The organism is Vulcanococcus sp. Clear-D1 (genome assembly GCF_014654725.1).
Taxonomy (GTDB): domain Bacteria; phylum Cyanobacteriota; class Cyanobacteriia; order PCC-6307; family Cyanobiaceae; genus Vulcanococcus.
This window is the reverse complement of the sequence record NZ_JACVZV010000013.1, coordinates 1-55,013: the sequence shown is the minus strand read 5'-3', so window position 1 is coordinate 55,013 and position 55,013 is coordinate 1. Positions and strand designations below refer to the sequence as shown.

The 55,013-nt window shown below is 65.7% G+C and carries 59 protein-coding genes and 1 tRNA gene; 29 read left to right on the top strand and 31 right to left on the bottom strand.

Annotated features, from left to right (window positions below; genetic code table 11):
* The first annotated feature begins 77 nt into the window (after window positions 1-77).
* A complete protein-coding gene (locus H9532_RS04120) occupies window positions 78-719 on the top strand; it encodes a DUF1997 domain-containing protein (protein WP_296365976.1) in 642 nt (213 codons plus the stop codon).
* 12 nt (window positions 720-731) lie between these two features.
* Here H9532_RS04120 and H9532_RS04115 read toward each other — a convergent pair whose 3' ends face one another.
* Window positions 732-1,196, bottom strand: a complete 465-nt coding sequence (locus H9532_RS04115) for a DUF4079 domain-containing protein (protein WP_296365975.1) — start codon at window positions 1,194-1,196, stop codon at window positions 732-734.
* A 54-nt stretch (window positions 1,197-1,250) separates the two neighbouring features.
* Window positions 1,251-2,816, bottom strand: a complete 1,566-nt coding sequence (gene purH / locus H9532_RS04110) for a bifunctional phosphoribosylaminoimidazolecarboxamide formyltransferase/IMP cyclohydrolase (protein WP_296365974.1) — start codon at window positions 2,814-2,816, stop codon at window positions 1,251-1,253.
* Between the two features lie 56 nt (window positions 2,817-2,872).
* Here purH and H9532_RS04105 point away from each other — a divergent pair, with 56 nt between their 5' ends.
* Window positions 2,873-3,484 carry a dienelactone hydrolase family protein gene (locus tag H9532_RS04105; protein WP_296365973.1) on the top strand — a complete coding sequence of 204 codons (612 nt, stop codon included), beginning with the start codon at window positions 2,873-2,875 and terminating at the stop codon, window positions 3,482-3,484.
* Between the two features lie 48 nt (window positions 3,485-3,532).
* On the opposite strand, the gene H9532_RS04100 is transcribed toward H9532_RS04105, so the two are convergent.
* Window positions 3,533-3,904, bottom strand: coding sequence for a DUF3155 domain-containing protein (locus H9532_RS04100; RefSeq protein ID WP_296365972.1), 372 nt, complete (start codon window positions 3,902-3,904; stop codon window positions 3,533-3,535).
* Window positions 3,905-4,247: 343 nt separating this feature from the next.
* Between H9532_RS04100 and H9532_RS04095 the strand changes: the two genes are divergently transcribed.
* Entirely contained in the window at window positions 4,248-5,357 is a 1,110-nt protein-coding gene (locus H9532_RS04095) for a HAMP domain-containing sensor histidine kinase (RefSeq protein ID WP_296365971.1), read from the top strand.
* Here H9532_RS04095 and H9532_RS04090 read toward each other — a convergent pair.
* Window positions 5,329-6,123: an adenosylcobinamide-GDP ribazoletransferase gene (locus tag H9532_RS04090; protein ID WP_296365970.1), complete on the bottom strand. Its 795-nt coding sequence runs from the start codon at window positions 6,121-6,123 to the stop codon at window positions 5,329-5,331. The two genes, H9532_RS04095 and H9532_RS04090, sit on opposite strands and share 29 nt — an antisense overlap.
* Window positions 6,124-6,155: 32 nt before the next feature.
* Here H9532_RS04090 and tgt point away from each other — a divergent pair, with 32 nt between their 5' ends.
* Window positions 6,156-7,274: a tRNA guanosine(34) transglycosylase Tgt gene (gene tgt / locus H9532_RS04085; RefSeq protein WP_296365993.1), complete on the top strand. Its 1,119-nt coding sequence runs from the start codon at window positions 6,156-6,158 to the stop codon at window positions 7,272-7,274.
* Between the two features lie 30 nt (window positions 7,275-7,304).
* Window positions 7,305-7,448: a photosystem II reaction center protein K gene (locus H9532_RS04080; protein ID WP_010312123.1), complete on the top strand. Its 144-nt coding sequence runs from the start codon at window positions 7,305-7,307 to the stop codon at window positions 7,446-7,448.
* Window positions 7,449-7,562: 114 nt separating this feature from the next.
* Here the strand turns inward: H9532_RS04080 and H9532_RS04075 are convergent, their stop codons facing one another.
* Window positions 7,563-8,252, bottom strand: coding sequence for a WecB/TagA/CpsF family glycosyltransferase (locus tag H9532_RS04075; RefSeq protein WP_296365992.1), 690 nt, complete (start codon window positions 8,250-8,252; stop codon window positions 7,563-7,565).
* Window positions 8,253-8,389: 137 nt separating this feature from the next.
* On the opposite strand from H9532_RS04075, the gene H9532_RS04070 reads away from it, so the two are divergent.
* On the top strand, window positions 8,390-11,584 hold the full coding sequence (locus H9532_RS04070) for a glycoside hydrolase family 15 protein (protein WP_296365969.1): 3,195 nt from the start codon (window positions 8,390-8,392) through the stop codon (window positions 11,582-11,584).
* Here H9532_RS04070 and H9532_RS04065 read toward each other — a convergent pair.
* From H9532_RS04065 to H9532_RS04050, 4 genes are all read right to left on the bottom strand, one after another.
* A complete protein-coding gene (locus H9532_RS04065) occupies window positions 11,581-12,573 on the bottom strand; it encodes a Gfo/Idh/MocA family oxidoreductase (RefSeq protein ID WP_296365968.1) in 993 nt (330 codons plus the stop codon). The two genes, H9532_RS04070 and H9532_RS04065, sit on opposite strands and share 4 nt — an antisense overlap.
* A 64-nt stretch (window positions 12,574-12,637) precedes the next feature.
* A complete protein-coding gene (locus tag H9532_RS04060) occupies window positions 12,638-13,930 on the bottom strand; it encodes a hemolysin family protein (RefSeq protein WP_296365967.1) in 1,293 nt (430 codons plus the stop codon).
* A 10-nt stretch (window positions 13,931-13,940) separates the two neighbouring features.
* Window positions 13,941-14,013: transfer RNA gene (locus H9532_RS04055), tRNA-Ile, on the bottom strand.
* Between the two features lie 23 nt (window positions 14,014-14,036).
* Complete coding sequence (locus H9532_RS04050) at window positions 14,037-14,570, bottom strand: Occludin/ELL family protein (RefSeq protein ID WP_296365966.1); 534 nt, start codon at window positions 14,568-14,570, stop codon at window positions 14,037-14,039.
* Window positions 14,571-14,631: 61 nt separating this feature from the next.
* On the opposite strand from H9532_RS04050, the gene pyrE reads away from it, so the two are divergent.
* A complete protein-coding gene (gene pyrE, locus H9532_RS04045) occupies window positions 14,632-15,225 on the top strand; it encodes an orotate phosphoribosyltransferase (RefSeq protein ID WP_296365965.1) in 594 nt (197 codons plus the stop codon).
* On the top strand, window positions 15,222-16,133 hold the full coding sequence (locus H9532_RS04040; RefSeq protein WP_296365964.1) for an aminomethyltransferase: 912 nt from the start codon (window positions 15,222-15,224) through the stop codon (window positions 16,131-16,133). Before pyrE ends, H9532_RS04040 begins: the two co-directional genes overlap by 4 nt.
* Before the next feature lie 3 nt (window positions 16,134-16,136).
* Here the strand turns inward: H9532_RS04040 and H9532_RS04035 are convergent, their stop codons facing one another.
* Window positions 16,137-17,615 (bottom strand): TM0106 family RecB-like putative nuclease, encoded by a 1,479-nt coding sequence (locus H9532_RS04035; protein WP_296365963.1) that lies wholly within the window; start codon window positions 17,613-17,615, stop codon window positions 16,137-16,139.
* Between the two features lie 103 nt (window positions 17,616-17,718).
* Here H9532_RS04035 and H9532_RS04030 point away from each other — a divergent pair, with 103 nt between their 5' ends.
* Both H9532_RS04030 and rdgB read left to right on the top strand, forming a co-directional pair.
* Window positions 17,719-19,188: a phosphoglucomutase/phosphomannomutase family protein gene (locus H9532_RS04030; protein WP_296365962.1), complete on the top strand. Its 1,470-nt coding sequence runs from the start codon at window positions 17,719-17,721 to the stop codon at window positions 19,186-19,188.
* A complete protein-coding gene (rdgB, locus tag H9532_RS04025; protein WP_296365961.1) occupies window positions 19,188-19,790 on the top strand; it encodes an RdgB/HAM1 family non-canonical purine NTP pyrophosphatase in 603 nt (200 codons plus the stop codon). The genes H9532_RS04030 and rdgB overlap by 1 nt, the downstream gene beginning before the upstream one ends.
* On the opposite strand, the gene H9532_RS04020 is transcribed toward rdgB, so the two are convergent.
* From H9532_RS04020 to fabI, 6 genes are all read right to left on the bottom strand, one after another.
* Window positions 19,775-20,455, bottom strand: coding sequence for an SIMPL domain-containing protein (locus tag H9532_RS04020; protein ID WP_296365960.1), 681 nt, complete (start codon window positions 20,453-20,455; stop codon window positions 19,775-19,777). The genes rdgB and H9532_RS04020 overlap by 16 nt on opposite strands.
* A gap of 107 nt (window positions 20,456-20,562) precedes the next feature.
* On the bottom strand, window positions 20,563-20,859 hold the full coding sequence (locus H9532_RS04015; protein ID WP_296365959.1) for a YciI family protein: 297 nt from the start codon (window positions 20,857-20,859) through the stop codon (window positions 20,563-20,565).
* Window positions 20,859-22,325 (bottom strand): carotenoid oxygenase family protein, encoded by a 1,467-nt coding sequence (locus H9532_RS04010; RefSeq protein ID WP_296365958.1) that lies wholly within the window; start codon window positions 22,323-22,325, stop codon window positions 20,859-20,861. Before H9532_RS04010 ends, H9532_RS04015 begins: the two co-directional genes overlap by 1 nt.
* Window positions 22,326-22,516: 191 nt before the next feature.
* Window positions 22,517-23,119: an imidazoleglycerol-phosphate dehydratase HisB gene (hisB, locus tag H9532_RS04005; protein ID WP_296365957.1), complete on the bottom strand. Its 603-nt coding sequence runs from the start codon at window positions 23,117-23,119 to the stop codon at window positions 22,517-22,519.
* Between the two features lie 53 nt (window positions 23,120-23,172).
* A complete protein-coding gene (locus H9532_RS04000; protein WP_296365956.1) occupies window positions 23,173-24,075 on the bottom strand; it encodes a bestrophin family ion channel in 903 nt (300 codons plus the stop codon).
* A gap of 138 nt (window positions 24,076-24,213) precedes the next feature.
* Window positions 24,214-24,996 (bottom strand): enoyl-ACP reductase FabI, encoded by a 783-nt coding sequence (gene fabI / locus H9532_RS03995; protein WP_296365955.1) that lies wholly within the window; start codon window positions 24,994-24,996, stop codon window positions 24,214-24,216.
* Here fabI and H9532_RS03990 point away from each other — a divergent pair.
* Both H9532_RS03990 and H9532_RS03985 read left to right on the top strand, forming a co-directional pair.
* Window positions 24,995-26,032 (top strand): FAD-binding domain-containing protein, encoded by a 1,038-nt coding sequence (locus H9532_RS03990; RefSeq protein ID WP_296365954.1) that lies wholly within the window; start codon window positions 24,995-24,997, stop codon window positions 26,030-26,032. The two genes, fabI and H9532_RS03990, sit on opposite strands and share 2 nt — an antisense overlap.
* A 14-nt stretch (window positions 26,033-26,046) precedes the next feature.
* Window positions 26,047-26,520, top strand: coding sequence for a hypothetical protein (locus H9532_RS03985; protein WP_296365953.1), 474 nt, complete (start codon window positions 26,047-26,049; stop codon window positions 26,518-26,520).
* A 12-nt stretch (window positions 26,521-26,532) separates the two neighbouring features.
* On the opposite strand, the gene H9532_RS03980 is transcribed toward H9532_RS03985, so the two are convergent.
* Window positions 26,533-27,129: a hypothetical protein gene (locus tag H9532_RS03980; protein WP_296365952.1), complete on the bottom strand. Its 597-nt coding sequence runs from the start codon at window positions 27,127-27,129 to the stop codon at window positions 26,533-26,535.
* Here H9532_RS03980 and H9532_RS03975 point away from each other — a divergent pair.
* Complete coding sequence (locus H9532_RS03975; protein ID WP_296365951.1) at window positions 27,128-27,718, top strand: thioredoxin family protein; 591 nt, start codon at window positions 27,128-27,130, stop codon at window positions 27,716-27,718. The genes H9532_RS03980 and H9532_RS03975 overlap by 2 nt on opposite strands.
* 38 nt (window positions 27,719-27,756) lie before the next feature.
* The gene (locus tag H9532_RS03970) at window positions 27,757-28,977 is read left to right on the top strand and encodes a DegT/DnrJ/EryC1/StrS family aminotransferase (RefSeq protein ID WP_296365950.1); all 1,221 of its coding nucleotides are present in this window, start codon (window positions 27,757-27,759) and stop codon (window positions 28,975-28,977) included.
* Here the strand turns inward: H9532_RS03970 and H9532_RS03965 are convergent, their stop codons facing one another.
* Both H9532_RS03965 and H9532_RS03960 read right to left on the bottom strand, forming a co-directional pair.
* Window positions 28,978-30,510 carry an FAD-binding domain-containing protein gene (locus H9532_RS03965; protein ID WP_296365949.1) on the bottom strand — a complete coding sequence of 511 codons (1,533 nt, stop codon included), beginning with the start codon at window positions 30,508-30,510 and terminating at the stop codon, window positions 28,978-28,980.
* Window positions 30,507-31,070: an NUDIX hydrolase gene (locus tag H9532_RS03960; protein WP_296365948.1), complete on the bottom strand. Its 564-nt coding sequence runs from the start codon at window positions 31,068-31,070 to the stop codon at window positions 30,507-30,509. The genes H9532_RS03965 and H9532_RS03960 overlap by 4 nt, the downstream gene beginning before the upstream one ends.
* A gap of 187 nt (window positions 31,071-31,257) precedes the next feature.
* Here H9532_RS03960 and H9532_RS03955 point away from each other — a divergent pair, with 187 nt between their 5' ends.
* On the top strand, window positions 31,258-31,482 hold the full coding sequence (locus H9532_RS03955; RefSeq protein WP_296365947.1) for a type II toxin-antitoxin system prevent-host-death family antitoxin: 225 nt from the start codon (window positions 31,258-31,260) through the stop codon (window positions 31,480-31,482).
* On the top strand, window positions 31,479-31,877 hold the full coding sequence (locus H9532_RS03950) for a type II toxin-antitoxin system VapC family toxin (RefSeq protein ID WP_296365946.1): 399 nt from the start codon (window positions 31,479-31,481) through the stop codon (window positions 31,875-31,877). The genes H9532_RS03955 and H9532_RS03950 overlap by 4 nt, the downstream gene beginning before the upstream one ends.
* Window positions 31,878-31,885: 8 nt before the next feature.
* On the opposite strand, the gene folK is transcribed toward H9532_RS03950, so the two are convergent.
* The gene (gene folK, locus H9532_RS03945) at window positions 31,886-32,557 is read right to left on the bottom strand and encodes a 2-amino-4-hydroxy-6-hydroxymethyldihydropteridine diphosphokinase (protein WP_296365945.1); all 672 of its coding nucleotides are present in this window, start codon (window positions 32,555-32,557) and stop codon (window positions 31,886-31,888) included.
* Complete coding sequence (locus H9532_RS03940; protein ID WP_296365944.1) at window positions 32,497-32,847, bottom strand: hypothetical protein; 351 nt, start codon at window positions 32,845-32,847, stop codon at window positions 32,497-32,499. Before H9532_RS03940 ends, folK begins: the two co-directional genes overlap by 61 nt.
* Window positions 32,848-32,870: 23 nt before the next feature.
* Between H9532_RS03940 and bchD the strand changes: the two genes are divergently transcribed.
* Window positions 32,871-34,994 (top strand): magnesium chelatase ATPase subunit D, encoded by a 2,124-nt coding sequence (gene bchD / locus H9532_RS03935; protein ID WP_296365943.1) that lies wholly within the window; start codon window positions 32,871-32,873, stop codon window positions 34,992-34,994.
* On the opposite strand, the gene H9532_RS03930 is transcribed toward bchD, so the two are convergent.
* Window positions 34,981-35,904 (bottom strand): MlaD family protein, encoded by a 924-nt coding sequence (locus H9532_RS03930; protein WP_296365942.1) that lies wholly within the window; start codon window positions 35,902-35,904, stop codon window positions 34,981-34,983. The two genes, bchD and H9532_RS03930, sit on opposite strands and share 14 nt — an antisense overlap.
* A 5-nt stretch (window positions 35,905-35,909) precedes the next feature.
* Complete coding sequence (locus tag H9532_RS03925) at window positions 35,910-36,668, bottom strand: ATP-binding cassette domain-containing protein (protein ID WP_296365991.1); 759 nt, start codon at window positions 36,666-36,668, stop codon at window positions 35,910-35,912.
* A 103-nt stretch (window positions 36,669-36,771) separates the two neighbouring features.
* On the opposite strand from H9532_RS03925, the gene H9532_RS03920 reads away from it, so the two are divergent.
* On the top strand, window positions 36,772-38,169 hold the full coding sequence (locus tag H9532_RS03920) for a gluconeogenesis factor YvcK family protein (RefSeq protein ID WP_296365941.1): 1,398 nt from the start codon (window positions 36,772-36,774) through the stop codon (window positions 38,167-38,169).
* Here the strand turns inward: H9532_RS03920 and H9532_RS03915 are convergent.
* Genes H9532_RS03915 through H9532_RS03905 form a run of 3 tightly spaced genes read right to left on the bottom strand, consistent with a single transcriptional unit; the run spans window position 38,163 to window position 39,854 of the window.
* The gene (locus H9532_RS03915; protein ID WP_296365940.1) at window positions 38,163-38,717 is read right to left on the bottom strand and encodes an NAD(P)H-quinone oxidoreductase subunit J; all 555 of its coding nucleotides are present in this window, start codon (window positions 38,715-38,717) and stop codon (window positions 38,163-38,165) included. The genes H9532_RS03920 and H9532_RS03915 overlap by 7 nt on opposite strands.
* Window positions 38,718-38,720: 3 nt before the next feature.
* Window positions 38,721-39,458 (bottom strand): NADH-quinone oxidoreductase subunit NuoB, encoded by a 738-nt coding sequence (gene nuoB, locus H9532_RS03910; RefSeq protein ID WP_296365990.1) that lies wholly within the window; start codon window positions 39,456-39,458, stop codon window positions 38,721-38,723.
* A gap of 33 nt (window positions 39,459-39,491) precedes the next feature.
* A complete protein-coding gene (locus tag H9532_RS03905; RefSeq protein ID WP_010312212.1) occupies window positions 39,492-39,854 on the bottom strand; it encodes an NAD(P)H-quinone oxidoreductase subunit 3 in 363 nt (120 codons plus the stop codon).
* Window positions 39,855-39,966: 112 nt separating this feature from the next.
* Here H9532_RS03905 and H9532_RS03900 point away from each other — a divergent pair, with 112 nt between their 5' ends.
* The 6 genes from H9532_RS03900 to H9532_RS03875 all read left to right on the top strand — a co-directional run bounded on the left by H9532_RS03900 (window position 39,967) and on the right by H9532_RS03875 (window position 42,199).
* Entirely contained in the window at window positions 39,967-40,374 is a 408-nt protein-coding gene (locus H9532_RS03900; RefSeq protein WP_296365939.1) for a rubredoxin, read from the top strand.
* Window positions 40,375-40,381: 7 nt separating this feature from the next.
* Complete coding sequence (locus tag H9532_RS03895; RefSeq protein WP_296365938.1) at window positions 40,382-41,377, top strand: photosynthesis system II assembly factor Ycf48; 996 nt, start codon at window positions 40,382-40,384, stop codon at window positions 41,375-41,377.
* A gap of 84 nt (window positions 41,378-41,461) precedes the next feature.
* Window positions 41,462-41,710 carry a cytochrome b559 subunit alpha gene (gene psbE / locus H9532_RS03890; protein WP_296365937.1) on the top strand — a complete coding sequence of 83 codons (249 nt, stop codon included), beginning with the start codon at window positions 41,462-41,464 and terminating at the stop codon, window positions 41,708-41,710.
* A 3-nt stretch (window positions 41,711-41,713) separates the two neighbouring features.
* Window positions 41,714-41,851, top strand: a complete 138-nt coding sequence (gene psbF, locus H9532_RS03885; RefSeq protein WP_214338605.1) for a cytochrome b559 subunit beta — start codon at window positions 41,714-41,716, stop codon at window positions 41,849-41,851.
* A 12-nt stretch (window positions 41,852-41,863) separates the two neighbouring features.
* Entirely contained in the window at window positions 41,864-41,983 is a 120-nt protein-coding gene (locus H9532_RS03880; protein ID WP_010312224.1) for a photosystem II reaction center protein L, read from the top strand.
* Window positions 41,984-41,998: 15 nt separating this feature from the next.
* Window positions 41,999-42,199: a photosystem II reaction center protein J gene (locus tag H9532_RS03875; protein ID WP_010312227.1), complete on the top strand. Its 201-nt coding sequence runs from the start codon at window positions 41,999-42,001 to the stop codon at window positions 42,197-42,199.
* A gap of 108 nt (window positions 42,200-42,307) precedes the next feature.
* Here H9532_RS03875 and H9532_RS03870 read toward each other — a convergent pair whose 3' ends face one another.
* From H9532_RS03870 to hisS, 4 genes are read right to left on the bottom strand one after another with little or no spacing between them, the layout of a single operon-like run.
* The gene (locus tag H9532_RS03870; protein ID WP_296365936.1) at window positions 42,308-43,342 is read right to left on the bottom strand and encodes an NAD-dependent epimerase; all 1,035 of its coding nucleotides are present in this window, start codon (window positions 43,340-43,342) and stop codon (window positions 42,308-42,310) included.
* Between the two features lie 2 nt (window positions 43,343-43,344).
* Window positions 43,345-44,292 carry a UDP-glucuronic acid decarboxylase family protein gene (locus H9532_RS03865; protein WP_296365935.1) on the bottom strand — a complete coding sequence of 316 codons (948 nt, stop codon included), beginning with the start codon at window positions 44,290-44,292 and terminating at the stop codon, window positions 43,345-43,347.
* A gap of 16 nt (window positions 44,293-44,308) precedes the next feature.
* Window positions 44,309-45,742: a nucleotide sugar dehydrogenase gene (locus H9532_RS03860; RefSeq protein WP_296365934.1), complete on the bottom strand. Its 1,434-nt coding sequence runs from the start codon at window positions 45,740-45,742 to the stop codon at window positions 44,309-44,311.
* A gap of 27 nt (window positions 45,743-45,769) precedes the next feature.
* Window positions 45,770-47,032 (bottom strand): histidine--tRNA ligase, encoded by a 1,263-nt coding sequence (gene hisS, locus H9532_RS03855; protein WP_296365933.1) that lies wholly within the window; start codon window positions 47,030-47,032, stop codon window positions 45,770-45,772.
* 83 nt (window positions 47,033-47,115) lie between these two features.
* Between hisS and galE the strand changes: the two genes are divergently transcribed.
* Window positions 47,116-48,168 carry a UDP-glucose 4-epimerase GalE gene (gene galE, locus H9532_RS03850; protein ID WP_296365932.1) on the top strand — a complete coding sequence of 351 codons (1,053 nt, stop codon included), beginning with the start codon at window positions 47,116-47,118 and terminating at the stop codon, window positions 48,166-48,168.
* On the opposite strand, the gene H9532_RS03845 is transcribed toward galE, so the two are convergent.
* Complete coding sequence (locus H9532_RS03845) at window positions 48,150-49,358, bottom strand: CCA tRNA nucleotidyltransferase (protein ID WP_296365989.1); 1,209 nt, start codon at window positions 49,356-49,358, stop codon at window positions 48,150-48,152. The genes galE and H9532_RS03845 overlap by 19 nt on opposite strands.
* Before the next feature lie 57 nt (window positions 49,359-49,415).
* On the opposite strand from H9532_RS03845, the gene H9532_RS03840 reads away from it, so the two are divergent.
* From H9532_RS03840 to H9532_RS03825, 4 genes are all read left to right on the top strand, one after another.
* Complete coding sequence (locus H9532_RS03840; protein WP_296365931.1) at window positions 49,416-50,402, top strand: KpsF/GutQ family sugar-phosphate isomerase; 987 nt, start codon at window positions 49,416-49,418, stop codon at window positions 50,400-50,402.
* Between the two features lie 164 nt (window positions 50,403-50,566).
* Window positions 50,567-52,330: a calcium-binding protein gene (locus H9532_RS03835; protein ID WP_296365930.1), complete on the top strand. Its 1,764-nt coding sequence runs from the start codon at window positions 50,567-50,569 to the stop codon at window positions 52,328-52,330.
* A gap of 19 nt (window positions 52,331-52,349) precedes the next feature.
* Window positions 52,350-53,675, top strand: a complete 1,326-nt coding sequence (locus H9532_RS03830; RefSeq protein WP_296365929.1) for a hypothetical protein — start codon at window positions 52,350-52,352, stop codon at window positions 53,673-53,675.
* Between the two features lie 107 nt (window positions 53,676-53,782).
* The gene (locus H9532_RS03825; protein ID WP_296365928.1) at window positions 53,783-54,451 is read left to right on the top strand and encodes a hypothetical protein; all 669 of its coding nucleotides are present in this window, start codon (window positions 53,783-53,785) and stop codon (window positions 54,449-54,451) included.
* Window positions 54,452-55,013: the final 562 nt, after the last annotated feature.

Genomic DNA, 55,013 nt, shown 5'->3' with positions numbered 1-55,013 from the left:
GACTGCAATCCAGGCCGCAGCCGGGCTTTACATTGTTTCAACATTCACTGGTTCAGGCCTGGGGAGAACCGACCGCGTTGATCTCATCGGTGACCAACCCCCTGCCTGAGTTGAGCGAAACGCTGCAGCCATCCCTGCGCCACAGCGAGGATTCTCGGGTGCGCTGCTACAGCAGCCAGTTCGCCGACCTGATGGAGATGCGGGCTCCGGCCCACATCGTGGGGGCCTACCTGGATCGCCATGAGGGCTGGTTCCGCCGCTGCGCCGCCCCGATGCAGGTGGATGCCCTGGGGCGCAATGGCTACGTGCTCACCCTCGGCCGCTTCGGCAACTTCGGCTTTGAGGTAGAGCCCACGATTGGCCTGGAGCTGCTACCCCAGAGCGCCGGCGTGTATCGGATCTGCACCGTGCCCCCCGAGCAGTTCCAGCCCGGCCTGCGCGACCTCTACGACGTGGAATTCAACGCAGCACTGCGACTTGAGGAGCAATCTGCCGATGCTCCGCTCACGGAGGTGCGCTGGGAACTGGATCTGAGTGTGTGGATCAAGCTGCCGTCGGTGATCGGCCTGCTGCCGGAATCCCTGGTGCAGAGCAGCGGCGATCACCTGCTGCGCCAGATCGTGCGCCAGATCTCCCGCAAGCTCACCTGGAAGGTGCAGGAAGACTTTCACGCCACCCACGAGCTGGATTGCCCGCCGCGGCGGCGGGCACAGTTCTGAGGGATTGGCTGATCAGGCGGGCCGGTTTTCCCAGATCTTGTTGACGATCTGCATGCCGGTCACGGCCTGCCACAGGAACAGGGTGACCACACCCATGTTCAGACCCACGTGGATCTTGCGGGCGATCAGGTTGCCCTGCTGCATCAGGGGCGAGAGAGCGGCAGCCACCACCAGCATGCTGCTCATGGCAATGCCCACCAGCAGGTGAGGGCCCACAAACAGCTTGCCGTTGTTGATGTAGGTGACGGCCATGCCACCAAAGGTGCCGAGCACCATCACCGCCAAAACGGCACTGCCATAGAGGTAGTGGCGCTTGGCGAATTGCCCTTTGATCAGGGTCTTGCGGGTTTCGGCGTCAGCGGTGCGGGTTTTCTTGGCCTTAATGCCCAGAAACATCGCGTAGCCGCTCAGGGCCAACAGCGCCCACATCGCCAGGGGATGCAGGAAGTTGAGGTTAAAAGCGAGGCTCTCGGGCATGGGAGCGAGCTGTGATCAGCGCAGTGGGGCGAAACTAGGGCAGAGGCGTCAGCCTCAGTGCAGGAAATGCCGGCGGCCAGTGGTGACCATCGCCAGCCCCAGCTCATCGCAGGCGGCGATCGAATCGGCATCACGCACGCTGCCGCCGGGCTGAATCACAGCCGTGATGCCGTGCTGGGCTGCCAAACGCACGGTGTCGTCGAAGGGGAAGAAGCCATCGCTGGCCAACACAGCGCCCTTGGCTTTTTCACCGGCGGTTTCAAGGGCAATGCGGGCTGAACCCACCCGGTTCATCTGGCCGGCACCAATGCCGAGGCTCTGTCCGCCCTTGGCCACGGTGATCGCGTTGGAGCGCACATGGCGCACCAAACGCCAGGCGAAGCGCAGATCCTCCAGCTCCTGAGCGGTGGGCTGGCGCTGGCTCACCACCTCCCACACCGTTTCATCCACTGGCTGGTCATCGAGCTCCTGCACCAGCACCCCACCGAGCACGCTGCGCAGCTGCTGACGGCTGGCACGCTCAATTGCCGCCGGATCCAGCTCCAGCAGGCGCAGGTTGGCCTTAGCCGCCAGCAGCTCTCGGGCGGCCGGCTCAAACACCGGCGCCACCACGCACTCCAGGAACAGGCTGGTGAGATGGCCGGCGGTGGCCGCATCTACCGGGCCGTTGATGGCCACGATGCCGCCAAAGGCCGACACGCGATCGGCATCGAGGGCCCGCTCGAGGGCGTTGGCGCTGCCGCTGCCGGTGGCCACACCGCAGGGGTTGGTGTGCTTCACCACCACCGCTGCCGGCTGGAAGGGGTTACCGCCAGCCGGCTGGCCGCCGTAGCCGAACTCCCGCACCGTGGCGAGGGCGGCTTCGAGATCAAGGATGTTGTTGTAGCTGAGCTCCTTGCCCTGCAGCTGCTCGCCGGCGCCGAGGCCAGCGCCGGGCTGGGCATACCAGGTGGCGTTCTGGTGGGGGTTTTCGCCGTAGCGCAGGCTCTGGCGAGCGGGCAGATTGAGCGTGAGCTGCTCAGCCGTGGCTTCCTCCTGGCTGAGCTGGCTGGCGAGCCAGGCGCTGATGGCGGTGTCGTAGTCGGCGGTGTGGCTGTAGGCCTCGAGGGCGAGCCGGCGGCGCAGGGCCTCACTCAGGGCTCCGGCGGCCAGGGCCTCCAGGAAAGCGGGGTATTGGCTGGGGCTGGTGAGCACCGCCACATCGGCGTGGTTTTTGGCGGCGGCGCGCACCATGGCCGGGCCGCCGATGTCGATGTTTTCGATCGCCAGATCCCAGCTCACATCCGGGCGGGCGATGGTTTCGCGGAAGGGATAAAGGTTCACCACCACCACATCAATCGTGGCGATGCCCTGGGCTTCCAGATCCGCCTGGTGGGAGGGTTCGGAGCGCTTGGCGAGGATGCCGCCGTGGATGCGGGGGTGCAGCGTTTTCACCCGGCCGCCGAGGATTTCAGGGGCGCCGGTGTGCTCCGCCACCTTGGTCACGGGCAGACCTGCCGCCGCCAGCGCCGCGGCCGTGCCGCCGCTGGAAATCAGCTGGTAGCCGGCGGCCAGCAGTCCTTCAGCCAGGGGCACCAGGCCGTCCTTATTCGACACGCTGAGCAGGGCCGTGGGCGCCATGGCTGTTGAGTGGAGGGCAAGCGTTCCAACCTACGCAGCAGCAGCACTTCACGCCGATGACCGGTTCCTTCTCTGATCAGCTCCAATGCGGCCCCGCTGAGGCCGCCTGTCGGCTGGTGCTGCTGCATGGCTGGGGAGCCGATGCCGACGACCTGTTGAATCTCGGCCCGTTGCTGGTGAGCCCTGACGTGAGCGTGGTGGCGCTGCGGGCACCGGAGCCGCATCCCTACGGCACAGGCCGCCAGTGGTACGGCCTGCAGCCAATCGACTGGACGCAGCTGCCCGCCGCCCGCACGGCCCTCAAAGAGCGCCTGGAGGATCTGGCCACCACGGTGCCCCTAGCCAGCACGGTGCTGCTCGGCTTCTCCCAGGGAGGCGCTATGGCCTTGGATGTGGGCAGCAGCCTGCCTTTAGCCGGCATCGTGGCCTGCAGTGGCTATCCCCATGAGGGCTGGCATCCGGGTGCAGCGGTGGCACCGGTGCTGCTCAGCCATGGACGGGAGGATCCCGTGGTGCCCTTCGCCGCCAGCAAAGCCGCTCAGGAGCGGCTGATCGCCGCCGGCAACAGCGCCGAACTGCTCGCGTTCGATGGCGGTCACACCATTGATGCTGCGGTGCTGCCGCAGATCCGAGCCTTTGTACGCCAGCAGCTGAACACACAGCCATGAAAAAAGCCGGTCCCTTGGGACCGGCTGGAAGCGCAAACGCCGTTTCGCTCAAACGAAGGCGTATTCGTACTCCTCCATCTCTTCCCAGTCGTCGGCAGCCATGGCCTCCAGGCCGGCGAACAGGGTGTCCTCGCCGATGCGATCCACGATCTCGCGCAGAGAGGGGAACAGGAAGTGGTTCTCTTCGGCGTACTGGGCACTGAACAGACCCTTCTCGCCCCAGAAGAAGCGGTCGGTGGTGTGCTCGTTGCGACGCACGTTCAGGATCGCGGGGGGCACGATGCCGCCCTCAGCGATGTAGCGACGTGCAGCGGTGACGGGTTTGTAGTCGCCGGTTTCGAGGTTGTGGGTGGCGACATGAGCCAGAACCCGCTGACCGGCTAGACGGCGGCGACTGATGCGCTTGCGCTTCTTGGACATGGAGCTAAGCCCGTGAGGGCAGGGTGGATGGAGTCGGACGATGAGGACCAGCCACAAGGACCGGAAGCCTCGGCAACGCCCATACACCTGCGAGCCGGGTGGGCGCCACAACGGCACCGCTCCGATCAGCAGAGGACGCAACATCCACTGCTGTAGCCTCAATTGCACGGAGATGCAACAAAAGCCGGATGGGCCGATCGCTGCGCCGCCCGAACCCGGACCGCGAGGTATTGGTCGATACCGAGAATCTTAAGACTTTTTCCCAGATTTCGAACACGGTCGGGGAAATTTCTGCTGGGCCTGCGCGCTGAGCGGGCCGGATCCCACCCCAGTTCCCGCTCAGATGCAGGTCTCCAAGCGGTTTCTGGCACTGCTCGAGCAGCAGCTGGCCCAATTCACGGATCGGCCCGACCTCCTGGCCCTGGTGGTGTATGTGGCGGTGCCAGAACCCAGTGGCCAACCCTCGCTGGTGGCGATCGGCCGCTGGCCCCAGTCCCTGGCCCTTAGCGAAGGCACCGCTGCGGGACACGACGCCAACGTGGAAAGCGGCCGCCGCTGGCTGGCTCTGCGCGACGAGACGATGCTGCTCGGCGCCCTGCGGGTGGATGCGGATCGCTGGCCCTGGCCCGCCAGCCTCAGCGAACGGCTGGAGGCCACAGCTCGCTGCCTCACCGAAGCGCTGCGCCTGGATCTGGAGCAGCAGCGGCTGGGCCGCGAGCTGAGCCAGCGCGACGACGAGCTGCGGCTGCTGGTGCATCAACTGCGCAATCCCCTGGCCGCCCTGCGCACCTTCGGGCAACTGCTGCGCCGGCGCCTCGATGGCGATGCCCGCAACCTCTCACTGGTGGACAGCCTGCTGGGTGAGCAGCGCCAGATCAGCCGCTATGTGGAAGCGATCGATCACCTCACCGAAGCCCCCGCTCTCGTGAGCAGCGACACCAGCACGCCCCTACTGCTGCCGCCCGCGCTCAGCGAGAGCACACCACAGAGCCTCGAGCAGATCCTGCGGCCGCTGCTGGAGCGCGCCGCCGCCACCGCCAATCTGCAAGGGCGCCCCTGGCAGACCCCCACATCCCTACCCAATTGGCAGGGCGATGGCAGCGCCATCGGTGAAATCGTGGCCAACCTGCTGGAAAACGCCTTCCGCTACAGCCGCAGCGGCGGCGCCATCGGTCTGCACTGCCAATGCACCGGGCGCCTGGAGCTGAGCATCTGGGACAGCGGGCCTCCGGTGCCCCTGGAGGAGCGAGAGCAGATCTTTGCCAAGGGGGTGCGGGGCAGCCGTGGTGCGGCCCTGCCGGGCAGCGGCCTGGGGCTCGCCCTGGCCCGCGATCTGGCCCGCAGCCTGGGCGGCGAGCTGGAGCTGGTGGTGCCCGCCAGCAGCCTCGATCCGCAGCTGCCCGCCGCCGGCAACGCGTTTCGCCTCAGCCTGCCGCTGTCATCCGCCAGCTGATCAAGCCCATCAGCAGCAGGCTCCAGCTCACCGTCCATTCCACGCAGGCGCCATAGCTGTCGCCGCTGTGGCCGCCGAGGCGCCGCCCCAGCTCAAGCGGCACCAACACCGCCGGCAGCAGCCCCAGCCAGCCCAGCCACCACCAGGGCCCCGCCGCAAAGCGGAGGGCCAGAGCGGTGAGTGCCCCCAGCAGCATCAGCGAAGGCACCAGCTCCGCCCACCAACCTTGCCAATGGCGGCGATGGAAGGCGGCGGTGCCAGTGCCGGGTTCGCGCAGATAAGGGAACAGCTGCATCGCCACCAACGGCGCGATCCGTCCCCACACCGCAGCCCACACCAACCCCCAGGGCGCCGCGACCGCCAACAAGGCGAGCCCCCCGATCCGCACCAACACCAGCTGCAGCAGCGCCTGAACGCCACTGGCCCCCACGCGGCTGTCGTCCATCGCCTCCAGGCGGCGCTGCGGCCCCGCCGCCAGCCCATCGGCCGTATCCATGGCGCCATCGAGATGCAGGCCGCCGCTGAGGGCGCTGCCGAGCGCGAGCACCAAGGCCAGCTGCGCCACAAGCCCAGCGCCGGCCAGCCCCTGCCACAGCGCCGCCTCCAGCCCACCGATCACCAGCGCCACCCAGGGGGCGAAACGGGCAATGCGTTCAAACCGCGGCGTGATCCCAGGCGGCAGCGGCAGCACGCTGTAAAAGATCCAGGCGCCGGCCAGATCCCCCAGCCAGGCGAGGCGAAACGGGGCCTTGGCCACGGCCAGCAACGATGGGATCAGCCAATCCTGCTGCCTCGCTGGTGTTCGCGTTCGAGATCACAGCCCACTGCCCGAACACCCGCGCCCGCTGCGGCTGCTTTCACACCCCCCATGGGGTGGTGAACACCCCGCGGTTCATGCCGGTGGGCACCCTGGCCACGGTGAAGGGCGTGACACCCGCCCAGCTCAAGGCCACCGGCGCCGAGATGGTGCTCTCCAACACCTTCCACCTGCACCTGCAGCCCGGCGAGCAGATCGTGGCCGACGGCGGCGGCCTGCACCGCTTCATGGCCTGGGACGGCCCGATGCTCACCGATTCGGGCGGCTTCCAGGTGTTCAGCCTGGGCGACATCAACACGATCAACGACCGGGGCGTGGTGTTCCGCTCCCCCCGCGACGGCGCCCGCATCGACCTCACCCCCGAGCGCTCGATGGCGATCCAGATGACCCTGGCCGCCGATGTGGCGATGGCCTTCGATCAGTGCCCGCCCTATCCGGCCACCGAAAGCGAGGTGGCCGCCGCCTGCCGCCGCACCCACGCCTGGTTGGAGCGCTGCATCACCAGCCACACCAAAAGTGATCAGGCCCTGTTCGGCATCGTGCAAGGGGGCTGTTTCCCGCATCTACGCGAAGAGTCGGCTCGGGTGGTGAGCTCCATGGGGCTACCCGGCATCGCCGTAGGCGGGGTGAGCGTGGGTGAGCCGGCCGAAGAGATGCACCGGATCGTGCGCCAGGTGGGGCCGCTGCTGCCCGACGACAAGCCCCACTACTTAATGGGGGTGGGCACTCTGCCGGAGATGGCGATCGCGGTGGCTAACGGCTTCGATGTGTTTGATTGCGTTCTCCCCACCCGATTGGGCCGCCATGGCGCGGCCTTGGTGGGCGGCGAACGCTGGAACCTCAAGAACGCCCGCTTCCGCCACGACCACACCCCCCTCGATCCGAGCTGCTCGTGCCCGGCCTGCACGGTGCACAGCCGCGCCTACCTGCACCACCTGATCAAGACCGATGAACTGTTGGGCAAGATCCTGCTGAGCCTGCACAACATCACCCAGCTGGTGCGCTTCAGCAGCGCCATGGCCCGCGCGATTCGCGACGGTTGTTTTGCAGAGGATTTCGCTCCCTGGGAACCCGACTCCCCAGCCGCACACACGTGGTAGCGTCCGCCTCTAGCCAACGAACATTCCGGGATGGCCGCCTACGCCCTGCAGACCCTGGCCCAGCTGCCCGAGGCCTATCAGGCCTTCGCGCCCCTGGTGGACATCCTGCCGATCATTCCCCTGTTCTTCTTGCTGCTGGCCTTCGTATGGCAGGCCTCGGTGGGCTTCCGCTGAAGCCAGCAGATTGATCCTGAACCGCTGAGACCAGATCTCGGCAGTTCCAACCATTGCGGTGGGAGCTTGGCTTCCACCGCTTTTTGCTGACTAAGCCTGAGCAACGGCCCTCAATCAGCCGCGCCGCAGCACCTCCCAAGCAAACGCAGGCAGGGCCAACATGCGCCGCCAGCGGCTGGGCTCCTGGATCAGGCGATAGAGCCACTCGATCTGCAGCCGGCCCATCCACTCGGGCGCACGCTGCTTGGTGCCCGACCACACGTCAAAGCTGCCGCCCACGCCCATCCACAGGCCCGGCTGTTCTGGATGCAGCCGCTGAATCCAGGTTTCCTGGCGGGGCACCCCCAGGGCCACCAGCACCAGATCCGGCCGGGCTTGCTGCAGCTGCTGCTCGATGCCCGGCCACTGCTCCGGGTCTTGATAGCCATGGATGGCGAAGGCCAGATCGATCTGCGGGATCTCGGCCTGCAACCGCTCCACCAACCGCTCCATCACCTCGGGGCTGGCCCCCACCAGCGCCACCCGCCACTGGCGGGCTGCGGCGTACACCAGCAACTGGCGGGCGAGCTCAATCCCCGGGCTGCGACGCACCCGATAGCCCTGGCGCCCCAGAGCCCACACCACGCCGGCCCCGTCGGGAATCACCAGATCGGCCTCGGCGATGGCGGCGCCGAGCTCGGGATTAGCCCGAGCCGCCATGGTCATCTCAGCGTTGAGCGTCACGATCTGGCCGCCACCGCGCTGTTTGAGCTCCAGTGCGGCCGCAAACACGTTGCTGCTCACGGCCACCTGTACGCCAAGCACGGAGGTCACCGTCCACGAGGGCGGCTCTGTGGAACCTCGAAAGCCAGTGCGGGACGCATCCGTCGCCATTGATGCCATCGAGCGCAGGGGCCACACGAGAGAATCTATGGCTGCAGCCCGGTTCCGCCGCGCCCACGATGCTCAGCAGCGCACCCACGGCCAGCCAGGCGACACCGTTGCAGCTGAGCGCCGCCGAAGCCTGGCAGCGGTTGCAGGAGCTCGATGCTCAGATCGATCGGGTGGTGCTGCAGCGCCAGCACCCGATCACCGGCCTGTTGCCCGCCAGCACCGCCAACACGGTGCACGGCAACTACGGCGACGCCTGGGTGCGCGATTGCGTGTATTCGATCCAATGCGTGTGGGGTCTGGCGCTGGCACACCGGCGCCTCAGCGGCGCCACCACGCGTGTGTTCGAGCTGGAGCAGCGGGTGCTGCAACTGATGCGCGGCCTGCTCAACGCCATGCTGCGCCAGGCCGCCAAGGTGGAGCGCTTCAAGCACAGCCTCGAGCCGCTGGATGCACTGCACGCCAAATACGACACCAGCAGCGGCGAACCGGTGGTGCCCGATGACGGCTGGGGCCACCTGCAGCTCGATGCCACGGCTCTCTTCCTGCTGCAGCTGGCGCAGCTCACCCGCTCCGGCCTAGTGGTGGTGCAGACCAGCCACGAACGCGATTTCATCCAAAACCTGGTGTATTACGTGGCCCGGGCCTACCGGGTGCGCGACTACGGCATCTGGGAGCGGGGAGACAAGGGCAACCACGGCCTGCCGGAGCGCAATGCCAGTTCGATTGGCCTGGTGAAGGCATCGCTGGAAGCGCTGGAAGGCCTGGATCTCTATGGCCCCCACGGCAATGGCCAGTGCAGCCTGCACATCCCCCACGACGCAATCGTGCGCCTGCGCCGCGCCCTCACCGGCCTGCTGCCGCGCGAATCCGCCAGCAAAGAGGTGGATGCGGCCTGCCTCTCGGTGATCGGCTACCCCGCCTGGGCCGTGGAGGATCCTTCGCTAGTGGAGCGCACCCGCAGCAAGATCCGCACCGAGCTGGGCGGGCCCTACGGCTACAAGCGCTTCCGCCGCGACGGGCACCAAACCGTGGTGGAAGACCACACCCGCCTGCACTACGAACGCGAGGAGCTGGCCCAGTTCGAGCACATCGAATGCGAATGGCCGCTGTTTCTGGCCTACGAGCTGATCACCGCCTGCTGCGAAGAGCGCTGGGCCGAAGCCTGGCAATGGCGCGAGCGGCTCCACCGCGTGGCGGTGGACGTGGATGGTGTGGCGCTCCTGCCGGAGCTCTACGTGGTGCCGAAGGAGGCTGTGGAAGCCGAGCGCCTGAAGCCCGGCAGCCAGCCGCGCATCCCCAACGAGAACGTGCCACTGCTCTGGACCCAGAGCCTCACCTGGCTCGGGGATCTCCTGCTGCTGGGCCTGCTCAAACCCGACGATCTCGACCCCAGTGGCCGCCGCCTGAGCTGCCCGCTTGGCGCCGATCAGGTGCTGGTGAGCTTCGTGCCGGCGCGTGAGCACATCGCCACCGCGCTGGAGCAGGCCGGCCTGGCGGTGACGCGCCCCGGCCAGGTGGCGATCGCCAGCTCGGCGGAACTGGGCGAGCGTATGGGGGCCGTGGGCGCCAATCCACGCCTGGGGCTCAGCGGCCACCCGCCGCTGCGGATGGAAACGATGGTGACGGCCCGGCTCTACCGCCAGGGCGGCCAACCGCTGGCCTTCCTGCCGGCCGTGCTCGAGGAGAGCACCTACTACCTCTCCGACGATCCCGAACTGCTGGTGGATGCGGTGGAGAGCGAGATCAGCCAATTGCAACGGCACTGGCGGGGCGCCGGCGCCCCGGTGCTGCTAATCCCCGTGGAGGAGGGCCCCTTCCAGCGCAGCCCGGATTCATTCCTGCGGCTTGGCGAGCGGCTGCGCAGTGGCCTGGTGAACGGGGTGGCGGTGCAGCTGGCACCCCTGCAGGAGCTGATGGACCAGGCCAGCTGGGCCGAACTGCCCGAGCACGCCCAACCCCAAGACCAGCCGCGCAGCCAACCGGCCCCCACCCTGCTGCGGGCCAGCACCGAACAACAACCGCTCACCGCCGAGGAGGAGCAGGAGCTGGAGGAGTCGGGGATCGACGCGCTCGCCGAGCGCCTCTGGCAAAGCCAATCGCTGCCGGAGCAGGCCGAGCTGCTGGAGCAACTCGTGCATCGCCTGGGCCTGGAGGCTGAGCTCAGCGGCCCCGGCGGCAGCGCCACCCCCCAGGCCCTGCTGGAGGAGATCTACCGGCGCGCGCTGGCCGATGCCAATTGGAACGTGGTGCGCCGCTGCGCCGGCTCCCTCGGCCTGGTGCACCCGCAGCTGGAAGACGCGCTCACCGATCTGTTGGTGCGCCAGAAGCAGGTGGTGGTGGGCCGCAACTACACCAACGAATCGCTGCTCAGCCAACCCACCGGCAGCCTGGCGATCGCGGCGATGATCCAGCGCTTCAGCGGCGAAGACGGCCGCGAATGGATGCTGCAGCAGGAGCTGCTCCTGGCCCTCGATGGTGTGGCCCGGCGGGAGCCGGCCCTGCTCAGCGGCAGCCTCACCCTGCAACTCGGTCAGCTGCTGTTGCTGCTCACCAGCGAACTGGCGGGCGAGCGCGATCTCACCCCGATCGAAGCGTTCGAGGCCCTCTGCGATGAGCCGCCCCACGCGATTCGCCGGCGCCTGCAGCAAGTGCTGCGCGATGTGGAGCACGCCAAGGCGGCGCTGCAGCGCAAGGAGCAGTTGCATGTGAGCGGCCGCGTGCGCTGGGAAGCGCCCGATCCCTTGGAGGAGCTGCCCAAGAGCGGTTGCTGGCTGAAGCACCGCGAGCGTATGGGAGCGCTGCAGATCGTGCCGCGCAACTTTCACCCGGGCATCTGGGAGCTGCTGCACCACTGCCGCGGCCTGGTGATCGGCGACAAGCTCGAGCGCCGCAACCGGCTCGAAAGCGCCCTGCTCAAGGAGAAAACCCCGGGCGAGCGCAACTTCGCCACCCACGTGGAGCACCTGCTCAGCAAGATCGAGGCGCCGGAATACCGCCGGCTCTGCATTGAAACGCTGATCACCCTGATTGCGTTTGTGGATGCCAACCCCCAGATGCGCTTCGACGACGACCTGGCCCTCGATGTGGTGATCGGCCACGCCGTGCGGGTGGGCTGGCAGCAGCAGCACCCCGAGCAGCCACCGGAGGAGTACCCCTCCCACAAGGCGGAAGCCTGGGATGGCTTCTACCGCTCCTCACCGGCCCAGTGCCGCCGCTGGCAGCTGCTGGCCCTCAAGGAGCTGGCGGAACTGCAGCCGGCCTAAATCGGCTCAGCCAGCGTCATGCAGAGCGTGGGCTGCTCCACGCACTGCTCGATCAGATCGGCGAGCAGCAGGGCGCGGGAGGCCTGGGGGCCATCCACCGCGGGCTGCTCCAGGCCGCGCACGCACTGGAGGAAGTGCTCCAGCTCGGCCACCAGAGGATCCACCGGTGAGGTGCTCACCTCTTCGATGAAGCCGTCGTTGCGGTAGAGCAGCTCGCCGTGATCGGCCGAGAACGACAGCTGGGTGCGGCGGTGGATCTGCAGGCTGCGGTTGAGGAAATCGGTTTCCACCAGCGCACTGCGGCAGTGGGCCGAGAGGCTGCGGATCTTGCGGTGGGCCATCTTGCTGGCCGTGAGGCTGGCCACCACGCCATTGGCAAAGCCGAGGGTGGCGTTCACGTAATCGATCGGGCCTTCGGCACTGCGACCCCCGGCGGCGGCGAGGCGCACCACCTTGGAGCCGGCCAGCTCGAGCACCAGATCGATGTCGTGGATCATCAGATCCAGAACCACCGACACATCGTTGGCGCGGTCGGGGTTGGGGCTGTGGCGGCGCGCTTCCAGCACCACCACCTCCTCATTGGCCACCACCTTCACCAGCTCGCGGAAGGCGGGGTTGAAGCGCTCGATGTGGCCCACCTGCAACAAGCGTCCGGCCTGCTCGGCAGCGGCGCTGAGCTCTGTGGCCTCCTCCTGGGTGGCGGCGATCGGCTTCTCGATCAACACGTGCACACCGGCCTTGAAGCAGGCCATGCCCACGCGGTGGTGCAGCAGGGTGGGCACAGCGATGCACACCGCCTCCACCTCGCTCAGCATCTCCTCGTAACTGGCGAACCAGCGGCAGCCGAATTGCTCCACCGCGAGCTGGCCGCGGGCGGGATCGGGATCCGCCACCCCCACCAGCTCGGCATCGCGCAGCAAGCTGAGCACCCGGGCGTGGTGCCAGCCCATGTTTCCGATTCCGATCACTCCAACGCGAACCGGCTGCATGGCGCTGGCGATCTGACGCAGAGATTATCGACGATGAGCGGCCACCACCACGGGCCTTCGCCGATCAACTCTCTTCAGCCTCCGGCTCCACCGCCCGACGGGTGATCTCCACCCGCTCGATGCGCGGGCCATCCATGGCCATGATCAAAAACTGATGGCCCTTCCAGCGCAGGCTCTCGCCGGGGGCGGGGATGTGCTGCAACCGCTCCAGCAGAAAGCCGGCCAGGGTGTGGTGCTCATCGGATTCGGGCAGCTGCAGGCCCAGTTCACGGTTGAGCTCGTAGATCTCCAGGTCGCCCGCCACCAGCCAGCTGTGCTCCTGCAGCTGCTTGAGATCGTCTTCCGGGTTTTCGGGGTCTTCCTCATCGCCCACGATTTCGCTGGTGAGATCGGAGATCGTCACCAGGCCTTCGGTGCCGCCGTGCTCATCCACCACCACCAGCAGCGGCTCGCCGCTGCGGATCACCGGTAGCAGCTCCGCCAGGGGGGTGGTTTCCTGCACCTTCGTCACGGGGGTCACATAGGGCGCCAGGGGTGAATCGCTGCGCAACAGTCCCTTCGCGATCGGTTCGGCCAGGCGGCGCAGGTCGAGCAGGCCACGCACGTCGTCGAGGGAGCTGCCGATCACGGGGAAGCGGGCGTGGTGGGTGCTGTGCACCGCCTCCATCAGCTCCGCGAAGCGCACCTCCAGCGGCAGGGTGACCATCCCGGAGCGAGGCACCATGACCTCACGCACCTGGGTGTCGCGCAGGGAGAACAGGCCCTCGAGCATGTCGCGCTCATCGGGCATCAATCCGATCACGCTGTTGGATTCGATCAGGGTTTCCAGCTCCCCGGCGGAGAGAGCCGGCACCAGCTCATCCCAGTTGCGCGGCAGCCCCAGCAGGCGCAGCAAGCCGTTGCCCAGCCGCTCCAGCACGACAAGCAAGGGGCCGAGGCTGCGCATCACCGCCTCGAGCACCGGCGCCAGCCGCAGGGCGGAAGCTTCCGGGCGGTGCAGCACCCAGGCCTTGGGCACCAGTCCACCAAGCAGCGTGGCCAGCACTACCAAAACCAGAAACAGAAGCCCATCGAGCCAGGCCTGGCCTAGCCAGGTGCCGGCAGGCCCGGAACCCCAGCGCTCCGCCAGGCCCCGCCCCGTCCAACCCAGAGCCAGCAGGGCCAGGGTCATGCCCAACTGGGTGGTGACCAGGGCCCGCCGCAGGCGGCGCTGCAGACGCGCCACCGCCGTGGCGCCCCGCTCGCCATCCGCCTCGAGCAGCTGCACCCGGGTGGGGCGCAGCCGAATCAACGCAAATTCCGAGGCAGCGAAGAAGGCCAGCAGGAGCAGCAGGGCCGCCGGTGCCAGGAATCGCATCGGGTTCAGATGGGGGTCGCGAGGATCGAACTCGCCTAAGGCGGATTATGAGTCCGCTGCATTCACCAGATTGCTAGACCCCCGTGCGGCAAGCCGCAGGGCGTGTCTACCACAGGCCCCGGATCACCCGCGAGCCGGGTTGCGGCCAGCTGGGCGGTGCGCTCTGGGCATTGCAGCTGCCCTGGGAGAGGCCCTGGCAAAAGCCGTTGTTGACATCGGCGGTGCGCCACGGCATCGGATTGCTCTGCTGCTCCAGCAACACCTGATAGGTGTTTTCCAGCGCCGAGCCATCCCACACGATTGTCTGGTCAGGGAAGCCGAAGCCCATCACCTTGGTGCCATCGCCGCCGCCCATGGCGATCCCGAGGATGTCGGTGATCTGGTGGGTGATGTCGATGCCGCGGGCGTAGGGGGAGGTGTAGCTGTAGAAGCGGCGCTCCACCAGCTGCGGCGTGGTAACAACGGGGCCACAACGCGTGACCTCCGCCGGGCCCGAGCCAGCCAGCGGTGCTTCAAGGGTGGTGGTGCACACCACAGGGCCCGCCGCGGCGGGCCGTGGGCCGGGGCCGAGCGCCAGCAGGGCTGGAGCCAGCAGCAGCCCAGGCGCCAGCGCCGTACGCACCGAACAACGCCAGCCCATCAATCGCCCGCGACACACGCTGGGCGCAAACTAGACAGCTCAACCGCCTGATGCCAGAGGCATGACCCAGCTGCCAACCCTTCCCCAGGCCAGCGCTGAGCAACGTCAGCTGCTGCTGCGTCTTCTGGCGGAGCGGGCATACCGGCACGGCAGCTTCACGCTGGCATCGGGCCGCACCAGCAATCACTACGTGAACTGCAAGCCGGTGAGCCTCAGCGGTGAAGGGCTGGCACTGCTGTCAGCCCAGATGCTCGAACTGGTGGAACCCGAGGCCGTCGCGGTGGCCGGCCTCACCCTCGGTGCGGATCCACTGGTGAGCGGCGTGGCGGTGGCCGCAGCCCTGAGCGGCCGCGCCCTCGACGCGCTGATCGTGCGCAAGGAAGCGAAGGGCCATGGCACCGGTGCCTGGCTCGAGGGCCCCCTGCCTGAGCCCGGCAGCTGCATCACCGTGCTGGAAGACGTGGTGACCACCGGCGGCTCCTCGCTCAAGGCGGTGAATCAACTGCGGGAGGCGGGCTACACGGTGAATCGGGTGGTAACGATCGTGGATCGCCAGGAAGGCGGGCTGGACGCCATGACCGCTGCCGGTTTGGAGCTGCAGAGCCTGTTTCTACTGGAAGAGGTGGCCGCCGTATCCGCCGCGAGCCGCTCATGAGCCTCACCGGCCCGGCCCGCTGGAGCACCCCGATCAGCCGCATCCGGCTGGAGGGAGCGGATGCGCGCCGCTTTCTGCATGGACAGAGCAGTCAGGCCATCGAGCTGGCCTCCAGCGGAGCCTGTCTGCCCACCTGTCTGATCAGCCCCACCGGCCGCATGCGCGCTCTGGCGCTGGTGCGGCCAGACGACAGCGGCGCTGACCTGCTGGTGATCGCCGGCGAGGGTGCAGCGGTGCATCAGGCCCTCGATCGGGTGCTGTTCCCGGCCGATCGGGTGAAGCTCGGCCCCGTGGAAGCCGCCACGCTGGTGCGCTGGGTCGGGGCGACTGCGAGCGAGAACGCCCTGCAGATGCTCAACCCTGGCGTGGATCTGGGGGCGGGCGCGGCGCAACCGGCCTGGCTGCAGCAACCGGGGGAGCCCTTGCCCGCCTGGCTGGAGGCCCTGCCCGAGCTGAGCGAGGAAGCGGCGGAGCAGCTGCGCCTGCGCCAGGGCTTCCCGTCCGCACCCGGCGAACTCAACGACAGCACCAATCCCTTCGAGCTCGGGCTCGCGCCCTGGGTGAGCCTCAACAAGGGCTGCTACGTGGGCCAGGAAACCCTGGCGAAACTGGCCACCTACGACGGAGTGAAACAACAGCTGCGCCACTGGCGCGGCGGAGCGGCCGGCTCCTGCAGCCCCGGAACCACCTTGTTCACGGCCGCCGGTGAGCGGGCCGGGGTGATCACCTCAGCCTTGGCCGGGGCCGATGCCCCGGAGGGTCTGGCCCTGGTGCGCCGCAGCGCGCTGGACGCGGAGGCGCTATTTCCCGCCGGCGCTGACGGCACAGCCAGCGCAGACATGGTGCTGCAGATCAGCGTGCCGACAGGCTTCGTGGCGCCTCCCGTCGGTACGGGCGGCCTCAGCTGAAGCTCAGGGCGGCGGCGCGTCGTCCTGCTCCAACAGCCAGTGGGCCACCGCCCAGGTGGCCAGGGCATCGTCGTGGTTGTAGCGGAAGATCCGGCGCAGGTTTTGGCGGGAGCCGCGGCCCTCAGGGCCGTCGCCGCCCAGACGCCAGCGCCGCCACCACAGCAAGGCCCGTGCCCCATCCACTCCCTGCTGGCGCCAGCGGAAGCCCAGCCAGCTGGCGGTGGCCTTGAGGCCGTAGCTGTTGGTGGGCATCCACCAATGGCGCCGCAGCCGCAGGTGCACGTCAAGCATCCGGCTGCGCAGCTGAGCGATCTGGCGCTCCTTGGCCCCCTGGCGCTGAGCCAGTCGCACTAACGCGAGCAGCTCGGTTTCGCCGTAATGGAGCACGGGCCAATCGGGATAGGCACCCAGCAGGCGCTGCAACCGCTGCCAGAGCCGCGCTTCGCCGTGCTCCTGCAGCGCCAGCAGGGGGTGATACGGCGCCGCCGCGGCCGCTGCAGCGATGGGCCAGCGCCCGTCGCGATCCCGCGGTAAGCGAACAAAACCGTGCAAAAAATCGTCGCGGGCGTCGGGATCGGATTCGATGTCGTAGATCAGCACTCCTGGCGCCGCGGCCAACTCCGGAAGGGATGCGCTGGGATCCCGCCGCAGCGGCACGCCGTCTCGCTGCACCCGCGCCTGCGTCACCAGCTGACCGGCCACCTCAGCGTGCTGCTCGCCGTGCACCAGCAAGGCCTCAGCCAGTTGTTCAGGCTCAGCGGCCGCCAGATGCTCGAGCCGATCCACCCCCAGCTCCAGCAACATCTCGCGCCGCTTGGCGCCGATGCCGCTCACCTCGCTGAGATGCCCCTCGGCGGCAGCCACCTGATCACAGGCGCCGCGCCAGCTGCAGAGCACGCATTTCTTGCGGTCGGCCACCAGCGGCGGCGGGGCGGAGCGAGCCAGATCACCCGCCAGGCGCTCCAGCGCCTCATCGAGCTGGCGAGGCAGGCTGCCCGTGAGGTTCAGGGTTTCCTTCTCAAGACCGCGGCCCGCGCCGTTGAGCACCAAGCCATTCGCCACCGGCGCCTGTTGCTCTCCCGCCAGCAACCGACCCCACAGAGCCAGCACCACCCGGTGCTCGCGCGTGGTGCGGCGGCCCTGGCGAAACATCACCGGCCGGTAGGCATGGGTACCCCAACGGCTGCTCCCTTGAACCCGCTGCAGCAAAGGGGGGTGTGCCTCCACCGCGAGCCCGCCCACCTGGCCCCGCAGACGCAAACCCACCACAGCTGGCGCTCCGGCGGATGCCGCCGCCTCGCCGCGCTGGGGCTTCTGCGGGAAGAGCGTGGAAAAACTGCGGCGCTGCTCATCGAGCTGCAACTCGCGATGAGCCGTCCACAGCCGTTGATCCGGGTTGCCGAACTGATCCAGCCAGGCGCGGCGCTTGCAGCGCAGCCAGCTGCGCAACAGCCGGTCGTTGAGCGGGATCTCAGTGGGCACGGGCTTCACGCTAGGTGGCCGTCTGGCCTGCCGGCACCCGCGCGCCCGCAGGGGGGCAGGCCGGCTGCTAGCACCACCGGTATCGCCCTGTGCCTCTGCCCCGATGGCTGCGTCCGCGCCCCTGCCCCTGGAGGCCAGCCCGATCGCCTTCGGCACCGATGGCTGGCGCGGGATCCTCGGGGTGGACATCACGGTGGAGCGCTTGCTGCCAGTGGCGGCAGCCGCCGCGCGCGAGCTGGAGTTTTCCGCACCGGAGGGCCTGAACAGCCGCGAGATCGTGATCGGCTACGACCGCCGTTTCCTGGCTCCGGAACTGGCCGAAGCCATTTGCAGCGCCGTGCGCGGCGCCGATCTGGTGCCTGTGCTGGCCGAAGCGCCGATCCCCACCCCCGCCGCCAGTTGGGCGGTGGTGGAGCGCCGAGCCCTGGGGGCGCTGGTGATCACCGCCAGCCACAACCCGCCGGAATGGCTGGGCCTGAAGATCAAAGGTCCCTTCGGCGGCTCGGTGGAGGGTGACTTCACCAAGCGGGTAGAAACGCGGCTTGAGGCCGGCAGCATCACGGTGCCGATCCCCGGCGACACGCTGCGCTTCGATGCCATGGGTACCTACCTGGCGGGCCTGAAGAGCAAGGTGGATACAGCCGCCCTGAGCGAAGGGCTGCAGCGACTGGGCCTGCAGGTGATCGTGGATCCCATGCACGGCTCCGCCGCCGGTGGCCTCAGCCGACTGCTGGAGGGCGCCGCCGCCAGCGACCACCTACGTGAGATCCGCTCCAACCGCGATCCCCTGTTCGGCGGTAATCCCCCAGAACCCTTGGCTCCTTACCTGCAGGAGCTGATCGCTGAGGTGCGCGCCTCCACCCTGGCCGGGCGGCCGGCGGTTGGCATCGTGTTCGATGGCGATGGCGATCGCATCGCCGCGGTGGATGAGCACGGCCGCTTCTGCAGCACCCAGCTGCTGATGCCCCTGTTCATCGACCACCTGGCCCGCGCCAAGGGTCTGCCGGGCAGCGTGATCAAAACGGTGAGCGGCTCCGATCTGATGCAGCTGGTGGCCGAGGGCCTCGGCCGTCTGGTGATCGAAAAGGCCGTGGGCTTCAAATACATAGCCGCCGAGATGCTGGCCAGCGAGGTGCTGGTGGGCGGCGAGGAATCAGGCGGTGTGGGCTTCGGCGGCCACCTGCCCGAACGCGATGCGCTCTACGCGGCGCTGCTGCTGATCGAGGCGCTGGTGGAAGGCGGCAAACCACTGGGCGAGCGGGTGAGCGAGCTCCAGCAGCGCTCCGGTGGCGCCGCCGCCTACGACCGCCTCGATCTACGCCTGCGCGACATGGCCACACGCCAACGGCTGGAGCAGTTCCTCACCTCCACACCACCCACTGAGGTAGCTGGTGCGGCCGTGCAAGAGGTGATCAGCACCGATGGCGTGAAGCTGCGCTTAGGCCCCAGCCATTGGCTGATGCTGCGCTTCTCCGGAACCGAACCCTTGCTGCGCCTCTACTGCGAAGCCCCCAGCGACGCCCGCGTGGCTGAGGTGCTCAGCTGGGCCCGCGAACTGGCGGAGGGGATCTGATGACCACCCTGGTAATCGCCAGCGGCAACGCCGGCAAAGTGCGCGAGTTCGGGCGACTCCTGGCTGATCTCGGCCTCGAGACCCAGCCGCAGCCTGAGGGACTGGAGGTGGAGGAAACCGGCACCAGCTTCGCCGAGAACGCCCGCCTCAAAGCGGAAGCTGTGGCCCTCGCCACCGGCTGCTGGGCCCTGGCTGACGATTCCGGCCTCAGCGTGGAGGCCCTTGGCGGTGCCCCAGGCGTGCACTCCGCCCGGTATGCCGAGACAGACGCCGCTCGGATCGATCGCCTACTGCAGGAGCTGGCCGCCGCCGGAGCCCAGACCCCTGAAGCCCGCAGGGCTTACTTCACCGCCGCCCTGGCCCTCGCCAACCCGGAGGGGGAGGTGGTGCTGGAAGTGGAGGGCATCTGCCCCGGTGCGATCCTCGAGGCGCCCCGCGGCGAGGGCGGCTTCGGCTACGACCCGGTGTTCTTCGTGCCGGAAGCCGGCCTCACGTTTGCCGAGATGCCCCACAGCCAGAAGGCTGAACTCGGACATCGGGGCCGGGCCTTTGCCGCCTTGAAACCGCTACTGCGCGCGGCTCTAGCTCAAGACAAGCAGTAGTCCAACCCCAGACTCACGCTGCTCTGTGGCGCCCGAGCTTCATCGGGATTGAAGCTATTCCGCGCTGCCATCGCGTAGGGCATCGGACGGATCGAACCGCCGCCGCGTTGGTCGATGCGCAGGAGCTGAACCCGCCGCAGACCCAGCGCATCAGCCGTGGCCTGCGCCTGCCGCTGGCCGTCCGCCAGCGCCTCCCGCAGCAGCCGAGTGCGCAGCTGGGCTTCACTGCCAGTGGCCGCTTCCGCCGTGAAGCCACGCAGGTTCAAGCCGGGCAACCGGCCGGCTACCTGGATCAGGGAGTTGTAATTCGCCTTGCTCACCGTGCCCGACACCGTGGTGGTGGCCCGCTCACGCACCGGCCCCGCGCTACCGCCACCGCTGGGATAGGTGGACGGCGCCGGAATCGTGAGCTTCCCACTGGCCAGGGGCGTCACCGCCTTGCGCACCTCTGCCAGGCGGGCATTCAGCTGATCGAGCGCCGCGGCCTTGGTGGGGGCTTCGGCCTCGAGGCCCAGGTTAAAGCTGAAGCGATCAAAGGCGGCACTGCCCTGCTCCTGCTCCTGCAGTTGGAGCAGGGTGCCGTTGCAGCTGAGTGGCTGCGCCTGAACCGGCACCGCCAGCGGCAGGGCACTCAGAGCAACAGCAGCGAACCGGAGCGAAACCACGGGTGTCTGGGCATCTCCCTTGTGTCTAAGGGCAGCCCTGCGGAGCCATGCGACCGGTCTTGCAGCGATCTGCAACCAGATGCAACTGAACAAGCCCCAACAAGGCTTCAGGGCACGCCCAGATCACCGACTGACGGCCGCCATTCCTGCAGCCGCCATTCCACGCCGCCACTGCGCACCATCGGGTCTTGCAGCACCAGGGCTTCCGCCTCGGCGTAGTCGGCAGCCTGCAGCAGCAGCAGACCTCCCCCACCAGGCCGCCCAGCCCCGTCCACCAAATAGCCGCTGCTGAGCACGGTCCCAGCCTCACGCAACTGCTCCACCCAGGCGCGATGCGCCTGCAGGTGGGGCTTCATCTGCGCATAGGAACGCAGGAAGGTTTCCTGCTTCACAAACCAGGGCATCAAGCCGATGCAGGCGCCCAGCTGCCATGCAGGCCGTGGGGCACCGCCAGGGGCAGTTCCAGCACGGCCACTTCCGCCATCGACGCTGCATCGAGAATCACCAGATCGCTGGCGCAGCGGGCGCCGTTCCACACCAGGCAGAGCACCCAGCCGTCGTCTTCTGCCGTGGCACCAGGGCGGGGCACCATCACCGGCTCACTCACAAACCCGCGCGGTGCTGCGCTCCACACCCGGCCGTCCCCGGTGCGGAGATCGAGCTTCTTGATCGCCTGCAGCGGATCGTTACCCCGCTCGCGCTCGGCCACAGCCATCCAGCTCACGTGAGCATCCAAGCCCTGCCGAGCGGGGTTCACCATCGCAAATTCGCAGGTGCGCTCCTCAAGCAGCTCGCTCGTGACGCTGCCATCGGTGAGGTTGATGCGGCAGCGCACCAGCTGGCCTTCGGGGATGCTCTCGAAATCCACCTGGCGGAAATCCACGTCGGGCCCGATCGAGGGGAAATCGGCGTAGTAGATCGAATCCACCACCAGTTCATCGCCCTCTTCAAACGCATTGAGGTGGTGGAACACAAAGCCTTCCGGCGCGGCGATCTGGAGCGGCTCACGGCCCGCGGCGCTGCCGGAACTGCGGGGGATCAACCAGAACTGACCGTGCTCTCCCGGCTTGGAGCTCAGGCACTGCGCTGCACCCTTCTGGCCCAGCACGAAGCCGGTGGGATTGAAGGCCACGGCGTTCTGGAGGAACACCGCCCAGTTGGGGGTGATGGCGAAATCGTGCAGGAAGGCGAAACCCTTGAAGCTGTGCTTGCTGTCGGCCAGCAGCGTGCCCGCGCTGGAAAACTCCATCAGCCGGATCGTGCTGCGCGGGCCCGCCTTCACGCCGAAGGTCACCATGCGGGGCTCGCCGTGATGGCCGGGATCGAAGCGGGGGTGGGCGCTGAAGGCCTCGCCCTTTTTCAACAAGCCATCCAGGCGGCTGAGGCCGCGGGTTTCCAGGGTGTCGGGGTCGAGGGCGTGGGGCTCAGCCGCCTCCCACAGCGCCAGGAGCTGATCACCGAGGCACACCACATGGGTGTTGGCGATGTTCTTGAGCCGCAGGTCGAAGGCATTGGCGGCGATGCCTCCGGGTTTCTGGGTGCCGAACACACCGCGGTAGAGGAATTTGTCTGCCGCTTCCTCCGCCTGCCAACCCTCCGTGCGCACAAAACGGTTGCGCAGCTCCGCCTGGCCGCCCGCGAAGCGCAGGGCGGTGATCATGCCGTCGCCATCAAAGGGGTGATGCACCCAATGGCCGCCGCGCTCCAGCCTGCCGGGGCCATTGCGATAGAGCGTGCCCTCGAGCTCCGGCGGGATCGTGCCGCGTGCCGCGGTGAGCGCGACGCCATCGAGCTCCACGCCCACATTGCGAAAGGCGCTGGCCCAATCAGCGCGGTCGTAGGCGGGAGCGGCAGCGGGGGCAGCGGTCATCAGGGCGGCGGCAGGCGCATTTCCCCATCATCGCGTAACGGAGTGTTAAGGCATCGCTCCAGGTCGGGGGCGGGGGCGAAGCAACTGTCCAGGAGTGGGCCCACAACCCGCGGCATCTGGGCCCACTCGCAGACACATCCCCAGACAGGTCCGCCTGCACTGCCCTCAACTGGCGCCCAGAGCGGGCCGGATCAGGCCCCGGCCCGCTCCAGCACCCCTTTGCTGCTGGGCACCGCCCCGGCACGGCGCGAATCCACCTCGGTGGCCTGGCGCAACGCCCGCGCAAAGGCCTTGAAGCAAGCCTCCACGATGTGGTGCGAATTCACCCCATCCAACTGGCGGACGTGCAGGGTGAGGCCGGAGTTGTTCACCACGGCCACGAAAAACTCCTTCACCAGTTCGGTGTCGTAGCTACCGATCTTCTGGGCGGGGATCTGCAGGCCGAAGCTCAGGTGCGGCCGGCCGCTGCAATCGAGGGCCACCTGCACCAGCGCTTCATCGAGGGGGGCCAGAAAGTGTCCGAAGCGGTGAATGCCGCGCCGATCCCCCAGCGCCTGGGCCAGGGCCTGACCCAAGGCGATACCAACATCTTCATTGGTGTGGTGATCGTCGATGTGGGTGTCGCCCACCGCCTTGATCTCCAGATCAATCAGCCCGTGGCTGCTGATCTGATGGAGCATGTGATCAAGGAACGGCACGCCGGTGCTCACTTGGCAGCTGCCACTGCCATCGAGCCCCAGGCTCACATGCACATCGGTCTCGCCAGTAACGCGGTGGATCGTGCCGGTGCGCATGGATCAGAGGCTCGCGATACTTCGATCATGCCGAAACATCCGACCTGCCGCCGTCAGGTCCAGAGAGTGGCGCGCTCATCCTCAGGCGGCACCGCCAGGGGATGGGACGCCCCCAGCAAGCCTTTTGTGATCGTGGCGCAGAGGCGATTCATCGGCAGCGCGAACACCGGCCCGAAGAAAGGGGCTTCTATGTAGGCACCGAGCCGTTCGGCTGTGATGAACGCGGCCATCACCAGATAGCCCACTAGCGCCCCCCAGGGCTCATGGGAGGCATCCATCCGGATGTACACCAGAAAGCCGAACACCCACACACTCACGCGGATAAAGGCATCGTAGGAAGCGGGAAACGGCTGATTGCGCACCTTTTCACAGCCACCGATCGCATTGCACAGCTCATCCAGCACCCGCAGCAGCTGCATCCGCCCGAACTCGCTGATCCGTCCCTCTCGGCAGAGCGCCTCCACCGCCAGCGACTGCTCCACCAGCAACGCCTGCGTGGTGGCCACTTCGCCGGACCCCAATGAGCGCGATAGCTGGTCCAACGCTAGGACCGCGTAGGGCTGCGGCCGATCCCGCAATTCATTGTTGAGGGACCACATCAGCAACACCTGCCGCTGCAGCAGCGGCCCAGTGATCGCCCGCGCCGCTTCGGTATCACCCAGCAGACTGTAAAGATTGTCCCGCCAGTTGCGACTGTGGTTGATCAGCGCACCCCAGAGCGAGCGCGCCTCCCACCAGCGTGAATAGGCCTGACTGTTGCGGAAGCTGGTGAAGATCGAAACCGCGATGCCCAGCATTGGCAGCAGGATCTCCGGCGCTACATGGGCAGAGATCGTTTTGTTGATATTGATTGTGCACAAGCACAACAACAGAGCAACACCGAGATCATCCCACAGCGATCGGCCCACATAGAGAGCCACCTTGAGATCACCGAAGCGGCCAACCTGGCGCAGCATTCAGGCCGAAAAGCTCACGTAAATCTATCTGAGACATGCATCAGGCCTCTGCGTCTTGGCCCGATGGATCACGACGCGTTCCGCTCACAGATCCAGCCGAGGCCCTATCGATCCTCCGCGACCTTCCAGAGCGGCCGCTCACATTCCAGTGATGCAGTAGCCCGCATCAACATAGATCACCTGGCCGGTTATGCCGCTCGAGAGGGGGCTGGCGAGGAAGGCCGCGGTGCCGCCCACTTCGTCTTGGGTCACGGTGCGGTGCAGCGGGGCCTTTTCCTCCACGTTGTGGATCATGTCGAGGATGCCACCGATGGCAGAGCTGGCCAGGGTGCGGATCGGGCCAGCGCTGATGGCATTCACGCGCACCTGTTTCTCGGCGCCCAGCTCAGCGGCCAGATAACGCACGGAGGCCTCCAGGGCCGCCTTCGCCACGCCCATCACGTTGTAGTTGGGGATGGCGCGCTCAGCCCCGAGGTAGCTGAGGGTGATCACGCTGGCGCCCTCGTTAAACAGGGGCTTGGCGTAGCGGCAGAGAGGCGCCAACGAGTAGGCGCTCACCTCGAGCGCGCGGCCAAAGCCTTCCGGGGAAATATTCGAGTAATCGCCCACCAGCTCGTCTTTGCCGGCATAGGCCAGGCAGTGCACGAGCACATCGATGGAGCCCCACTGCTCCTTCACCCGGTTGAACACGGCCTCGATCTGAGCCGGGTCCTGCACGTTGAGGGGCTCGAACAGGGTGGGTGCCAGGGGAGCGGTGAGGTCGCGCACCTTGCCTTCGAAGCGGCCCTTCTCATCGGGGAGATAGGTCACCCCCAGCTCAGCGCCGGCGGCATGCAGCTGCTGGGCGATGCCCCAGGCAATCGACTTGTTGTTAGCGATGCCGGTGACGAGGGCCTTCTTGCCGCGCAGGTCGAGGAGCATGGATCGGGCGCTTGCGATCGGGGGATTCTCCCCCAGCCACGGCCACCGGCCCCAAGCGGCAGTATCGGCGCATGGATTGCTCCACCCCGTGGCCACCGATTCCCTTAGCGGCGCACCGCTCAGCTGGCCTGAGCAGCCAGGCGAGCTGCCGCGCCAGTTCGAGAGCCGCCAGGCGCTGGAGGCCGAGCTGCAACACCTCTTCCCAGAAGCCGAAGGCAGCCTCAGCCCGATCCGCGGCGGCCGCCACCAGGCCGAAGCGCTGCTGGGCCGCATCCAGCCGGCCCGCTACGCCAAGGGACGCAACTTCCTTGATGGCCCGGTGACCCGCCTGTCGCCCTACATCCGCCATGGGGCACTGAGCCTGGCGGAGGTGCGCGATGCCGTGTTCGCCCGGCTGCAGGCCCCGGGCGGCGGTGGCCGGCCAGCCGGTGAAAAGCTGATCAATGAGCTCGGCTGGCGCGACTACTGGCAACGCCTCTGGCAGCAGCTCGGAGGCGGCATCTGGCGCGATCAAGAAGAGCTCAAAACCGGCCACCACCCCGGCACCTACAGCTCTGAGCTCCCGGCCGACGTGGCCGAGGGCCGCACCGGCCTGGCCTGCATGGATGGCTTCATCGCTGAGCTGCACACCAGCGGCTGGCTGCACAACCACGCCCGCATGTGGCTGGCGGCCTACCTGGTGCACTGGCGGCGGGTCCGCTGGCAGGCCGGGGCCCAATGGTTCCTGCGCCACCTGCTCGATGGCGATCCAGCCAGCAACAACCTGAGCTGGCAGTGGGTGGCCAGCAGCTTCAGCCACAAGCCCTACTTCTTCAATCGAGGCAACCTCGAGCGCTACAGCGGCGGCAGCTTCTGCCGGAGCTGCCGCCTGAGCGAACAGGGCTGCCCGTTCGATGCCAGCTACGAGCAGCTGGAGGCCGAACTCTTCCAACCACTACCCAGCCTCCGCAGCGTGGATGCGGGCCGCCGCGAACGCTCCAGCCCGCGGTCATCCGGCCCCTCCGCCGCCCTGAGTCGTCCCACCCGCCGCCACTGAGCAGAGCCAACCCGATGGAACGCCCCATCCTCTGGATTCACGGCGAGGCCCTCGGCCCCGCCAATCCCGCCCTGCAGGCCCACCCCGACCGGCCAGCGGTGTTCGTGTTCGACGCGGAACTCCTGGCGGGCCGCAGCCCCACCACCGGCGATCCCGCCGGCGGGGCGCCCCAAGCGGTGAGCCTCAAGCGGATCGGCTTCCTCTACGAATGCCTACTGGAGCTGCCCGTGAGCTTGCGCCACGGGGATGTGGCGGCCGAGGTGCTCGCCTTCGCCCGCGCCCATGGGGCCGATGGCATCGTCACCAGCGCCGGCACCGACCCTCGGGTGGAGGCGATTGGGAAGGCCCTTGAGCAGGAGCTGCCTGTGGAGGTTCTGGAGCCTGAGCCGTTCGTACAGCTGGATGGACGGGTGGATCTGGGGCGCTTCAGCCGCTACTGGCGCCGCGCCGAACGGGAGGTGTGGGCCAACTGGAGCCCGCAGCAGTAGGGCTGCCGCAGCTCAGGAAGCCGGTGGAGCCCCGTTCATCAGCTCCTCTTCCTGCTGGCGCACCTCATAGGGGGAGGGCAGCAGGTCTTGCTCTTCCACCAGGGGGAAGGTCTGCACCTTCACATCGGCGGGCTTGCGAGGCGGTTCGCTCCACTGCCACTGGGCCTTGGGAGCACGGGCTTTGCACAAGGCCTCCAACTCGCTCTTCAGCATCCGCTGCACGTCTTTGCGGGACACGGCCTCAAAAAATTCAGCGCGGGTGGCCAAGCCAGAGCTGAAGGGAGCGCTGCCGTTGCCGTTGAACAGCCGCGCCGGATCCACCAACCAGCGCGGCCGGCACACACCCTGCTGGCTGGTGTCGGTTTCCAGCCAGATGTGCAGGCCATAGCCGTCGGGCTGGCTCACCACCGCCAGGCCGTCGTGGGGCTGGTTGCGCTGCAGGGGATAGAGCGCCCAGCTGGCGCTGCGATGGGCCGGCACACAGCCCACCAAGGCGGCAGCAAGCAGAAGGCCACTCCAGCAGCGAGGGCGATGCAGCGCAGATCGAAGCAAGGCCAGCCGAGACACAATCGGCGCATCCTGCCCCAACTCCGCCAGAGCCGCCGCCATGGTGTTGACCCCCTCCACGATGCTGCCGCTCGGCACAGCGCTGCCCGCCTTCACCCTCGAGCAGATCTGGGGCGGCCAGGGACCCGTGGGCAGCGGCGACAGCGGTGAACCCTGGAGCACCAACACGCTCACGGCCCAGCCGGTGCTGGTGCTGTTTCTCTGCGCCCACTGCCCCTTCGTGAAGCACATCGAGCCGGAACTCAGTCGGCTGGAGCGCGATTACGGCAGCCAAATCCAGATCGTGGCCATCTCCAGCAACAGCACACTCACCCACCCCCAGGACGGACCCGAGGGTCTGCGGGAGCAGGCCCAACGGAACGGCTGGCGCTTCCCCTATTTGTTTGATGCCAGCCAGGCCGTGGCAAAGGCCTTCCACGCCGCCTGCACCCCAGACCTCTACTTGTTTGATGGCGCCCATCACCTCGCCTACCGCGGCCAACTGGATGACAGCCGCCCCGGCAACGCCGAACCGCTAGATGGCCGCACGCTGCGCGCTGCCCTCGATGCTCTCCTGGCCGGCCAGCCCATCAGCGCCGAACAGCAACCCTCGATCGGATGCAACATCAAGTGGCATCCCGAGGGGGCTTGAGGATCGGGGATCCGAACAGGCGTCTTAAGGTTGCCTTCATGCAGGTGCCCCCTTTCAGCCTCACCGAGCAGCTCGATGCGCTGGGCGAGCAGCTTGATGCCGCCGTTCTGCAGGTGTTACGCAGCGGCCAATACATCGGTGGTGGCGTGATCGCCGCCTTCGAACAAGCCTTTGCCAAAGCGGTGGGCACCTCCCACGCCGTGGGCTGCAACAGCGGCACCGATGCCCTGATCCTGGCGCTGCGCGGCCTGGGCGTTGGGCCGGGCGATGAGGTGATCACCTGCTCGTTCAGCTTCTTCGCCACCGCCGAAGCGATCAGCGCCGTTGGCGCCACGCCGGTGTTTGTGGATGTGGAGGAGAGCTCCTACCTGATCAACCTCGAGCAGCTCGAGGCCGCGATCACCCCCGCCACCAAGGTGCTGCTGCCGGTGCACCTGTTCGGCCGTCCGGTGGACATGAAGCGCGTCTGCGCCATCGCCGCGCGCCATGGCCTCAAGGTGGTGGAAGACTGCGCCCAGGCCAGCGGCGCCAGCTGGGCCGGCAAGCCCGTGGGCAGCTGGGGTGATGTGGGCTGCTTCAGCTTCTTCCCCACCAAAAACCTGGGCGGCGCCGGCGATGGCGGCGCCGTCACCTGCCACGACGACGCCCTGGCCCAGCGCATGCGCGAGTTGGCCGTGCACGGCATGCCTCGCCGCTATCTGCACACCGAGCTCGGCTACAACAGCCGCCTTGATGCCATCCAGGCCGCGGTGCTCAACGTGAAGCTGCCGCACCTGGAGCGCTGGATCGATCTGCGCCGCAGCATCGCCACCCGCTACCGCAGCCAACTCACCGAGGCCGGCACGATCCAGCTGCCGGAAGCCGGACCCGACGGCCACAGCTGGAACCAGTTCGTGGTGCGCGTGCCCGCCTGCACCCCCACCCCCGCCTGCAACCAGAGCTGCACGCCGTCTTCAGACAGCGCCAGCTTCGGCCTGCCAGAAGCCTGCTGCCGCGACTGGCTCAAGCACCAGCTCCAGGAAGCCGGCGTGACCACGATCATTTACTACCCGATTCCGATCCACCGCCAGCCCGCCTACGCCCACCTGGGCTATGAGCCCGGCTCCCTGCCGGTGACCGAGCGGCTCTGCGCGGAAGTGCTCAGCCTCCCAATCTTCCCGGAGCTGAGCAGCGTGCAGCAGCAACAGGTGATCGAGGTGCTGCAGAGCCTCTGCGGAGCCGCGGCCAACCGCGACACCGCGGCAGCCGTTGCGGCCTGATCAGGCGTTGCCCGGCTTGGGCAAGGCGGCGTAAAGAGCCTTGAAGCGGGCTTGTTGGTTCTTGTGGCTCACCAGTTGCCCTGGATAGCCGCGCCGCTCCATCGGAGCGATCTCGCCGCTGAGCAGATCCTTGGTGTTCACATGGCGCAGCTCCGGCAACCACTGGCGGATGTAGGCGCCAGTGGGATCGAACTTGCTGGCCTGGGTGGCGGGATTGAAGATGCGCAGCGGCTTGGGATCCATGCCGCTGCTGGCGCTCCACTGCCAGCCGCCGTTGTTGGCTGCTAAATCCCCGTCCACGAGGCGCTGCATGAAGGCAGTTTCGCCCCAGCGCCAATCACAGATCAGATCCTTCACCAGATAGGAGGCCACGATCATGCGGCAGCGGTTATGCATCCAGCCGCTCTCGTTGAGCTGGCGCATCGCCGCATCAATGATCGGCATCCCGGTGAGGCCTTCACACCAGGCCTCGTAGCGGCCCTGGTGGTTGTCCCAGGGGAAGTGCTTCCACTGCGGCCGGTAGGGCCCCTCCGCCAGTTCGGGGAAATGGAACAGCGCCTGTTGATAAAACTCGCGCCAGGCCAGTTCCTGCTCCCACACGCCGATCGAGGTGATCGCTTCTTCCGCACCACCTAAGGCTTCCGCCACCCGGCGGGCCTGCTGCGCTGCGGCCCAGGCCTGACGCGGGCTAAGGGTGCCGAATTTAAGCGCCGCACTCAAGCCCGAGGTGCCGGCCTCCCCCGGCATGTTGCGGCCCGGTTCGTAGCCGAACAACGGAATGCGCCTGCTCGATACACCGCCTCCATCACAGAACGCTTGCAGCTGCGCCAAAGCGGCGGCCTCTCCAGGCCGGCACGGGCACAAGTCCACCCCCTCAAATGATTGGTCCAGCTCCTCCAGCGTGGGAAGGCTGTCGCGCAGTGGCAGCTGGGCCCACAGCGCCGCACGCGGTTCCGGCAGGGCCGCTGGATCCAGATCCACAAGGCCAGCCGGTGCTGCCACGGGGTCCACGCCACCGCTGAGAGCGGAGCCCGCCGCGGCCTTGCGTTCCAGCTGGCCGCGCCAATTGCGCAGGAAGGGGCCATACACGCGATAGGGATCACCGCCGCCGGTTTTCAGCGCCTCCGGCGCCACCAGCAGCTGATCCCAATCCACGAGCACCTTGCGGCCGGCCGCCTGCAACGCCGCCGCCACGCGCCGGTCGCGGGCACGGCCGTAGGGCTCCACGTCCCGGTTCCAGGCCACAACCGGCGCCGCCAAGGCTTCCGCCAACTGGGGCAGCACCTGCTCCGGATCCCCTTCGAGCACCAACAGCCGGCTGCCCGCCTCATGCCAGCGCTGCTGCAGCTCCTTCAGGCTCTCGAGCAGGAACCACACCCGCGCCGGCGCCATATCCGGGGCGCCGAGGATGGCGGGATCGAGCACGAACACCCCGGTCACCGCAGGGGTGGCAGCAGCGGCCGTAGCCAGGCCCAGGTTGTCGGCCAGACGCAGATCGCGCCGATGCCAGAACAGCCAACGTTCCGCGCTCATGCCAAGCCGAGCAGCTGCTTGGCCCGGAACCAAGCCGTGATGCTTTTGCCGTCGAGGTACTCATCGCCGCTGGCGATGGCGGCATCGAGTTCGGCCGGTGTCATCAACACCACCTCGAGATCTTCATCGTCGTCGCCGGCGGGGCGCTCGCTCAGCTCGCTGAGATCCCGGGCCAAAAAGAGGTGTATCACCTCATCGGAATAGCCCGGGCAGGGCAGCATCGCGCCAAGCGCATCCCAGCGGCTGGCGCTGTAGCCCGCTTCCTCCTGAAGCTCACGCTGCATCGTCGACAGCGGCGTCTCGCCGGGATCCAGGGTGCCGGCGGGGAACTCCAGGAGGCGCGTGGCCACGGCAAAGCGGTACTGGCGCAGCACCACCACCCGGCCGTCAGCAAGCACTGGCACCGCCAGAGAGGCACCGGGGTGCTTGATCACACCGAAGCTGCCCTCCACCCCCATCGGCAACTGCACCCGGTTGATCTCGAAGCGCAGCTTGCGGGCATCCAGGCTGGCGATGGTTTCCAGATGGCGCGCAGGTTCCGGGGCGGGCAATGGCGCCATGGCAGCAGCAGAAGCGAGGCGTGGTTGAGCCAGCTTCGCAGGGGCAGCTGAGCAGCGGCGGGGAACACTGCCGTTAACGGCGAGCGGAGGCAACAACGTCGTCGGCCATCGCTCTCCATGGGTGGGACCACATCCCCCCAAACATGGTCCCACCCATGGACACACGACAAACCCCACACCAAGCACCATGAACGCTCCCACTCAGCGGATCAACGCCCATGCCGCGCGGCAAGGCCTGGCAGAGCTGATGGATCGCGCTCACGCCGGTGAGCAATTCGTCCTCACGAAATACGGCGAGCCCTGGGCTCAGCTCCTTCCACTTCCCCGGCAAGCGCAAACACCGCAACGGCAACCAGGCCGCTTGCGGCAGCTCGGTCCCCTGCAGGATCCGCGCATCCTGTTCCGGCGATGAAGCTCCTGCTCGATAGCCACGTCCTGCTGTGGTGGTGGTGCTGCCCTGGACTGCTCTCGTCAAAGGTGCAGGCGTTGTTGCAAGCACCGGATCAGCCGGTTGTGGTGAGTGCAGCTTCCCTTTGGGAACTCAGCCTGGCTGTTGAGGACGGGAAGCTGCCAGAGCTTGCTCCCGTGGTCTGGGAGCTCCCACAACTGGTGCTGGATGAGGGTTTTGCACTCCTGGCCATCAACGCGCAACACAGCCTGCTGGCGGGTCAATGGCACGCGCGCAGCAAGCGCCCACAACCGGATGCTGTCGACCGATTCCTACTGGCCCAGGCGCAGAGCGAAGACCTGAGTCTGGTCAGCTGCGATCTGGCCCTTCGTGGCCACGGCGTACCGGTGGTCTGGTGATGACGTGGCTAGTTGGCTTGATGATCCTTGGTGGCACTAGATCCCGCCAGCCAGCCGTGCGATTGGGGCAGGAGTGGGCGAGGTGGGCGCTCCTGGGTGGCCTCCATCAATGCTGTTAAAGGCGGGTAGCCCCTTGGTGCCTGGAACGGCGACCTGCGCTCGATCGCCAGCAGGGGCGCCAACACGAAGGCGCGCTGGTGCCAGCGGGGATGCGGAAGCTGGAGTGCAGGCTCCTCAATCGTCAGATCACCCCACCAGAGCAGGTCGAGGTCCAGGCTGCGCGGGCCCCAGTGCTCCAGCCGTTGCCGGCCAAAAACCAGCTCCAGCTGCTGCAACCCATGCAGGAGCTCCAGGGCTGCGCTGTGGCTCGGCGTCCGCGACACCTCAACCACCACCGCCGCGTTGATGTAATCCGGCTGACCGGGCGGACCTCCCACCGGAGCGCTGCGAACCAGCGGCGACCAGTGCAGAACGCAGGGCTCAGCCGCCCAGATGTGCAGCAGGCTTTCCAGGCGTGGGCGCACAGCCACCAGGGTTTCGCAGGGCCCACCGGCCGCGCTGGGCAGATTGGCCCCGAGACCAATCGCCAGGGCTGAACCCGTGCTGCAGGTGGGCTCCATCACGTTGGCGATCCCGGCAGCCAGAGCCACCACGGCGATGCCTGCAAGGCCTGATGCCAACCCGGTGGCCCCGCCTGACCCTCGCGGGTGACCACAGCCACCACGCCGTAGCGCCCCGCCAAATCCAGAAACAACCACTGATGAGGCTGGGTCTGATTCAGATACCAATCGCCCGGCAACCAGGTGGACTGAAGGCGCTGCAGCGCCAGCGGGAGCTTGTCGGCTTCGTTGGTATCGAAACAGTCGGCGAACAGCACCACCAGCGACACAGCCGCCAGCAGCAACAGCCCCTGGCGAATTCGGCGACGGCAACACGCGCGGCCGACCTGATCAGAGAGACTTGTCGCCACCAATCGGTGCATTGCGCCCGCCCATGCTTGCAAGCGCCCGTCCTGAGGCTGCCAACGACGCCGCTCAACGGGCCTTCCCGCTGGCGGCCATCACCGGCCACGGCACCCTGAAGCTGGCGCTGCTGTTGGCGGCTGTGGATCCAGGCCTTGGCGGCGTGGTGATCGCCGGCGGCCGCGGCACCGGTAAATCCGTTTTGGCGCGGGGGTTGCACGCCCTGCTCCCTCCGATCGATGTGCTCGATCTGGGCACGGCACCCGCCGGCCAGCCCACCCCGGCGGCCCTCAACATCGACCCGCAACGCCCCGACGACTGGGACGAGCCCACCCGCCGCCGCCTCACCGAACTCGGCGCCGATCCGAGCGGCAACGATGCAGCCGCGCTGCTGCCCACCAAGGTGATTCCGGCACCGTTTGTGCAGGTACCCCTGGGGATCACCGAAGACCGCCTTGTTGGGTCGGTGGATGTGACGGCCTCCCTGGCCAGCGGCCAGGCCGTGTTCCAACCGGGCCTGCTGGCCGAAGCGCACCGGGGTGTGCTCTATGTGGACGAGCTCAACCTGCTCGACGACAACATCACCAACCTGCTGCTGGCAGCGGTGAGCAGCGGCGAGAACCGGATCGAACGGGAAGGCCTGAGCCTCAGCCATCCCTGCCGCTGCCTGCTGATCGCCACTTACAACCCCGAAGAGGGAGCGGTGCGCGATCACCTGCTCGATCGCTTCGCGATCGCTCTCTCGGCCAACCAGGTGCTGGAGCTGGATCAGCGTGTGGAGATCGCCCGCAGCGCCATCGGCCACGCCGAATCCACCCAAGCCTTCGCCGCCCGCTTCCAGGAGGACACCGACGCCCTGGCCACCCAGCTGCTGCTGGCCCGCCAGTGGCTGCCCGATGTGCAGATCACGCGCGAACAAATCGCTTACCTGGTGAACGAGGCCCTGCGCGGTGGCGTGGAGGGCCATCGCAGCGAGCTCTATGCCGTGCGCGTCGCCCGCGCCCATGCGGCTCTGAGCGGCCGCGACCGGGTGGAAGCGGAGGACCTGCAGGTGGCGGTGCGCCTGGTGATCGCCCCCCGCGCCCTGCAGTTGCCGCCGCCGGATCCTGATCAGCCGATGGAGCCCCCGCCGCCGCCCCCGCCGCAGGGCGAGCAGCCGCCGGAGGAGCCCGAGCAACCGGAGAACGAGCAGGAGCCCGACGAGCCCGAAGACGACAACAACGACGACGAGAACACACCCGAAGATCAGGCTCCCCCCTCAATCCCGGAGGAATTCCTGCTGGATCCCGAGGCCACAGCCATCGATCCCGATCTGCTGCTGTTCAACGCCGGTAAGGCCAAAAGCGGCGGCAGCGGCAGCCGGGCCGTGGTGTTCAGCGATTCGCGCGGCCGCTATGTGAAGCCGATGCTGCCCCGCGGCCCTGTGAAGCGGATCGCCGTGGATGCCACCCTGCGGGCCGCCGCGCCGTATCAGAAAACCCGCCGCGAACGGGAGCCTCACCGAAAGGTGGTGGTGGAAGACGGTGATCTGCGGGCGAAACAGCTGCAGCGCAAAGCAGGAGCCCTGGTGATCTTCCTGGTGGATGCCAGCGGTTCGATGGCGCTGAACCGCATGCAAAGTGCCAAGGGTGCCGTGATCCGCCTGCTCACCGAGGCCTACGAAAACCGCGATGAAGTGGCCCTGATCCCCTTCCGCGGCGAAGCGGCCGAGGTGTTGCTGCCGCCCACCCGCTCGATCACCGCGGCGCGCCGGCGCCTGGAATCGATGCCCTGCGGGGGCGGTTCGCCGCTGGCCCACGGCCTCTCCCAGGCCGCCCGCGTGGGTGCCAACGCCCTGGCCACCGGCGATCTCGGCCAGGTGGTGGTGGTGGCGATCACCGATGGCCGCGGCAATGTGCCGCTGGGCCGCTCCCTCGGCCAGCCCGAACTAGAGGGTGAAGAACCCGTGGATCTGAAGGAGGAGGTGAAGCAGGTGGCGAGCCGCTACCGCGCCCTCGGCATCAAGCTGCTGGTGATCGACACCGAGCGCAAATTCATCGGGAGCGGCATGGGTAAAGACCTCGCCGATGCCGCGGGCGGCAAATACGTGCAGCTGCCCAAGGCGAGCGATCAGGCGATCGCTGCAATCGCGATGGAGGCGATCAGCGGGGTTTAGCGGTTCCGCTCTGGGCCGGTTTCTCTTTGCTGGAGCCGGTCTGGGCCGGGTAGAGCTCATCGAAGAACTTGCCCAGGCCAATGCCCACACTGCGCAGGCCATCCATGAAGCGCTTATCCGCGGTGAGTTTCTCTACATCACCGCCCACCTCGTTCCAGCGGGCGGTGAGCTTCTCGGCGTTGGCCACCGTGCCCTGAAGCTCCGACACCGTTTTGGGGTTGTCCAGCGCGCGGGTGATGTTGCGCACGTTGGCCGTGGCGGCGTTGAGGTTGTCGATCGTGGGCTGAGCGCTCTTCACCGCCGCCTCCAGATCCTTGATCAGCTGCTGACCGTCCTCCATGAACTTGGTGGCTTCCTTGGCCGTCATGTCGAAACTGCGGGTGGTCTTCACCAGTTCCGGCACGAGGTTCTCGCGTTCCACCTGCTCCAGCAGTTTCTGCATGGTCACGGTGAGGCTGGAGATGCTCGCCGCGTTCACGCCGTTGAGGGTGGCGCCCGCACACACCATGAGGCTGCGGTTGCAATTGTCCGCCGTGGGGCCTGGTGTACCCTCCGGCAGCGGACGGCTGGGGGCAATCAACGCCACAACAGCATCACCCCCTAAGAGAGAAGCTTCCTGAACCTGCGCCACCAGCGGCAAGGGCAGTTGCAGGGATGGATCATCGATTTCCAGCTCCGCCACCACGGCAGCAGAGGTGGTGGTGAGCTTGTTCACGTTGCCCACAAGCACACCCCGGTAGGTCACGGCTGAACGCTCCGCCAAACCGGAGGCATCAGCGAAATTCACCTGAAAACGCCAGGTGCGGCTCGCCAGCGACACCCCTCGCAACCACAACCAGAACAAACCCGTTCCGGCCAAGGCCGCAATCAAGGTGAAGCCCACCATGGCTTCTCGCACACTGCGGCGCATGGATCTCAGAGCTCCGCCGGCTGCATCGGTCCGCTGAGACTAGCGGTGCGGAACTGCAGCACATAGGGATTGGTGGTGGTCTGAAAGTCGGCCACAGATCCCTCCCACCGGAATAAGCCGTCGTAGAGCAACACCACGCGATCGGCCGATCGCAGGATCGTGCTCATCACATGGCTCACCACCACCGAGGTGCCACGGGCCAGGTTGGTGGTCTGCACGATCAGATCCTCAATGCGCGTGCAGGCCACCGGATCCAAACCAGCCGTGGGTTCATCGAAGAGCAACAGCGGCACCGTGCCATCGGGCTGGCTGGGGTCATCGATCACCGCCCGGGCAAAGCTCACCCGCTTCTGCATCCCCCCGCTCAGCTCACCGGGGTAGAGGTCTTCCGTGCCGGCAAGGCCGACCGCGTCGAGGGCCTTGCCCACTCGCTCGCGGATCTCCGGCTCGCTCATGCGACTGAAGCGATCCAGCAGAAAGCCCACGTTTTCACGCACGGTGAGCGAAGCCAACAGTGCTGGGTTCTGAAACACCAGCCGCACATCTGGCGGATGGCGCTGATCGAGGCGGAGGTAGGTCTGCGGGATGCCGTGGATGCTCAGTTCACCGCTACTTGGCAACAGCAAACCAGCCAACAGGCGCAGGATCGTTGATTTGCCGGCACCGGAAGGACCCACCACCGCCAGGCGCTCACCCGGTTGCAGCAGCAGATCCACATCGCTGAGCACACTCTTGCTGCCCCAGCGCACGCTCACGTCGCGCATCTCCACCACGGGTGCAGGCACCGGACACTCACGCAGGCAACCGGGCCATCTTGGCGGTTTCTCCGTACAGTTCCAGCACTCTCCTGGGGTGATGCGCGCTCGAATGCCACGCAGCAGCCAGCGCACCAGACCCAGGCCCAGCTGGGTTGGCCGCGGCGACCTGCGCCAGCAGGATCTGGTGAGCCGCTCGCGGCGGGCCGCCCGCTGGCTGCAGCCAGGGCTGGTGGTGAAGCGCTGGATGCTCACCTCGGGCATCGGCCTGCTGCTGGCGCTGCTCGGCGCAGCCGTCTGGGCTGATTTGCAACCCATTTATTGGTTGCTGCAGTCGATCCGCTGGTCGCTGCAGAACGTCACCCAAGTGTTGCCGCGGGAGATCACCGGGCCCTTGGTGCTCCTGGTGGGCGGCGGTCTGATCTGGCTGGGCCAGAGCCGCAGTTTCGGCACGATTCAGAAGGCGCTCGCCCCCGAAAAAGACACCCTGTTGGTGGATGCCCTGGCCGCCAAACGGCGGCTCAACCGCGGGCCCGCGATCGTGGCCATCGGCGGTGGCACCGGCCTCTCCACCTTGCTCAGCGGCCTGAAGCGCTACAGCAGCAACCTCACGGCCATCGTCACCGTCGCCGACGACGGGGGCAGCTCAGGGGTGCTGCGCCGCGAGCTCGGCGTGCTGCCCCCCGGCGACATCCGCAATTGCCTGGCGGCGCTTGCCACCGAGGAACCGCTGCTCACCCGCCTGTTCCAATACCGCTTCCGGGCCGGCACCGGTTTGGAGGGCCACAGTTTCGGCAACCTCTTCCTCTCCGCCCTCACCGCGATCACCGGCAGCCTGGAATCAGCGATCACCGCCAGCAGCCGCGTTCTCGCCGTGCAGGGCACCGTGGTGCCGGCCACCAATGCCGATGTGCGCCTCTGGGCTGAACTCGAAGACGGTCGCCGCATCGAAGGCGAGTCGCAGATCGGCCACGCCTCCAGCCCGATCGTGCGCCTGGGCTGCACCCCCGAACGCCCCCCGGCCCTGCCGCGCGCCCTTGAGGCGATCGCCAACGCCGATCTGATCGTGCTCGGCCCGGGCAGCCTTTACACCTCGTTGTTGCCCAACCTGCTAGTGCCCGAATTGGTGAGCGCCATCAGCCGCAGCCGGGCGCCGCGCCTCTACATCTGCAACCTGATGACCCAGCCCGGTGAAACCGATGGGCTGGATGTGGAGGGCCATCTGCGAGCCATCGAAGCCCAACTCGCCAGTCTGGGCATTCAGCAGCGGCTGTTCAATGCCGTGCTGGCCCAGGAAGATCTGGGCGACTCGCCCCTGGTGCATCACTACCGCCAGCGCGGCGCTGAACCGGTGCGCTGCAATGTGCGTCGGCTGCGCAGCCAGGGCTACGACGTGATGCTGGCGCCGATGCAGGGAGCTCGACCTTCATCCACGCTCCGCCACGACCCACGCAGTGTGGGAGTGGCGGTGATGCGCTTTTTCAAACGCCAAAAACAGAGCGCTCAGTAGGCGTCCTGCATTTCGTAGAAATCGGGCTGCACGTAGTCCTTGCGCAGCGGGAAACCCTGCCAGTCCTCCGGCATCAGCAGGCGCTTCGGATGGGGATGGCCCTCGAAGCTGATGCCATACATGTCGAAGGTTTCGCGCTCCTGCCAATCCGCACCGCGGAACAGGCCGTAGAGGCTGGGGATGGAGAGAGCTCCATCACGGGGTAGGAACACCTTCAGGCGCACCTCCTCCGGTTTGAGATCCGAGGGGAGCGGCTGGCCGGCACTGCATTGGTCGGCCAGCGAGCCCAGTTTCACCAGGTGATAGAAGCTCACCAGGCGTCCACCGGGGCCTTCGTCGTAGCCGCCCTGGCACTGGAGGTAGTCGAAGCCGGAGGCCTTCAGGGCGGTGGCGATCAGGGGGAGGAAGGGTGCCTCCACACCCAGCACTTCCACGCCGAGATGATCCGGCTCGAGCAGCTCATGCTCGAAGCCCTGGCTGCTGAGCCAGCGGCTCACCGGCCCGGGTTCAGGTGCCGTGAGGGTGGGTTGAGCGGTGTCCTCAGGCATGGCTCAGGCGGGATTGATGGCGGGGTTGGCGGCGGCCACAGGCAGACCCTCGGCAGCAGACACGGGCAGACCCTCGGCGGCGGCCAAGGCGGCCTTCTGGGTTTCAGCACGGAGGTAGCGGCCGTCCACGATCGGCTCGACGGCCTTCATCTGATGGGCCACCGTGCAGTAGCGATGGGTGGGAAGGAGGTTGCCGCGCTCCGAAAGCGCTTCATTGCCCACCTTCTTGCGCAGCTTGATCACCGCATCAAAGATCGCTTCAGGCCGCGGGGGGCAACCCGGGAGATAAAGATCCACCGGGATCAACTTGTCCACACCGCGCACAGCAGTGGTGGAGTCGGCTGAGAACATGCCGCCGGTGATCGTGCAGGCGCCCATAGCGATCACGTACTTGGGCTCAGGCATCTGCTCGTAGAGGCGCACCAGAGCCGGCGCCATTTTCATCGTCACCGTGCCGGCCACGATCAACAGGTCGGCCTGGCGCGGGCTGGAGCGGGGCACCAGACCGAAACGGTCGAAGTCGAAGCGGGAGCCGATCAGCGCCGCAAACTCGATGAAGCAGCAGGCAGTGCCATAGAGGAGCGGCCAGAGGCTGCTGAGGCGGGCCCAGTTGTGCAGGTCGTCGAGCGTGGTGAGAATCACGTTCTCGGAGAGATCCGAGGTGACCGCCGGAGCTCCCACCGGGTTGCAGCTGGCACCGCGCTGATCACGCAGGGCATTGATGGAGAGGGCCTCGGCCATGCCGGAGGTTGCAGAGGAGGGGGTCATCTCAGATCAGCTCCACTCGAGGGCGCCCTTGCGCCAGGCATAGGCCAGGGCCACCACCAGGATGGCGATGAACACCAGAGCCTCAATGAAGGCCAGCAGGCCGAGGCGATGGAAGGCCACGGCCCACGGATAGAGGAACACGGTCTCCACGTCGAAGATCACGAAGACCAGCGCAAACATGTAGTAGCGGATGTTGAACTGAATCCAGGCACCGCCGATGGGCTCCATGCCCGATTCGTAGGTGAGATCCCGTTCACCCGTGCGCGACTTGGGCGACACGATCTTGTTGGTGACGAGCGCCAACACGGGCACCGCTGCTGCGATCAGCAGGAAGCCCAGAAAGGCGTCGTAGCCGGAGAGAACGAACACGGGCGCCATCTGCCCAACCGTCGGGTCAGTTTGGCATCCATGGCTCGGGCCTGGGTCAGATCGCCGGGCTGAAGCCAGTTCCTAGAGTTCCCACCACCATCACCGCCATGCCGTGAGCGAGGACCCAGTTCAGGAGCAGGCCCCCGCCAGCGAAGTCCCGCAGGACGCAAATGCCGTGGCCGCGCCGGAAGCACCGGTCGATAATCCGGACACGCACCGTTTCGAATGCCGCAGCTGCGGCTTCGTGTTCGACCCGGCTGAAGGGATCAAAAAACTGGCGATCGAACCCGGTACGCCCTTCAGCGCCCTTGATCCGCTCAGTTTCCGCTGCCCGGTTTGCCGCAGCCAGACCAAGGCGTTCAAAGACATTGGCCCCCGCAACAAACCGAGCGGGTTCGAGGAAAACCTCGGCTACGGCCTCGGGGTGAACCAGCTCACCCCAGGCCAGAAGAATGTGCTGATCTTCGGTGGCTTCGCGCTGGCCATCGCCTTCTTCCTTTCTCTGTATTCCCTGCGCTGAGCACGGCATGTCGCGTTTTCTCTCCTCCCTCAGCGCCCTGGCGCTCGCCCTGGTGCTCTCCCTCGGCCTGAGCGGCTGCGTGAGCTCCGGGCTCGCCAGTGCCGGCGCCAGCCCCTGGCAGCCCGTGGACATCCACACCAAATCCAATCCACTGGATCTGGCGTTCACCGACAGCCGCCATGGCTTCCTGGTGGGCAGCAATCGCCTGATCCTGGAAACCAACGACGGGGGAGCTTCCTGGCAGGAGCGCGCCCTCGAGCTACCGGAGGAGGAAAACTTCCGCCTGATCAGCGTGGATTTCTCCGGGGATGAAGGCTGGATCGTGGGCCAACCCGGCCTGCTGTTGCACAGCACCGATGGCGGCCAGAACTGGAGCCGCCTCTTCCTCGACACCAAGCTCCCTGGCGAGCCCTATCTGGTCACCGCCCAGGGGCGCAGCCGCGCCGAGCTGGCCACCAACGTGGGCGCCGTTTATCGCACCAACGATGGAGGCAACACCTGGCAGGCCGAGGTGGAAGATGCCGCCGGCGCCGTGCGCGATCTGCGCCGCAGCACCGATGGTCGTTATGTGAGCGTGAGCGGCCTGGGCAACTTCTTCGCCACCTGGAACCCCGGTGACACGGTGTGGACACCCCACCAGCGCGTCAGCAGCCAACGCCTGCAATCGATGGGCTTCCAGCCCGATGGCGCGCTGTGGATGCTGGCCCGCGGCGCCCAGATGCGCTTCAGCCCGGATGCCGACAGCCCGGATGAATGGAGCAAGCCGGTGGTGCCGATCGTGAACGGCTACGGCTATCTCGATATGGCCTGGGATCCCAGTGGTGCGATCTGGACGGGCGGTGGCAGCGGCACCCTGCTGGTGAGCAACGACGGCGGCAAAACCTGGCAGAAAGACCCAGTGGGCAGCCAACAACCCACCAACTTCACCCGCATCGCTTTCTTCGACGACGGCAAGGGCTTCGTGATGGGCGAACGCGGCTCGCTGCTGCGCTGGGTGGGCTAACAACGCTCTGTAACCAAGGCGGCAGCGCGATCCCGGCAGCCGCCTCCTCAGGCCTAGGATCACCCAGCTGAATGCTCGCTGCTCATGGCCGCCGGCTCAACGGGTGAACGCCCGTTTTTCGAAATCATCACGAGCATCCGTTACTGGGTGATCCATGCCGTGACCCTGCCGGCGATTTTCCTGGCGGGCTTCCTGTTCGTGTCCACCGGTCTGGCCTACGACGCCTTCGGCACGCCCCGTCCGGATGCTTACTTCCAGACGCAGGACGTGAAGGCTCCCGTGGTGAGCCAGCGCTACGACGCCAAGGCCTCCCTCGACCAGCGCCTGAAATAAGCCATGACCCAAGTTCCTGCCAGCACCACCCCGCGCAACTATCCGATCTTCACGGTCCGGTGGCTCGCGGTGCACGCCCTCGGCATCCCCACGGTGTTCTTCCTGGGTGCCCTGGCTGCCATGCAGTTCATCCGTCGCTGAGGACCGCACGTCATGCAACGCAATCCCAACCCGAACAACCTGCCGGTTGAACTGAACCGCACCAGCCTGTATCTAGGCCTGCTGTTCGTGTTCACCTGCGGGATCCTGTTCTCCAGCTACTTCTTCAACTGATCAGGAGGATCTGAGATGAGCGGCAAGAAATCCGGTCTGCCTGACGGCAGAATTCCCGATCGCCTGCCTGATGGCCGCCCGGCTGTTGCCTGGCGCTCCCGCTGGACCGAAGGCACCCTGCCCCTGTGGCTCGTGGCCACTGCTGGCGGTATGGCTGTGATCTTCGTGGTGGGCCTGTTCTTCTACGGCTCTTACACCGGTGTGGGTTCCGCCTGATCGGTACCTCGCTCGCGTCCAACAGCGCGATCAGCTTCAACCGATTCAGGGGCCGCGAGGCTCCTTTTTTTTGCTCGAGCGCGTTGGGCTTGCCCGCGTCTGGCGAGCTCAGACCACCAGCGCCTGATCCATTTCCCGATACCAGCGGGCAAACGCATCAACGCCCTGCTCGATCGAGGTGGACGGACGGAAACCCACCCAGGCCTCCAGCGCCGAGGTATCGGCAGCCGTGGCCACCACATCGCCCGGCTGCATCGGCTGCAGATCCTGAATCGCCCGGCGACCGAGGGCCTGCTCGAGCACCTCGATGAAACGCAACAGCTCCGTGGGCTGGGCATTGCCGATGTTGAACACCCGATGCGGCACAGCGGCTGTGGCGGGATTGGGCTGCAGTGGATCGAAGAGGGGATCAGCCGTGGCTGGCTTGTCGAGGCAGCGGATCACGCCTTCTGCGATGTCATCGATGTAGGTGAAGTCGCGCTGCATCCGGCCATGGTTAAACACCCGGATCGGCTCACCAGCCAGGATGGCGCGCGCAAACAACATCGGTGCCATATCGGGCCGGCCCCAGGGGCCATACACCGTGAAAAAGCGCAGACCTGTGGCGGGCAAGCCATAGAGATGGCTGTAGGTGTGCGCCATCAATTCATTCGCCTTCTTGGTGGCCGCATAAAGGCTCACCGGATGATTCACCGCGTGCTGCTCGGAAAACGGCATCGCTCGATTGCCGCCATACACCGAACTACTGGAGGCATACACCAGATGCTCCACGCCGTGATGCCGGCACCCCTCGAGGATGTGGCCGAAACCCACCAGGTTGCTCTGGATGTAGGCAGAAGGGTTCTCCAGCGAGTAGCGAACCCCCGCCTGCGCCGCCAGATGCACCACCGCCCGTGGGCGATGGGAGGCGAACAACGCCGCCATCGCGGCCGTGTCGTCGACGTCGATGGGCAGGAACTGGAAGCCCTGCGCAGCTTCAGGCCTCTGCTGCAGACGCTCCAACCGGGCCTGCTTCAAAGCAGGGGTGTAGTAGCTGTTGAGGTTGTCGATCCCCAACACCGCCTCGCCGCGCTGAAGCAACGTCTCAGCAACCGCTGCACCGATGAAGCCGGCAACGCCGGTAATCAGAATGGGACGCTGCATGCTCAGGCTTCAGCCAATCGGTCGCGGAAGTAGGCGATGGTGGGCTCCAGACCCTGCTGCAAGGGGATCGTGGGGTGCCACCCCAATTGATTCTTCGCGAGCTCTATCAGAGGCTGACGCTGCGAGGGGTCGTCCTCAGGCATCGGCTCAGAAACCAATTGCAGGCCAGGATTGATGCAGTCACGCACCAATTCAGCAAGCTGGCGAATCGTAAATTCACTTGGATTACCGAGGTTGATCGGACCGGCGTGCACACCATTCATCAGGCGGATTAACCCTTCCACCAGATCGTCCACGTAGCAGAACGACCGCGTTTGCGAGCCATCACCGTAGAGCGTGAGGGGCTGAGCACGCAGCGCCTGCACAATGAAATTGCTCACCACACGGCCGTCATCCGGCAACATGCGCGGCCCATAGGTGTTGAAGATGCGGGCGATCCGGATCTGCGTGCCATGCATGCGCTGGTAATCGAAGCAAAGCGTTTCGGCCACACGCTTGCCCTCGTCGTAACAAGCACGAAGGCCATGCGTGTTCACATTGCCCCGGTAGCTCTCCGGCTGGGGATGCACCTCAGGATCGCCGTACACCTCACTGGTGGAAGCCAGCAACAGGCGAGCACCGACGCGGCGAGCCAGGCCGAGCATGTTGTAGGTGCCGAGAAAACTGGTTTTCGCCGTTTTGATCGGATTGTGCTGATAGTGCACCGGCGAAGCGGGGCAGGCCAAATGCCAGATCCGATCCACCTCCAGCAGGATCGGGTCGGTCACGTCGTGGCGGATCAACTCGAAGCGGGGATGCCCCATCCAACGGGCCACGTTGACCTTGCGCCCGGTGAAGTAGTTATCGAGGCAAATCACCTCCTCGCCGGCTTCCATCAGCCGGTCCACGAGGTGGGAGCCCACAAAGCCGGCACCACCGGTCACCAGATTGCGGGTCAGCGAGGCGGGCATGAAGGAGGGTCTCCGATCAACCGATCTTGCCGTCGCCCACGCGCCAGAGGCGTAAACCGGCTGCACGCACCTGCTCCGGATCCACCACAGCGCGCGCGTCAAACACCCATGCCGGCTGACGCATCTGCGAGGCCAACTGCGCCCAGGGCAGCTGGCGGAAGGCCTGCCACTCCGTGAGAATCAGCGCTGCATCAGCGCCGCCCACGGCGTCCTCCACCGATCCCGCCAACTGCCAACGGCCTTCTCCCGAGAGACCGGAGCTGGCCGCACTCGGTGCCAGACCCAGATCCCGGGCGATTTGCTCAGGGGCAACCTTCGGGTCGTAGATCGCCAGATCGGCACCCTCTTCCAGCAGATCGCGGCAGATCCGGATCGCGGGCGCCTCGCGGGTGTCGTTGGTATCGGCCTTGAAGGCAAAGCCAAGCACCGCCAGGCGCTTACCCGTCACGGTGCCGAACAGGTTGTTCACCACCAAGCGCGCAATGCGGTGCTGCTGCCAGGTGTTGAGATCGACCACGCTCTGCCAATAGGCCGCCACCTCATGCAGGCCGTAATGACCGCAGAGATACACCAAATTGAGAATGTCTTTCTGAAAACAACTGCCGCCAAACCCTGGTCCGGCTTGTAAAAACTTGGGCCCAATGCGTGAGTCGGCGCCAATCGCCCGGGCCACTTCACCCACATCCGCGCCCGTGGATTCACAGAAGGCAGCGATGCTGTTGATCGAGCTGATCCGCTGCGCCAAAAAGGCATTGGCGGTGAGCTTGGAGAGCTCGCTACTCCACAGATTGGTGCGCAGGATTCGCTCCTTGGGCACCCAATGGGCATACACCGAGGCCAAAGCCTCGATCGCCTGTGGGTCATCGCCGCCGATCAACACGCGATCGGGCTGCTCGAGATCAGCCACGGCGGTGCCTTCCGCCAAAAACTCGGGATTGGACAGCACCGAAAAGGTTTTGTGTTCCGGCACCGCCTCGGCCTCGCCCTGCGCCGCCTGGAGGATGGCCTGCACGGTGGCGGCGGTGCGCACCGGCAACGTGCTCTTCTCCACCACAATCGTGTGCCCCTGGGCGTGGGCCGCCACCGAACGAGCCGAGGCCTCCACCCAGCGCAGATCACTGGCTTGGCCAGCACCAAGACCTTTCGTTTTGGTGGGGGTGTTCACCGACAGGAACACCATGTCGGCGGCGGCGATAGCAGCCTCCACCCCGGTGCTGAAGAAGAGGTTGCGGCCCCGGCAACGCCCCACCACCGCGTCGAGACCGGGTTCATACACCGGCAACCGGCTGAGGTCGGCGTCATTCCAGGCGGCAATGCGCTCGGCGTTGAGATCCACCACCGTCACCTGAATGCCGGGGCAGCGGTCGGCAATCACGGCCATGGTGGGCCCGCCCACATAGCCAGCACCGATACAACAGATCGTGCGAATGGCGGGAACAGTGCCGGTCACGCGATCAGTCAAAACGGTGGGGGCAAACTAAGCGAAGCGCTGCAACAACTCCTCGGGGCTGAGCCGTTGTTCAGGCTGGGAAGCCTCACCACTGGCCCCGCGCAAATCCTTCAACAACACAACACCGGCCTCGGCTTCGCTGTCGCCGATCACCACGGCCCAGCGGGCACCGGTGCGATCCGCCCGCTTGAACTGCTTACCGAAGGCAGCCCCCGTGAGATCGAGATCCACCGCATGGCCGGCTTGGCGCAGCTGCCGGGCCAGCTGCAAGGCCAGGGGTTCAGCCTGCTCCCCGCGGCTCACCACGTACACCTCAGGAGCCGCAGCGGTGGCGGCACCAGCCTGTGCCAGCAGGATCGCCAAGCGCTCCATCCCCAGAGCCCAGCCGATGGCCGCGGTGGGGGGACCACCCAGCTGCTCCACCAACCCGTCGTAGCGACCACCGCCACACACGGTGGCCTGGGCTCCCAACTGCGTGGAGGTGATTTCAAACGCGGTGTGGCTGTAGTAATCCAGCCCGCGCACCAGGCGTGGATTGAGCTGGAAGGGGATGCCCAGCAGCGTGAGGCCATGGGTCACGCGGGCAAAGCGATCGCGGCTCTCCGGGCTCAACGCCTCGGCCAGGGTGGGCGCATCAGCTAAAAGCGCCTGGGTATCGGGGTTCTTCGAATCCAAGATGCGCAGGGGATTGCGCTGCAGACGATCCTGAGAATCCGGGTCCAATTGATCGGCGCGCTCGCTCAACCAAGCCACCAGCTGCTCGCGGTAGCGGGCTCGATCGTCGCTGCTGCCCAAGGAGTTGAGCTCCAGGGCCAACCCCTGCACCCCTAGGTCCGCCAGGAGATCCCAGGCCACGGCGATGGCTTCCACATCGCTGCGGGGATCAGCAAAGCCCAGCATCTCGAGGCCGATCTGGTGAAACTGCCGCTGCCGGCCGGCCTGAGGCCGCTCGTAGCGGAACATCGGCCCGCCATACCAAAGGCGCTGCGGCCCCTGGCTCAGCAGGCCGTGCTGAATCGCAGCGCGCACCACCGAAGCGGTGCCCTCCGGCCGCAAGGTGCAGCTGCGCTCGCCGCGATCGACAAAGGTGTACATCTCCTTACCCACCACATCGGTGGCTTCACCGATGCCGCGTGCGAACAGCTCAGTGGCCTCCAGCACAGGTGTGCGGATCTCCTCAATCGCCGCGCGCGCGAAGTGAGCGCGGGCCGTGGCTTCAATCCGCTGCCAGAGCGGGGTGGACTGGGGGAGTAGATCCACCATCCCCCGCAGGCTCTGCAGTTTGTCCACACCCGCTCTAGCGCTGCAGCCATCTTGCGGGATCGCGGGCAGCTGCCCTTAACATCAAATCCTTCGAGGGCCGGCGAACAGGTTTGGCGCGTCTACTGATTACCGGCGGCGCAGGCTTCATCGGCAGTCACACCTGCCTGGTGCTGCTGGAGGCGGGCCATGAGTTGGTGGTCCTCGACAACTACGCCAACAGCTCCCCGGAAGCATTGCGGCGCGTGGTGGAGCTGGCGGGGCCTGGCGCCGAGGGGCGCCTGCAGGTGATCGAGGGTGACATTCGCCGCAGCGCCGATCTGGAACGGGCCTTTGCCGAGGGTGCCTCCACAGAAGCCGAACTAGACGCGGTGATTCACTTCGCTGGCCTCAAAGCCGTGGGGGAATCGGTGGCGCAGCCGCTTCGCTACTGGGATGTGAATGTGAGTGGCAGCCAACACCTGCTGGCGGCCATGGCCGCCCACGGCTGCCGCACGCTGGTGTTCAGCAGCAGCGCCACCCTTTACGGCTACCCCGAGACGGTGCCCATCCCTGAAAGCGCACCGATCCAACCGATCAATCCCTACGGCTACACCAAAGCAGCGGTAGAGCAGATGCTCCGTGATGTCGCCGCCAGCGAGCCGGGTTGGCGCATTGCCTCCCTGCGTTACTTCAACCCGGTGGGTGCCCATCCCAGTGGCCGCATCGGCGAAGACCCCAACGGCGTTCCCAACAACCTCTTCCCCTTCATCAGCCAGGTGGCCGTGGGCCGGCGTGAGCAGGTGCAGGTGTTCGGTGGCGACTGGCCCACCCGCGATGGCAGCGGGGTTCGGGATTACATCCATGTGATGGATCTGGCGGAAGGCCACCTAGCCGCCCTGAAGGCCTTACTGAGCGGCGGCGATCAGCTGCTGCAACTCAATCTCGGCAGCGGCCAGGGTCACTCGGTGCTGGAGGTGATCGCAGCCTTCGCACAAGCCTGTGGGCGCACCATTCCTTATGAGGTGGTGGCGCGTCGGCCCGGCGATGCAGCAACCACGGTGGCGGATGCGACTGCAGCCGCCAAAACCCTGGGATGGAGGACACAACGGGATCTCGCCAGCATCTGCCGTGATGGCTGGTGCTGGCAATCCAACAACCCCCAGGGTTATCCCAAGCTCTCCTGAGCGTCGAGCCATTGCGCTCGCAGCGTCCGCAAGCGAGCGCCCACAGCAGGCCCAGGAGCCAGAGCCTCAGCCCGCATCAGCTCGGCTGCAGTGATGGGGGGACGCTGGTGGCGCCAACGCAACCACCAACGCAAAAGAGGACGTCTGGGTCCACTGCCGGTTGCCAGGCACATGGCCACAGCCTCAGCCGTAACGCCTGGCCCTTCAAGGAGTGCAGTCCACTGTGACGGCGCCTGCGGCCAAGAGGCCGAGCTGACGAGGCGCTGGCGCAACGCAACAAACGCGCGGAGTGCCTGGCGATTGCGCTCAGGAAGCTGCAGGCGAACAGCCACCTCAATCGGATCACGGCAGCCCGCCACAAGAGCTGCCAAGAGCGGCTGACTGAACCGCTCGGCCCAACGCAGACGACGACGCCAGTGAGTGTCGGCCTGCAGGGTGCCATCGAGCAGGAGAAAGCCTCCCCAGCTCTGCAACAGTTGCAAAGCCTGAGGCCAGGGTTCACGTTCCAGCAACAGCTCCAACTCCATGCGCAGTCGACTCGACAACCCCGGCAGCGCCCGATCCCGCGGCCAGGGATCCTCCGCCAAAGTGCGCACCACCTGCTGTAGAGAGTCGGGAGCCATGGTGAAGCCAAGCCGGGCCCCATACCGTGCAGCCCTCACTAGCCGCGACGGGTCATCGCGAAAGCTAGACGCATGCAGAAAACGCAGTTCACGCCGTTGAAGATCGCGCTGACCACCATGGGGATCCAACAGCAGCGAAGCCCCGTGAGGAGATCCAAAGAGCATCGCGATCGCATTGATCGAAAAATCGCGCCGGGCCAGATCCGCCTCGAGGCTGGCACCCTTCACCTCAGGCTTCCCGGCAGGCACCGGGTAATGCTCCGATCGGGCTGTGGCCACATCCAGAAGAACCACCATCCCGGCCACCTCAAGCTCCAACTCCACGGTGCCGTAGGCGCCATGAACCCTCTGGCCTCGCCATCCCACGCCGGGCACGTGGCGAAGGCGTTCCACGAGACGCTCGGCTGAACCTTCCACTACAAGATCAAGATCGAGCAGACCTCGCCATGGATCGCGGTGTTCGCGGTGCAGGAGAAGATCACGCACCGCTCCGCCTACTAGGGCTAACCGATCACGATCAGCCGCCTCAGCGAGGGCTGCCCAAAGGGCAGCGGGATAGCCCGGCACATCCAAGACGCAGCGCAGGGGTGATGGAGAATGGCCTGATCATCCCGGATCGAACGATTGTCAGCGCTGACACGATGCCTGCAGGAAGAAGCGGCGGCGATTGCAGCGGCGGCTGGGCGACTGTCCAACGAGGAGGTGGAGGCAGCACTGGTGTTGCTCGATCAATGCGCAGACCGACGCTCAAAACTAGTGATCAGCGGTGTGGGCAAGAGCGGCATCGTGGCCCGCAAAATCGCGGCCACGTTTTCTTCGATCGGCGTGATGGCGATCTACCTCAACCCCCTCGATGCCCTGCACGGGGACCTGGGTGTGGTAGCCAACGACGACGTCACTCTGCTGCTCTCCAACAGTGGTGAAACGCAGGAACTCCTCGACATCCTTCCCCACCTGAAACGCCGCGGCACCCGCCGAATCGCCCTGGTTGGCCGCGTGCACTCCAGCCTGGCCCGGGGCAGCGATGTGGTGCTGGATGGCTCGGTGGATCGAGAGGTGTGCCCACTCAACTTGGCACCCACAGCGAGCACGGCTGTAGCGATGGCCATCGGTGATGCCCTGGCCGCGGTGTGGATGGAGCGGCGGGGGATTTCGCCGCAGGATTTTGCGCTGAACCATCCCGCCGGCGCCCTGGGTAAACAGCTCACTCTCAGCGCTTCGGATCTGATGGTGCCAGCAACCCGGCTGACAGCCCTTGAGCGTCTAACGGCGCTCACCGAGGTGATCACCACGCTCACCAGCGATGGCGTGGGCGCGGGCTGGATTCGCGATGACAACACACCGGACAAGATCGCTGGGTTAATCACGGACGGTGATCTGCGCCGTGCTCTGCAGCAGCATCCGCCCGAAACATGGGGGTCGCTCACAGCCGGTGACCTGATGACAGCGGACCCGATCACCGTTCCCAGCCATCTCCTGGCCGTTGAAGCTCTGAAGCAGATGGAACGCAACCACCGAAAAGAGATCGGGATTCTGCCGGTGGTGGACGCCGAGAAGCGGCTGCTGGGCCTCCTGAGGCTGCATGACCTTGTTCAGGCAGGACTGGCCTAACCCCCGTCGAGCGACGCACAAGCAACGCAGGGCCAAGGCCAGCGGGCTTTATAGATTGTTACCCTTCCTTGATACAGGAACAGCTATATCTAGAGGACAGGATCGATCGCCAGCCAATGGCTACCCAAGCGCTACAAAGCATCGCCCTATTGAATAGCATCCTGTTGCCCCAGGATGAATGGGCCGTTGACCCCAGCAGGCAGGAGTGGGGAACGTTTCTCTACAACACAACCCAGTACTCACCAGAGCCAACGGCTCTTGCAGCTGCGATCGCAGATGGGGCTCTCAGCTATGCCGAGTTGCTCGGCCTAATGCCCGCCAGAGATCTGAGCACCGAGGTGGGCTATCAGTTTGTGCAGTGGTTCGGCACGGACGCCCTGCCCAGCTTGGCCGCAAGCTCAAGAACGAGCAGTAGCGGCGTCTTCAGCCAGCCGATCAGCGTCGAGATGCTACAGGGGTTTGCCGAAGCGATTGAGCCGGGACTCTGGGCGGTGTTGAAACCATGGATGAGCGCCGTGAATGACCTCACATCGGCCGACATCCAGATTGAACCCATGTGGGAAGAGGGCGAATACGGGCTCTACACAGGAGAGCTCGTGAGTGGGCAGGCGATCACCATCTCCAGCGATGAAATCCAACAAATGCTGGAAGAGGTCCGCCAACAGGGGAGCACTGAATTTGCCGATGCGGTGCACGCGGCTTATACAGGCATGTGGAACGGAGATAGCGACGCAGAACCGCCGGCCAATGGCAGCCATTACGATGACGTATTCCGCAGCTGGTGGACGGAAACTGGCTACTCGACAGGCACTACAACGAGCCTCGAGATCCCCAATAAACTGAGGCTGATCGAAGATGTTTGGCACCCCAATGGAACCACCAATCGCGAATATACCGGCGACACCTACATCGGCAGATTATTTGATCGACGGCTCATCACACACCTCATTGGGACCGATCTGGCAGTAGCCGATCAAATGCGCGTGCCGACCTCTTACGTAGACGGAGAAGAACTCCTCTTCCCCGACAACGAAGGGCAGATTGATGCCAGGAATGTGGAATTGTCCTATACCAAGTATTTGATTAGCCTCCTAGATTCCTACATGTTCCAGCGCCTAAAGGGCGTGGCCTCAGACCATGACAGCACGGATGGGCCAACGCTGCTGGAGCTCATACCAGATATATCTGACAAGCTGACCGGCGGTACTCCAGAGCAGGCCGAAGCGGTCGAACAGGCTCTCGAACGCTTCATCGGAGGAGGATCACTGCCTCTTGATGCACTCGAAGCCCTTGCGGCAGACAGCGGCATCGAAACGCTGGGCCGAGTCGCCACTCAAGTCAGCACTTCGAGTGACCCGACAAAACGGATCGTGATTCAAGGGACCGAAGCCAACGACACCCTGGACGAATCGAGCAACGACCACCCTGCCGGGCTAGAGCTGCTCGGACTGAACGGAAAGGATACCCTCATCGGCAGCAACCAAGACGACATCATCAATGGCGGCGACAGGAAAGACAAACTCACCGGCAAAGCGGGAGCAGATCAGTTCCTGATCAGCATTTCAACAGTGAAGAAGAGCAAGAAGAATGCCGATCTAATCATGGATTTCAACTCGAGCGAAGGCGACAGCCTCCACATAGAAGCCACATCAGATCTGCTCAGGAATTCTGTCACAGGAGAACTCAGAATCAGCACCATTGAAAGACGCAAGGGCTCCAAGAAGCTGATCAAGCAAGCTCTGGCAACAACATCGAATCTGGTTTACATCCAAGACTCAGGGCAACTGATTCTCAATGCCAATCTAGATGCCCCTGGATGCGTGGATGGCAGCAAAAAGCCCCTCTTTGTTGCGACCATTCCACTGGACAGCGCCAATGCCTCTGCACTATCCAGCGCGATTGAGCTCATTCAGATTGGCGCCTTGTGAAATCGAGAACAGTGGCGCGATGAAGACCTCGTCGAGGATTACACGCGTGCGTTTGTGGCTGGAACCGGAGAGCCTTGAGCTTGCGATCCAGGCCATGAACCACAGCCAGGATGCCCTGCTGTTTGATGGAGCTGGCGAGCCAATCGGCAGACTGCTGCCCCTTGTGCAGGAGGGACAACAGGCTGTGGAGGTGAATTTACTGCCGCATGCCATCCAGGCCTTATCGGAACCAAGTGGCGGATCTGCCGCCACTCGCTGGCATCAGCTCTACGGGTCGTTGCTGGTCGGCGAAGCGAGCAGCCATCAACGCTGGCCTATCGGGCTGAATCAAGAGGAGCCGACCACAAGCCGGCTGCAACCTCTCCTCAAGAATGTGGACTTTGAGGTAAGAGCCCTTCTGAACCTACGCTCCAACAGACTGGGATTGCTATTCAAAGCCATCAGCAACGATTGGATTCCTGCTTTTGTTGAGGCGAATGGTGTCGACACCCGTAACACCCCTGTTCAACTCGGCTTCACCTTCGGCCGGGATGGAAACTACCGGTTCAGCATGACCTCCGGTGATCAGACGCTCCAACTCCGCACCTGGCACCCGATGTCGCCGGTGATGCGTGACGATGTTGAGGAGATCTATAATCTGCTTGGAGATCGTATTAAAACACTCTCCTTTCGATCCGATGTGATCCAGGAACCAACGGACACGATCACATTCTGGCTCACGCACCAAGCCATGGATCGAGACGCCTGGATCTACTGGCGAGCCTTGATCTCGGAAGAATCAGAGATCATGGATTCGATGGATTCCGTCATGGATCTCAACAAGTCATATCAACATGACGGCGACATCTTCCTGTCAACAGGTCGATTACTGGAACTGGGTGAAGCGTCTCCGGCGCGGGGAAGCGCAGGCACCCATGCGCTGGAATCGGTTCGCTGTTTTGCCCTGGCACGAACATCGATTCGATCATCAGAGAACCGGCTGGTGTTCTGGTCAGGTGGAGAAGCTGAGGCCAATTTCAGGATTTGCCTGAAAGGGACTGATTTCGGGATCATCAATCCGGATCAATTACGCTCCGAACAAATTGACAGCATCACTGGCGTCGTGAACAGCATGACGGTGAACACATCATGGGGGGAACAGCTGAAGATCAGGCCAGGTTCCGCAACAAGCGATCAGGCGCCCGCAAGGACAGACAGTAGCCCCATCACCGTGGGCGGCGACGAGCCCTGGGCGCTGCATGCATTTTTAAACGCTTATCAGCAAACTGCAGCGCAAAGAGGCTCATTAGGAGAGGTGCTGACCCTCCTAGGAATAGTCGGCGGAGCTCACCTAAACACAACTTAATGATTACCCCTCGATCGAGGGGGGCAACAGCGCTAGGATATAGCGGAGCTCACCCAAATCAGACAATGCCTATTGCACCCATCGACATTGACAACACCAATGAAGTCGTGACCACCACAAGCACAGATTCGATTACTGGTTGGGAGGTGAAAATTCCCACCTTCGGCAAAGCAACGTTTGTCGACGGAGTGGAGTACGGTGCCGACAGTCCTGCTATCCAAGCTCTAGCGGGCAAGGCCGCTATGGCCCTCGCGGGTCTTGGAGGCTTGAGCGGCCTTGGCGATCTCGGCGACACCTCAGGGATCCGCGCCGAATCTGACGTGAAACCCGAGAGTCTTTCGATCGATCTCAAAATACCTTCATCTCTAAATCTCGAGGGGCGCCTCTGGGCCGAAGGCCATGCCAGAGTCCCCAAAAAGTCGCCCACCGTGGCCAAGGGTTTCACGGTGAACCGGGTAATCGTCGGCATTCACGGCGAAGCATTCGGAAAGGGAGTTGAAGTACTGGTGGCTTTTGACCCCATCATTAACGCCAATGGCAAAGGAAAGCCCCTTAGCATCCAGAAGCTGACCGATTTGGTCAATAGCAAAAATAGCGCCAAACTTGCAAAGTATTTAAAGCCAACTGCTCTCTACACAGACGACAAGACCATCCTGGAACTGGGGCTAGGAATGGACACATCTGGCTTCAGTGCGAATCGCTCTGACGTACTGACCAGTGAGGCCGCTCAGGCCGCCTTCCCGATCAGCTGGGATTCCACTGGCCTCTTTGCCTGAACGGCCGAATAGACCAACCGCCACCCGGGGAGCCCAGGAACACTGAGCACCGGGTGGTATTTCATGGGACGCTGAGCAAGCCAACGACGTTCAGTTCAATCGATGTGTCAATGCCAGCACTGATGGACTACCCTACGAACTTCGCATGTGGCTGATCGCGAGGTGAATGGCTCCTGCATGAACGTTTCAGCTGTTATCGACATGTTCGGCCGCACGATCCAAATCCCGTGAATGATGGAAGCGACGCTGTTCTCAAGTTCAGCACCCAAGGGCACATCATCCAAATCTTCTGCAACCAACCGCCCTTCGCACCGGAGATTGGCCTGGAACGAGTTTCGCCTAGACCTCTGGTGAGCATGACAGCTGCCGAGGCCCGGCTGGTTGATCCAGTGCTGACAGCTGTAAGACCAGCAAGGCCATGATTCTTCGGCACGACCTGCGACTGGCCTTTCTGCACATTCCCAAATGTGCAGGAAAGTCGCTGCGCCAGCTGTTCAAGCGCGGAGGCTGGTTGACCGACACATCTCAGCCGCGAGATTCATGTGACTGCCAGCAGCGGCGT

Coding starts and splice junctions, on each gene's coding strand:
- H9532_RS04060 (WP_296365967.1), bottom strand. CDS start 13,930: ATGCGATTCCTGGCACCGGCGGCCCTGCTGCTCCTGCTGGCCTTCTTC.
- H9532_RS04015 (WP_296365959.1), bottom strand. CDS start 20,859: ATGCCCTGGTTTGTGAAGCAGGAAACCTTCCTGCGTTCCTATGCGCAG.
- H9532_RS03980 (WP_296365952.1), bottom strand. CDS start 27,129: ATGGCGGCGGCTCTGGCGGAGTTGGGGCAGGATGCGCCGATTGTGTCT.
- H9532_RS04095 (WP_296365971.1), top strand. CDS start 4,248: ATGCAGGTCTCCAAGCGGTTTCTGGCACTGCTCGAGCAGCAGCTGGCC.
- H9532_RS03915 (WP_296365940.1), bottom strand. CDS start 38,717: ATGCCTGAGGACACCGCTCAACCCACCCTCACGGCACCTGAACCCGGG.
- H9532_RS04070 (WP_296365969.1), top strand. CDS start 8,390: ATGCTCAGCAGCGCACCCACGGCCAGCCAGGCGACACCGTTGCAGCTG.
- H9532_RS04040 (WP_296365964.1), top strand. CDS start 15,222: ATGAGCCTCACCGGCCCGGCCCGCTGGAGCACCCCGATCAGCCGCATC.
- H9532_RS03965 (WP_296365949.1), bottom strand. CDS start 30,510: ATGAGCGCGGAACGTTGGCTGTTCTGGCATCGGCGCGATCTGCGTCTG.
- H9532_RS03975 (WP_296365951.1), top strand. CDS start 27,128: ATGGTGTTGACCCCCTCCACGATGCTGCCGCTCGGCACAGCGCTGCCC.
- H9532_RS04100 (WP_296365972.1), bottom strand. CDS start 3,904: ATGTCCAAGAAGCGCAAGCGCATCAGTCGCCGCCGTCTAGCCGGTCAG.
- pyrE (WP_296365965.1), top strand. CDS start 14,632: ATGACCCAGCTGCCAACCCTTCCCCAGGCCAGCGCTGAGCAACGTCAG.
- H9532_RS03985 (WP_296365953.1), top strand. CDS start 26,047: ATGGAACGCCCCATCCTCTGGATTCACGGCGAGGCCCTCGGCCCCGCC.
- H9532_RS04000 (WP_296365956.1), bottom strand. CDS start 24,075: ATGCTGCGCCAGGTTGGCCGCTTCGGTGATCTCAAGGTGGCTCTCTAT.
- rdgB (WP_296365961.1), top strand. CDS start 19,188: ATGACCACCCTGGTAATCGCCAGCGGCAACGCCGGCAAAGTGCGCGAG.
- fabI (WP_296365955.1), bottom strand. CDS start 24,996: ATGCTCCTCGACCTGCGCGGCAAGAAGGCCCTCGTCACCGGCATCGCT.
- psbE (WP_296365937.1), top strand. CDS start 41,462: ATGGCCGCCGGCTCAACGGGTGAACGCCCGTTTTTCGAAATCATCACG.
- H9532_RS03870 (WP_296365936.1), bottom strand. CDS start 43,342: ATGCAGCGTCCCATTCTGATTACCGGCGTTGCCGGCTTCATCGGTGCA.
- H9532_RS04050 (WP_296365966.1), bottom strand. CDS start 14,570: ATGGGCTGGCGTTGTTCGGTGCGTACGGCGCTGGCGCCTGGGCTGCTG.
- H9532_RS03925 (WP_296365991.1), bottom strand. CDS start 36,668: ATGCGCGACGTGAGCGTGCGCTGGGGCAGCAAGAGTGTGCTCAGCGAT.
- H9532_RS03950 (WP_296365946.1), top strand. CDS start 31,479: ATGAAGCTCCTGCTCGATAGCCACGTCCTGCTGTGGTGGTGGTGCTGC.
- bchD (WP_296365943.1), top strand. CDS start 32,871: ATGCTTGCAAGCGCCCGTCCTGAGGCTGCCAACGACGCCGCTCAACGG.
- H9532_RS03960 (WP_296365948.1), bottom strand. CDS start 31,070: ATGGCGCCATTGCCCGCCCCGGAACCTGCGCGCCATCTGGAAACCATC.
- H9532_RS04030 (WP_296365962.1), top strand. CDS start 17,719: ATGGCTGCGTCCGCGCCCCTGCCCCTGGAGGCCAGCCCGATCGCCTTC.
- nuoB (WP_296365990.1), bottom strand. CDS start 39,458: ATGGCCGAGGCCCTCTCCATCAATGCCCTGCGTGATCAGCGCGGTGCC.
- H9532_RS04065 (WP_296365968.1), bottom strand. CDS start 12,573: ATGCAGCCGGTTCGCGTTGGAGTGATCGGAATCGGAAACATGGGCTGG.
- H9532_RS03930 (WP_296365942.1), bottom strand. CDS start 35,904: ATGCGCCGCAGTGTGCGAGAAGCCATGGTGGGCTTCACCTTGATTGCG.
- H9532_RS03990 (WP_296365954.1), top strand. CDS start 24,995: ATGGATCGGGCGCTTGCGATCGGGGGATTCTCCCCCAGCCACGGCCAC.
- H9532_RS03920 (WP_296365941.1), top strand. CDS start 36,772: ATGCCACGCAGCAGCCAGCGCACCAGACCCAGGCCCAGCTGGGTTGGC.
- H9532_RS03830 (WP_296365929.1), top strand. CDS start 52,350: ATGAAGACCTCGTCGAGGATTACACGCGTGCGTTTGTGGCTGGAACCG.
- psbF (WP_214338605.1), top strand. CDS start 41,714: ATGACCCAAGTTCCTGCCAGCACCACCCCGCGCAACTATCCGATCTTC.
- H9532_RS04010 (WP_296365958.1), bottom strand. CDS start 22,325: ATGACCGCTGCCCCCGCTGCCGCTCCCGCCTACGACCGCGCTGATTGG.
- hisB (WP_296365957.1), bottom strand. CDS start 23,119: ATGCGCACCGGCACGATCCACCGCGTTACTGGCGAGACCGATGTGCAT.
- purH (WP_296365974.1), bottom strand. CDS start 2,816: ATGGCGCCCACGGCCCTGCTCAGCGTGTCGAATAAGGACGGCCTGGTG.
- H9532_RS03895 (WP_296365938.1), top strand. CDS start 40,382: ATGTCGCGTTTTCTCTCCTCCCTCAGCGCCCTGGCGCTCGCCCTGGTG.
- H9532_RS03865 (WP_296365935.1), bottom strand. CDS start 44,292: ATGCCCGCCTCGCTGACCCGCAATCTGGTGACCGGTGGTGCCGGCTTT.
- H9532_RS04115 (WP_296365975.1), bottom strand. CDS start 1,196: ATGCCCGAGAGCCTCGCTTTTAACCTCAACTTCCTGCATCCCCTGGCG.
- H9532_RS03880 (WP_010312224.1), top strand. CDS start 41,864: ATGCAACGCAATCCCAACCCGAACAACCTGCCGGTTGAACTGAACCGC.
- H9532_RS03875 (WP_010312227.1), top strand. CDS start 41,999: ATGAGCGGCAAGAAATCCGGTCTGCCTGACGGCAGAATTCCCGATCGC.
- H9532_RS03970 (WP_296365950.1), top strand. CDS start 27,757: ATGCAGGTGCCCCCTTTCAGCCTCACCGAGCAGCTCGATGCGCTGGGC.
- H9532_RS04080 (WP_010312123.1), top strand. CDS start 7,305: ATGGCCGCCTACGCCCTGCAGACCCTGGCCCAGCTGCCCGAGGCCTAT.
- H9532_RS03955 (WP_296365947.1), top strand. CDS start 31,258: ATGAACGCTCCCACTCAGCGGATCAACGCCCATGCCGCGCGGCAAGGC.
- H9532_RS04105 (WP_296365973.1), top strand. CDS start 2,873: ATGACCGGTTCCTTCTCTGATCAGCTCCAATGCGGCCCCGCTGAGGCC.